This window comes from Paractinoplanes polyasparticus (genome assembly GCF_019710575.1).
Classification (GTDB): domain Bacteria; phylum Actinomycetota; class Actinomycetes; order Mycobacteriales; family Micromonosporaceae; genus Actinoplanes; species Actinoplanes polyasparticus.
The window spans coordinates 335400-390686 of the sequence record NZ_JAHWFK010000001.1 but is presented as its reverse complement, the minus strand read 5'-3'; the positions used below and the strand labels follow the sequence as shown (position 1 = coordinate 390686).

Sequence of the window (55287 nt, the reverse complement as noted above, 5' to 3'; positions counted from 1 at the left end):
CGGTCTTCCGCGAGATCGCTTCTGCCGGCGCCGCGCTCGCCGGGTGTACGCCGTCCGTCGAAAGCGCCGACCGCGCACTGTTGTATGACGAACAGACGATGTGGGCCTGGCAGTCCCCACACTTGCCGACCCGCCAAATCGACTACGAGGCCACCTGCCGCCGCTGGCACCGCGCCCTCGGCCCACCGGTCGACGTGATCCCGATCGACGCTCCGCTGGACCACTACCGGGTCGTCGCCGCGCCGCTGCTGCACCTCGTCCCGAGCGCCACCCACCGCGCCCTGCGCTCGTACGTCGAGGCCGGCGGCACCTTGATCCTGACGTTCGGCAGCGGCCTGACCGACGAGCACTGCAGGGTCACGCCGGGTGCCTTCGACGACCTCCTCGGTATACGCACCATTCGCCACCTTCCCGGCGAGGGCCAGCTTTGGCTCGACGACCTCGAACCCGCCGGCGCCGAGGTCGTCCTGCGAGCCTCCGGCGACCGCCCCGTCGTCACCGAACACCGCTTTGGCCTCGGCCTCGCCCGGTTCGTGGCGACTGACCTGGAAGACCTGACCCCCTGGCTCCAGCCGTCCAGCTCCGGGCCGGCCGAGTAGCCGTGAGCTACCAGCTGCGGGCTGGCCGAGTCGCGCTCAGCTACCGGCCGGGCTGGCCGAGTCGCGCTCAGCTACCGGCCGGGCTGGCCGAGTCGCGCTCAGCTACCCGGCTACGGGCTGGCCCAGTCATGCTGAGCCACCGGCTGCGGGTTGGCCCAATCCCCGATCCGCGACCGGCTACGGGTCAAGACGTCTCGCTGAGGGTGAACGCGTCGGCCAGGGCCGGGGTGCGGCGCATCGTGGTGATGGCCCGGCTGGCGCGGCTCTTCACCGTGCCGGACGAACAGCCGAGTTGGGTGGCGATCTCGTGCTCGGAGAGCCCGGCCCAGTAGCGCAGCACCAGCACGACCCGCTGACCGGCCGGCAATTCCCGCAGGGCGTCCAGCACCAGTGAGGCGGTGTCGCGACTCTCGTACGGGTCGCCGGCTGCGGCCCGTTCGGGCGGCGCGGCAGCCGGAATCTCGCGGCGCCACAACCGTCGCGCCGCGCGCCAGGCCGCGCGGGCCATCACCTGCCGGGTGTATGCCTCCGGGTCGCCGTCGTCCGGGAAGCCCAGTCGGTGCCAGCCGCGGTAGGTCTTGACCAGAGCTTCCTGGGTCAGATCCTCACCGTGCCCGCTGTCGCCGGTCAGCAGCGTGCCGTAACGCACCAGCGCCGGGTAGCGCGCGCTGACGAACTCGGCGAATCCCGCCGGGCCGCTCATCGGTCGATCCCGAACAGCTGCTCGAGCTCGGTCACCGCGGCGTCGTCGAATCGCACCCGGCCGCCCGCTGACGAGACGGCCTCCTGGCAGTGCGGGCCGAGGGCGACGACCACATGGGCCGTGCCGATGTCGAGTCGCAGGCCTTTCTGGGCCGGGCTCGCGCAGGCCTCACGGTCGGCGACGGCTTCGGTCTGCTCGCGCAGCAGCCGTACGACATCGGCGATCGTTGCCTTGTCGGTCGTCCTGCTGTGCCTGGGATAGATCTCGTCGTCGGGGCCGGGCGCGATCAGCTCGGCGACGGCCGGGACGTCGGGCACGGCGAGCACACCGCCCTCGACCGGCTCGGCGCGGAGGGTGCCGACGACCCGCTGGGCGTCGAGGCGGCTCATCCGCAGATAGACGATGGTGCGCGACCACGGGAGGACCAGTTCCAGGTCGTACGCACGGCCTGACCGATTCCGGTCCGGGTCCACCTCGTCGATCCGGTTCGAGACCCAGACCGGCTCGCCACCCGGCAGCGTCATCGAGATCGGCGGTGTCTTGACGATGCGTTTGTCGGTGAGGAAGCCACCGGATGGCGCCTCCATCCCCTGGTCGCTGACCCACACCGTGATCGCGGCGTAGGGGCAGGCAGTCGTGGAGTCCTCCCGGGGCTTGGTGAAGTCGGCGATGAGCACGGTGTGAGCCGGATCGGCGCACGGCTTGTCCTGTCCGCCGGCCATGGCCTGCCAGCCGGCCGGCACCGGCAGCCGCAGCCCGCCGGAAAGCACCACACCGTCCACGAAGCGCGGCACCGGTGGCTGCCGGTCGACGTCAGCGACTCGGGGCGGCGGCCCCGGCCGGAGCTGAGGCGCGGCCAGCCCGCCCCCGCCCACGACGGCCAGGACGGCCAACGCCGTCGCCAGCACCGTCCGCCGCCGTTGCGAGCGCCCTCGCCGTACGACCGCACCGGCTGGGTCGAGCGTTCTCGGCTCCACACCGGAAACCGCGTCGTCCAGCAGTTCTTTGATGCGCTGCGTCATGGCCTGCCCCGTCGGTCTGTCGCCAGTGAACCTTCGTCACCGTCCGAAAGACATCGGCCGTCCGATCGGTTCCCTCCGATCGGAACTCGGTGGGCAGTTCGTCGCCGGGTGGCAGGCTGGCGGGATGGGCACGCGGATCGTGGTGGTGGGCGCGGGCATCGTCGGGGCGGCGGTGGCGTACGAGGCGGCGCGGGCCGGTGGCGACGTCGTGCTCATCGACAAGGCGCTTCCCGGGTCGGGGGTGACCGCGGACTCGTTCGCCTGGATCGGCGAGCCGCGGAGTGGCGACGCGGTCGATGCCAGTACGGCACTGCGGCGCGGTGTCCTGCGGGACTGGCGGCGGTGGGAGGCGGACGTGCCGGGTCTGCAGGTGCGGTGGCGCGGCGTGCTGCTCTGCGGCGAAGGCGAGCCGATCACCGACGCGGCCCGGCTGGAGCCGCATCTGCGGGAGCCACCTGCGCACGCGGTCTTCCTCGAGAGCCACGGCGCGGTGGATCCCGTTGCCGTGACTCAAGCTCTGGTGCGCGCGGCCCGGAGTCACGGCGCGCGGCTGATGGCCAACACCGCGGTCGCCGCCGTCCTCGCACGGGACGGCCGCGTCGCCGGCGTGCGGTGGTCCGGTGGCGGTGTGGACGCCGACACCGTCGTGGTGGCAGCCGGCGCCGACGCGCCCGCGCTGCTGTCGCCGCTGGGCTTCGACCTGCCGGTGAATCCGTCCCCGGCGCTGCTCATGCGTTTCGCCGCGCCGCCCGGTCTCGTCCGCACGCTGGTCGTCACGCCGGAGCTCGAGGTGCGGGAGGCAGCCGACGGCGAGCTGCTGGTCGCCGACGCCTACCACGGTGAGACCGACCACGACGAGCTGCGCCAAGCGGGCGAGGCGATGCGGCGCCGCCTCGTCGCGACGTTCGACACCCATGCTGTCCAATTGCTCGGCGTACGGCTGGGAACGCGTCCCATGCCGGCAGACGGCCTGCCGCTGATCGGCCCCGTCCCGGGCGTCGAGGGCGCCTACGTGGCCGTGATGCACTCGGGCGTGACCCTGGCGCCCAGTGCCGGGCGGCTCATCGCCTCAGAGGTCGTGGGCGGCGTCGACGCGGCCGAGCTGGCCGGTCTGCGACCCGGTCACGGCCGTACCTGAATGATTGCTCTTCCCATCAACCGCGTGGCCGGGGCGACGGCGGCGGCGGTCTCGACCGGTCCGCCCCTCTTGAGCAGGTCGTGACTCAGGTCGAGGAAGGCGTCGGCGCCGAGTTCGAGAACCGTGTCACGGTCGGCGGCGCGGCCGGTTCCGATCACCCGCGCGCCGGGCGTTGTTCCCACTTCCTCATCGTCGAGGCGGCTCGCGACTCATGGTGCTCGGCCGCCCCGACGATGAGGAACGTCAAGTGGCGTAGACCTCCAGGGCCGACAACTGGCCGGCGGGCCAGCCGGTGTTGGCGGTCACGGTCACCCGCACGTACCGCGCCTGAACGGACGAGCCGTTGACGGTCACCGTGTTGCCGGCAGCTGGCTCGAAGGCCCGGGCCGCCGCGGCCGCGAAGTTGGTGAAGGCGGTGCCGTTCGTGCTGGTGGCGACGGCCACCGTCTGCGAACGGGCACCCCAGCCGGACGGCAGCTTCAGAACGACCCGGCTCACCGCGGTCGCCGAGCCCAGGTCGACCTGGATCCACTGCGGGAACGCGTTGTTCGCGCTCTCCCAGTAGGTTCCGGCGTCACCGTCCACGACGTGACCGGGCCCGTACGCCTGGGCCTGGCCGCTCGACGAGGCCGGCTTGCCCCGAGCCAAGTCGCCGGCGAGCGGCGGCGGCGGCGAGCTTTCCGCGTACGCCTGCAATTGCGCCAGCTGGGCGGCGGGCCAGCCGGTGTTGGCCGCGAAGCTCAGCCGTACGTAGCGGACCGTCGCACCCGACAGCGTGACTGTCGTTGTGTTCCCGGTGCCCGGGTCGAAGACGTAGCCGGTCGAGCCGGCGAGCGTCGTGAAGGTCGTGCCGTTGGTGCTGCCCTGCACGGTGATGGTCTGCGTGCGCCGCTCCCAGCCCGCGGGCAGCCGCAGCACCAGCCGGTTGACCGCGTAGCCGGCCCCCAGATCGACCTGGAACCACTGCGGCAGCGAGCCCACGCTCTCCCAATAGGACGACGAACTGGCGTCGACCGCATTGGCCGGCGAGTAGGGGCCGTTGGTGCTGCCGGCGGTGGCTGCCTTGCCGGCGGCGAGGTCCCCGGTGGGCGGCGGCGGTGTCGTCCCGGTGACGGGTGGCGTCGGGCGCACGGCGGTGAGGGTGAGTTGGCCCTTCAGCATCCGGCCGCCGTCCTGGGTGATGCGCAGGTAGTAGTCGGACGAGCAGAACGTGCCGTCCTCGTCGAGCGGCCGGATGCCGCTGCCGGCCGGGACGGAGGCGGCTGTCTCGGCGGTCTTGGCGATCTGGTTGCCCTCGTTGAACTCGTCGAACATCGACACGTACAGGCCCTGGGCGCCCAGCTTGATCATGTTGTGGAGGCTGCGCCAGTAGAAGTCGCCGTGGTGCCGGGCGCCGGTCGACAGGTCGCCGGGCAGCACGCAGGGCTGATAGTCGATGCCGTACGCGTTGCACTCGGCCTGATCGGCGGTGTTCACGTTGGCCAGGAACCAGTCGAGACCGTCGAGCGTGCCGGTGCGGCCCACCATCCACGGCGAGATCATGTTGAACGCGCGGTAGACGTCGGAAAAGCCAGTCCGGCTGTCGTTCTTACCCTCGCGCCAATAGGTCGGCACGCCGCCGATCACGTAGCAGCCCTGGGCCTTGAACCAGTTCACGACGTCGAGGCACGGGCCGGGAGCGAACGGGCGGGCGTCGTCGGAGAAGCCGAAACCCCAGATGCAGACGACCGGTTTGCCGTTCTGCCGGGCGTACGCCGGCGACGCCGTGTGAGCCGACATCTTGGCTGTCCAGTCCGCCTTGATCTCGCTCTGCATCGACGTCCAGCTCGTGACGTCGTACATGATGTAGAACTTGCGGCCCGTGGCCTCGGCCGCCGTCCGCACCTTCAGGGTCATGGCATCGCGGGTCGGCCCTTCGTCGCCCGTCGGATTGAAGCGCTGGAGGGCCGCGGTGTCGATGCCGTAGGTGCGCATCCACTGGAAGTGGGTGTCGACTGTCTGTTGGTCATACGAAGAGAACAGCGTCGCGGTCCGGCCGTCGCCGAGATTCGGGTAGGCGGTGGGATAGGCGTGGGTGAAATCGCGCATGTCGGGCCAGGACACGATCGTCGTGTTGGCAGGCGAGGGCGGCTGGAAGCGGTCGCGGCTCCAGTGCCACCAGCCGCCGATCGGCGCGCCGTCGCCCGGGCAGGCGAACCAGCCCTGGTAGCCGACGCTGATCTTGCCGACGACATCGCCCGGCGGCGAGGCGGCGGAGGCGGGGGACAGATCGGTAAGCAGGGCCGCGGCTGAGCCGAAGGCCGCCGTAGACAGCAGGGTTCGTCGGGTGACGGGCATGGGGGACTCCTGTCGATCCGGGGGATTCGGGGAACGGATCGACGGTCATCGTGACAGTTCTGTTCACACGAACGCAATACTTGGACGGGTTCCTGAAATAATGCGACCGCCTCGCCGGATCGAGCCGCCTCTCAGCCGACGCGGCGAACGACCTCGTGGTGGGTCACCGTGGCCTCGCGGTCGACCAGATACTCGTCGTCCTCGGCATAGAAGACGGCCCGGGAGATGTCGTCGCCGGCGAAGCCGCGGATGTCGTCGAGCGAGTCCCACCAACTGAGCGTCGTCACTTCGGAGCGGCCGTCACCGAGGTCGCGCACCCACATCTCGGCGCCCCGGTTGCCCGGCGTCTCGCGGTAACCGGCCAGGCCGGTCCGTTCGATGTAGGCGACGTAGTCGTCCGCCTTCTCGGTTCGCACCCAGCCCCGCCACATTCGCGCAATCATCTTCGCAGTCTAGGGACGGGCCACGCTCACCGCGGCGGCTCGATCCGCACGTCGGCCACGCCGGGGACCGTCCGGGCCAGGACGGCCGCGATCTCGCGTTCCGTCGAGTCGGCGAACGAGCCCGCGACGGTCGCGACTCCCTTGTGGACCGACGCGGTCCAGCGGCCCAGGGCGTACTCGTCGAGGCGGTGCTGCACCTCCCGCACGAGGGTCTCGTCGGTGCGGACCATCGCGCGCAGGATGTCCCGACGGCTGACCATGCCGGCCAGGGTGTCGCCGTCGAGGACGGGCATGCTGCGGACGTCGTACATCAGCATCGTCTCGGCGACCTCGGCCAGGTCGGCGTCCGGGCGGGTGGTGACCGGCGACCGCGACATGACCTCGGCGACCCGGCCGGGGCGGATGGCCGGCGCCGCGGGGGAGCGGTTGAGCTGCGCCGTGGGGTCTACCGGCACCCGCCGCCACAACAGGTCGCCCTCGCTGACGATGCCTACCAGGCGGCCTGCCCCGTCCACCACCGGCAGCGCCGTGACCGCCCGCGCGGCCATCACCGCCGCCGCGTCCTCCACCGGCGCACCGGGCTCGACGGTGTGCACCGGGCTGCTCATGACGTCCTTGGCTCGCACCCGCTCAGCATGCCCCGGGAAGGGCGCTGCCGGCAGAGTCGAAAGTCCCCGGCTCCCGCTCCGGACCGGCATGACAGGCTGTGCCGGTGAGCGAACCCGTGGACGTGGATCTGGCCCTGATCGGCGGGGGTGGCGCAGCCTCGCTCGTGCTGGCCGCGCTGGGGCGCCAAGGCGCTGGCGCCCGGGTGGCGATCGTCGACCCAGTGCACAAACGCGGCCAGGACCGTACGTGGGCGTTCTGGGGCACCCCCGGCACCTTCCTCGACCCGCTGCTCAGCGCGAGCTGGGACGAGGCCGACGTGGTCACCCCGACCGGCCGCCGCGCGCTGCCGTTGCGCCCGCTGCGATACGCGATGCTGCGCTCGGCGCCCCTCTATGACCTGGCCGCCCAGGCCGAGAAAGAGCTTTCCGCCGTACGGATCACCGAGCGCGCCGAGCAGGTCGTCGACGACGGCGAGCGGGTGCTGATCTCGGCCCCCGACGGCACGCCCCTGGTCCGCGCGGCGTGGGCCCTCGACTCGCGTCCGCGTCCGCCCCGGCGTCCCGGGCGCACCAACTGGCTCCAGCACTTCCGCGGCTGGTGGCTCGAGGCGGACGAGCCGGTCTTCGACCCCGGCCGCGCCGTGCTGATGGACTTCCGGACGCCGCAACCGGCCCGCGGAGTGTCGTTCGGCTACGTGCTGCCGGTCAGCGACCGGTTCGCCCTGGTCGAGTACACCGAGTTCTCGCCGGCCGTGCTGACCGGCGACGAGTACGACGCGGCGCTGCGCGGCTACTCGGCCCTGCTCGGCCTCGATCTGGCCGCGCTCCGGGTCCGCGAGGTCGAGGACGGCGTCATCCCGATGACCGACGGGCCGTTCGACCCGCACCCGTCCCCGCGAGTGGTACGCCTCGGGACCGCGGGCGGCGCGACCCGGCCGTCGACCGGCTTCACGTTCTCGGCGATGGCCCGCCAGGCCGACGACATCGCCCGCGCGGTCGCCGCCGGCCGCCCGCCGGTGCCCGCCCCGCCCTACCCGGCCCGGCACCTGTGGATGGACGCCGTGCAACTGCGCGCCCTCGACCGCGGACAGGTCGACGGCGTCGCGTTCTTCGACCGCCTGTTCGCGCGCAACCCGGCCGAACGCGTGCTGCGCTTCCTCGACGGCACCACGACGCCGGCCGAGGACCTGAGGTTGATGGCGTCGACCCCGTTGCTCCCGATGACCCGCGCGGCTTTCGGCGACGCGCTGGCCCGCATCCGCCCTGACACAGGAGCTCCGAGACAGGGCTCGGCCGGCTCGCGCCGGGCCTGATCGCGGTCTGATACGGTTCGGCGGCAACTGCTACCCGAGGAGGTGAGACCGATCAACGCAGTCGATGGTCGGGCGCTTCCCGGGTCTCTGCCGCTTCTCTGAGCCGGCGCCCCGGAAGGGCCACTGTGGCATTCCGAAGGGCACGTCATGACTTTTTCCGAAGAGCACTTTCTGCTGGACGACACGGTTCCGGGCACGCTGTGGGAGCCGCCCGGCGGCGACGGGCCGCTCATTCTCATCGCGCACGGTGGCGGCCAGCACCGGGGCGCTCCGTCGGTGACCGGGCGGGCCCGGATGCTGGTCGCGTCCGGCTTCCGGGTCGCCGCGCTCGATGCGCCGGGGCACGGCGACCGACCCGATCCGGTCGGCTCTCCCATGCGAGGAGAGGCCGATGGGTTGGCGGAACGCGTCGCCCGGATCAACGCCGACGTTGCCACCCGGGCCGTCCCCGAGTGGCGTGCTGCTCTCGATCGGCTGGCCCCGGGCGGCCCGGCCGGCTTCTGGGGCGTCTCGATGGGCGCCGCTGTCGGCCTCGAGCTGATGGCGGCCGACAACCGGATCACGGCCGGGGTGCTGGGTCTGACCGGCGCTCGTCACGACCTCGCGGCGACCATCACCGTCCCGGTCGAGTTCGCCCTGCAGTGGAACGACGAGTTCGTGCCCCGGGCGTCGGCGCTGGCACTCTTCGAGGCCTTCGCCTCCACCGAGAAGACCCTGCACGCCAACCCCGGCCGCCACGCCGAGCTGCCCCGGTTCGAGGCCGACAGTGCTCTTCGCTTCTTCCAGCGCCACTTCCCGCAGCGGAAATAGCCACCGGCTGAGGCGGGCTCCCTGGCTCGCTGTCGCTGTCACCCGTGGCCGGCAGCTGGCGGGAGAGCTGCATGATCCGTGTTCCTTCTTTCGCAGTGGGCGCCATCCGCAGCGGCCGTGCCGTGGTGGGCCGCGTGCGAAGCTCCGACGGCGCGGACGGCGCGGACGGCGCGGACGGCCTCGACCGAGGCGACGTGTTGCCCGCGGCTGAGGACGCGACTTCGGCGATCGGTGTCTCCGAAGGTGGCTCGCCTTCCGGCGAGCAGCCGCCCGTCCGCGACGATCGCAGAGTCGACGCCAATCTTGAGTGGCCGCGGCTCGATGACACGGAGTGGCGTCACTCTTCAGCCGGTCAGCCCCACCGCGGCGAGGCTCGACTGCCAGAGGCGGGCGGCTCGGGTGGGGCTGGTCGAGCGCGGGGTGGCTCGGAAGGGAGCACGCCAGGCGAAGTAGCCGCCGGGGACGAGGGCGGCGGGGTCCGTGGCCAGCCAGGTCAGGGTGTCGGCGCCCTCGGCGGGACCGGGGAAGAGAAGGCGGGCCACGCTGAAGGCAGGGCTGGTGGTGCCGAATCCGCTGCGAATCAGCCCGGGGAAGTAGCAGGTCGGAACGATGCCGTACGAGGCCCAGCGGCGGGCCGCCTCGACGGTGAACAGGATGTTGGCCTGCTTGCTGGCGCCGTAAGCCAGCCAGCGCAGGTGCTGCCGGCGGCCGGGGCGGTCCGCGTCCAGCGTCCCCCACGCCTCGGCCACCGACGATGTCGTGATGATCCGTGCCGGCGACGTCGGCGTTGCGGCAGCCCGCAGGCGGTCGAGCAGCAGATGGGTGAGCAGGAAGCTCGCCAGGTGGTTGATCTGCACGGTCGGGTCGAGGCCGTCAGTCGTCCGGGGGCGGACGGGCGCCAGCAGACCGGCGTTGTTGGCAAGCACATGGATCTGCTCGTGCTCGGCGGCGAGGCGCGCACCAGTGGCGCGCACTTCATCGAGTACGGCGAAGTCCGCCCGGTAGGTAGGCGGTGTATGCCCGCCCGCCTCGCGCACCTCGACAGCCGCCGAAGCGAGGCGCTTCGGGTCGCGTCCCAGCAGAATCACCCGGTCGCCGCCCCGGGCCAGGGCCACAGCGGCAGCCCGCCCGATGCCGGAGCTGGCGCCGGTCACGACCACGGTGCGGAGCACGGGCCCGATCCTTCCGGTCACGATGGGTGGCCAGGGATGGTGCCGGTCGTGGTGCGGGGCATGAGTCCGACCCTACCGATCATGATCGGGGCCGTGTTGGAGCCGGAGCCGGAGCCGGAGCTGGAGCTGGAGCCGGAGCCGGAGCTGGAGCCGGAGCCGGAGCTGGAGCTGGAGCCGGAGCCGGAGCTGGAGCTGGAGCCGGAGCTGGAGCTGGAGCCGGAGCTGGAGCCGGAGCTGGAGCCGAAGCCGGAGCTGGAGCCGGAGCTGAAAGCCGGAGCTGGAGCTGGCGCCGCTCCCGACGACGGCGGGGGCGTGAGTCGAGCCTATCGATCATGATGGGAGGCGTGACGAGACTTGCGGCGATCGCCGGGGCGCTGGCGGTGACCGCGGGGGCCGTCGTCATGCTGTTCGCGCTGGTGGCACCGCCAGGCGGCTGGTGGGACGGCTATGTCAGTGAGGCCGGCACGGCCGGGCAGCCGTACGCGATTCCGTACCGGACCGGTCTGGTCGTGCTCGCCGCCGGTGTCGCCTTCGTCGGCTGGGCGTTGCGGGACCTGCGCCTCGTCGGCGGAAGTCTGCTGGTGTCGGCCGTGCTGGCGGCCACCTCGGGACTGGTCGCGTGCAGCGACACGTGTCCGCTGCCGCCCTACGAGCCCGCCACCGCGGCCGACATCGTGCACGCGACGGCCAGCGTCATCGGCATGATCGTGCTGGCCGGCGCCATGGCCGCCGTCTGGTTCGCGAACCCGCGCCCGGCCCTGACCCGGCTCGCCGCGGCCGGTGTCGTGCTGATCGTGCCGGTCGGCGCGGCGCTCGGCCTGACCATGCTCCTCATCGGCCGCAGTGACTTCGGCGCCTTCGTCGAACGTCTGGCCCTGGTGATCGCGGTCTGCTGGCTGGTCGGCACCGCCGTAGTCGTCGCTCTCAGCCCCACCCGTCAACGAACGGCCCGCCCAACCAAACGCCGGCGCCGCTGAAACGTCAGTCAGGCTGTCGATCAGCAGACTCGCTCGGGCCGCGACGGTAAAGGCAATCGGTCAGTTGGCCTGTCGATCGGCATTCCGAGACCTGTGTCGTGCCGACGGTGGGTCGACAGCGGGCCTGTCGATCGGCGTTCGGAGGGCTGTGTCGTGCCGACGGTGGGTCGACAGCGGGCCTGTCGATCGGCATTTGGAAGGCTGTGTCGTGCCGACGGTGGGTCGACAGCGGGCCTGTCGATCGGCATTTGGAGGGCTGTCGTGCCGCCGATGACTCGACAGTCAGCCTGTCGATCGGGCGCCGGGCGGCCGAGCCGTGGCGTCGGCCGAGCGTCAGCGGGCCCGTCGATGGGCGCCCGAGGCGTGCCTCCCGGCAGCGGGTGACGGTGATCAGTCAGCCTGCCTGTCGATCGGCGTCCGGATCGCCACGGGGTGCGGGCGGCCAGTCAGTTCCCCGGCCGGTCGATGGATGCCGCAAACGGCAGGCGTCAGCTCGGGCCGTCGACGAAGGCGGCGGCTGAGGACGTGACGGCTACGGTGTAGCGGTTCTTGCCGGCCGCCTTGGCCACGTACATCGCCTCGTCGGCCGCGTGGATCAGGCGTTCGGGGTCGGCCGGCCCGGCCTCCGTGACCGCGACCCCCACGCTGCAACTGATCGTCACCGGCTGCCCGTCGATGTCGAACGGAGCGCGCAGGCTGGTCACGATCCGTTCCGCGAAGGGTGCGGCGGCGGACGTGGCGGCCAGGATCGCGAACTCGTCGCCGCCCAGGCGGGCCACCGTGTCGCCGGCCCGCCCGCACTGCGTCAGGCGCCGCGCCACCTCGACGAGCAGCCGGTCGCCGGCGCTGTGGCCGAGGCCGTCGTTGACCGCCTTGAAGCCGTCCAGGTCGATGAAGAAGACCGCCCGGGGCTGGCCGGGGTCGGCCTCGTCGAGGCGCTCCCGGAAGAGGGCGCGGTTGGGCAGAGCGGTGAGCGCGTCGTGCATCGCCAGGCGGCGTAGTTCGTCCTCGCGGTCGAGCAGCCGGGCCTCGACGGTCTTGCGCCGCTCGATGTCGTGGCGCAGCAGGGAGGTGGCGTCGGCCACCTTCTTGAGGGCGCGCCGGCGCGAGTCGGCCAGCACCCCGGTCAGCAGGGTGACCAGCAGGCCGAAACCCAGGGTGGCGAGCGGCAGCCGGCGGTCGGTGTCGCTGATCAGGCGCTGGGTCGGCTGCACGTCCAGCTGCCACTCGCGCTCGCCGACGATGACCGTCCGGACCCGGCGCAGGCCCGGGTCACGCAACGTGGCGGAGGGCGACCGCGTCGAGGCCACGGCGGTCGGGGACGTCCCGCTCAGGTCGCTCAGGGTCACCTTGACCAGTTCACCGGCGTACGTCTGAAGGGTCTCGTCGACGAAGTCGCCGCCGCGCATCGAGAGGATCATCCAGCCCAGGAACTCGCCCGCGGCGGGAGTGCCGGCGGTGCCGGTGACCGGGGCGGCGAGCAGGAACGACTGCTGGCGCTGGGCGAGCGGCAGGGCGCGGTCCTTCAACAGGGTGTACGGGTGGCTGGAGGTGACCTGGCCGCTGGCCCGGGCGAACCGCAGCGCGTCGGCCGGTTCGATCGCCTGGCTGATGTCGCGGCCGGCCCGGGCGACGAGCTGGTCGAGTGAGCGCGAATAGATCAGGTACTGGTGCTCATCGGCGTCGCCGACCTTGTCGAGCTTCAGGTTCTCGGCGCCGTGCTCGCGCCAGTAGCTCTGCACCGCGGCGGTCTCGTCGTCCCGGGCCGGCACAACGAAGCCGACCGTGCTGGCGCCGGGCAGCCGGGAGCGGGTCAGGCGGGAGGTGATGGCCTCGAAGTCGACGGCGTTGAACTCGGTCTGCGAACCGACGGCGAGGGCCATGTCGGTCAGCGTCTCGGTGTAGCGGGCGGCCTCGTTGGCGACCGCGCGCTGGATGGAGTCGGCGTTGTGGTCCATCAGCAACGACGCGTGTTGTTGCTGCACCCGGCTCACTCCGGCCATGGCCAGCACCGAAGCGACCGTGCCACCCACCAGCACGGCCAGCACCAAGGCGATGCCGATCCAGCGGCGTAGGCCGGTTGCCATCATGCGGGCGGTCCTCGGGGTCGCGGGCGGGGCGTCCCCTTCTTATTCGGCGGGAAGGACCGCCGTATGAGGGTGCCGCCGCAGCGGCACCCCCACAACGGTCAGACCAGGCCGTTCTCGGTGAGCCAGCCCTTGGCCACGGCGGCCGTGTCCTGCTTGTCGACCTGGACCTTGGCCAGCGTCGTGGTCAGGTTCTCGGTCGTCAGCTTGGCCGAGACGGCGTTGAGCGCGCCGGTCACGGTCGGGTTGTTCGCGGTCGTACGGATCAGCGGGATGATGTTCTCGGCCAGGTAGAGGTTCTTCGGGTCCTCCAGCACGACGAACTTGTTGGTGGCGATCGACGAGTCGGTGGAGAAGATGTTGCCGACCTGGATCTGACCCTTCTTCAGCGCGTTGACGGTCAGCGGGCCACCGGCGTCGAGCGGCTTGAACTCCTTGAACTTGACCCCGTAGACCGACTCGAGGCCCTTGAGGCCCTGGAAGCGCTCCTGCCACTCCGGACCCGCGCCGATCGTGAGCTGGCCGGCGACCGGCTTGAGGTCGTCGATCGTCTTGAGGCTGTACTTGGTGGCCGTCTCCTGGGTGACGGTCAGGGTGTCCTTGTCCTCGGCGGGGGACTGCTCGAGCACCTCGGTGCCCGACGGCAGCACCTTCTTGAGCGCGCCCAGCACGTCCTCGGGCTTGCTCACGCCCTCGGGCGCGCCGCCCGGCGTCAGCGCCGAGAGCAGGGCGCCGTTGTACTCGGGGAGCAGGTCGATCGAGCCGTCCTGCAGCGCCTTGAGGTAGAGCTCGCGGGCGCCGATGTTGAACTGCCGCTTGACCTGCACGCCCTTGGCCTCGAGGGCCTGCGAGTAGATCTCGGCGAGCAGCTCGCTCTCGGCGAAGTTCGCCGAGCCGACGGTGATGGTGCCGGGCGCGGCGCTGCCGCCGCCGCTGTCGTTGGCCAGCGGGTCTTCGTCGGCGCCGCAGGCGGTGAGGGCAACGGTGAGAGCCAGGGCGGCGGTCACCGCTGTGAATCGGCCGAAACGCTTCATCAAAGAACCTTTCATCGGGATACCCGGAGACCGGGCGAGACGATCCAGCGCTGCGCGAACGCCAGAACCAGATCGAGCAGAACGGCCAGCACCGCGACGACAATGGCGCCGGCCAGCACACGGGAGTAGTCGTTGACGGCCAGACCGTCGATCAGCAGGCGGCCCAAGCCGCCCAGGCCGACCGCGGCGGCCACGGTCGCCGTGGCGACGACCTGCAGGGTGGCGCTGCGGAAGCCGCTCATCAGCACCGGCAGCGCCATCGGCAGCTCGACGCGGGTGAGCACCTGCCAGGGCCGCATGCCGACCCCGCGGGCGGCGTCGACCACCTGGGGGTCGAGGGAGCGCAGCCCGGCGTACGCCGAGGTCAGGATGGGCGGGATGACCAGGACGGTCAGGGCGATCAGCACCGGCAGCAGGCCCAGCCCGAGCAGGGTCACCATCAGCATCAGCAGGCCGAGCGTCGGCAGCGAGCGGCCGGCGTTGCCCGCGTTGATGGCGATGAACGAGCCGCGACCGGTGTGCCCGATGTAGAGGCCGACCGGCAGCGCGATCACCGTGCCGATCGCGAGCGCCAGAATCACGTACCAGAGGTGGGAGAGGAGCAGCTGCGGGATGCTGCCCGAGGCGCCGAGGTCCCAGTGCGCCGCGTCGAACAGGTAGGAGAGGTTCACGCCCGGCCTCCTTGGAAGCGGGTCCACGGCGTGACCGCTCGCTGGATCAGCACGATGGCCAGGTCGGCGACGCCCGCGAGCAGCACCGAGAGGATGACGCCGACCAGGATCGGCTCGAGGTAGAAGAGCTGGAAGCCGCGGGTGAACAGCTGCCCGAGACCGCCCACGCCGATCAGCGCGCCCACGCTGACCAGGCTGATGTTGGCCACCGTGGCGACCCGCAGGCCGGCCAGGATCACCGGCAGGGCCACCGGGAGCTCGACGTCGATCAGGCGGCGGAACCGGCGGTACCCCATCGCGGTGGCCGACTCGGTGATCAGCCGGTCGACCGAGCGCAGGCCGTCGGCCACCGTACGGGCCAGCAGAGCGACGGTATAGATGGTGAGCGCCACGACGATGTTGATCGGCGACAGGATCTTCGTGCCCAGCACCACCGGCAGGAACACGAACAGGGCCAGCGACGGGATGGAGTAGAGCACCCCGGCCACGTTGACCAGCGGGTGGTAGAACCGGGGGAAGCGGACGCCCAGATAGCCGATGGGCAGCGCGATGGCGAAGCCGAGCAGCACCGGGAGCAGCGCGAGCCAGATGTGCTGGCGGAGCGCGGCCAGCACGGTCTCGGAGTTGTTGGACAGGTAAGTGATCATCAGCCGCGCCGCGCCGCCAGGTAGTCGGCCAGGTCGTGGTGGGGCGTGATGCCGTCGGCCTTCCCGTCGGCGTCGACCCGCACGGCGATGCCGACCGGCGACAGGATGGCCAGGTCGGCCACCAGCCGCAGCGTGTCGGCGCTGGTGAACGTGCCGCCGGTCGGCCGCACGTCGTCGGCGCCCGTCCGCCAGCCCAGCGGCCGGCCGGCCTCGTCGACGACCAGTTCGGCCGGCACGGGCTTCACCGGCAGCTCGGCCGCGGTGTCGAAGGAGAGGCTGCGCAACCCGCGGTCGCGGCCCACGAACTCGGCGACGAACTCGTCGGCCGGGTCGGAGAGCAGCTCCTGCGGGGTGCCGATCTGGGCCACGATGCCGCCCTGGCGGAAGATCACCACCAGGTCGCCGAGCTTGATGGCCTCGTCGATGTCGTGCGTGACCATGGCGATCGTCTTGCCCAGGTCTTTCTGCAGGCGCAGGAACTCGCGGTGCAGGCCCTCGCGGACGACCGGGTCCACCGCGCTGAACGGCTCGTCCATCAGCATGATCGGGGGGTCGGCGGCGAGCGCCCGGGCCACGCCGACGCGCTGCTGCTGCCCGCCGGAGAGCTGGGCCGGGTAGCGCTGGGCGAACTCGGGCGCCAGGCCGACGCGCTCGAGCAGTCCGAGGGCGGCGGCTCGGGCCTCACGCCGGGTCTTGCCGAGCAGGACCGGCACGGTGGCGACGTTGTCGAGGACTGTGCGGTGCGGGAAGAGGCCCGCGTGCTGGATCACATAGCCGATGCCGCGCCGCAGCAGGGCCTCGTCCTGGCCGGCGACATCTTCTCCGTCGATGAGCACGCGACCCGAGGTGGGACTGATCATTCGGTTGATCATGCGGAGGGAGGTGGTCTTTCCGCAGCCTGACGGCCCGACGAACACCGTAGTTTTACCGGTGGGGACTTCGAGCGAGACGTGATCGACTGCGGTGCCGCCGCCGGGATAGACCTTCACGACGTCATCGAATGTGATCATGGCGCTCCAGGCTAGCGATTGAATACCGCTATTCATACTTCAGGGGTAGTGAATAGGATGTCAACGGCCCGGGGGAGCCCGTTACGGGTCCGAAACACGGTGATGGTGGGGCGTTATGCAGGTAGAACGACTCGACGGCCGCAGCCTGACAGTGGCCGCGCTGCTGGCCATCGCCTCCGGCCGGTGCGGGGTCGAGGTCGATCCGGCCGCGCTGCGCCGGGTCGAGGGGCGGCACGCGCGTCTGCAGCAAGCGCGCGCGCAAGGCGCAGTCTATGGGGCCAACACCGGCGTCGGCGCCAATCGGCACGAACGCACGGCCGACGACGAGGAGCGCGGGCTGCGGCTGCTGCGCAGCCACTGCGCGGCCGTCGGACCGTTGGAGGACGACATCACCGCCCGGGCGATGATGGCCGTCCGGCTCAACCAGATCCTGGCCGGCGGCTCCGGCGTGTCCCGGCAGGTCGCGGAGGCGCTGGCCGCGGCGCTGCACGACGGCGCGGTGCCGGTGATCCACTCCTGGGGCGCGATCGGCACCGGTGACCTCGCCGCGCTGGCCGAGCTGAGCCTGACCCTGGCCGGCGAGCGGCCGTGGCGTGATGCCGGGCCGGTCACGACATTCGGGGCGACCGACGCGCTCCCGATGATCAGTTCCAGCGCCCTCACGGTGGCGACGGCGGCGCTGGCCCTGGACCGGGTGCAGAGCCAGTTGCGCGCGTCCGTGGTGGTGGCGGCGCTCAGCTTCCTCGCCCTGCGGGGCAACCCCGAGGCGTACGACGTGACGGTGCACCGCAACCGCGCCCACCCCGGCCAGGTGGAGGTGGCGCGACTGCTCAGCCGCCTGGTGGCCGGCGGCGTGGCCCCGGTGCGCATTCAGGACCCGTTCGGCCTGCGGGTGCTGCCTCAGGTCACCGCGCCCGCCATCCACGCCGCCCGGACGCTGGACGACGCCATCACCGCCGAGATCAACGCGGCCGTGGAGAACCCTCTGGTCACTTCGGACGGCGTGCGCCATCACGGGCAGTTCCACACGGCGACGCTGGCGTCCCAGCTCGACGCGGCGCGCGGGGCCTTCCTGCCGGTGCTGTCGCTCTCGACGGCGCGGCTGGGCCTGCTCATGCGGCCCGACCTGACCGGCCTGCGGGCGTTCCTGGCGGCCGGGCCGGCGGGCAGCTCCGGCCTGATGATCAGCGAGTACGTCGTCCAGGACCTGCTCACCGAGATCCGCGTCGGCATGACCCCGACCGCGGCCGGCACGCTCAGCATCTCGCTCGGCCTGGAGGAGCACGCCAGCTTCGCCACCCAGGGCGCCCGCTCGCTCCGCACGATGACCCAGCTCGCGCCGACCCTGCTGGCCGCGGAGCTGATGGCGGCGGTGCGCGCGCTCCGGATGGCCCCGGGCCGGCTGACCGCGGGGCCGTTGCGGGACGCCTTCGAGCTGGCCTCCGAGGCGATCGACCCGTCGGAGGACGACCGGCCGCTGGGCGCCGACCTGGAACGCGCGGCCGACCTGCTGCCCCGGCTCGGCGCGGTGCTCGACTACTCGTCGATGGGCCTGAGCTCGTCGGCGTAGCTGACCGCCCGGCGGCGCAGCACGCCCGAGCGGCTGATCGAATACTGGCCCATGCGCCACAGCGGCGGCGAGTACGCGTGGATCGACACCGAGCCGTCGACCGCGCCGCCCATGCGGTGGATGTGATCGGGCCCGAAGGCGAACGTGCGCCCGGCCCCGACGACCCGGGTGACCGGCTCGCCGCCCATGCGCGGGGTCGCCTCGGTGACCGCGCCGCGGGTGACGGCGACCGCGCCCGAGGACGTGTCGTGGTCGTGCCAGCCGGTGTCGTCGGCGACGTTCCAGCAGAGCACCCACACGTCGATGTCGCTGTCGCGGTAGACCGAGGCGTAGTGCCGCCCGCCCGTGTCGTGCCGCACCAGGTGTTCCCACATCTCGGGGCGGGCGGCGAAATCGCTCACCCAGCGCTTCAGTTCCTGCGTGTCGAGGACGCGACCGGGCGGAGCCGGCAACACGGTCATGGGAGCCCTCCTGTGAGAAAGCGGTGCGGGTTGGCGTGGAACAGGGCATGGGTGAAGGCCGCGCCCAGACCGGGGTCGACGGCTTCGGCGTACGGGCGGTCGGAGCCCGAGACGAGCGGGTCGACCCCGACGACGCGGGTCATGGCGTCGATCGCCCGGGTGCCGTACGACGAGGTCTCGTAGAAGACATGGGGGTCGAGCGCGCCCAGGGCGCCGCCGCGCGCGGCGAGTCGTTCGTGGTGCAGCGGCGCGAGGCCGGCCAGCGCCACGAAGCCGATGCGCAGGCCCGGATGCTGCCGGCGGCCGGCGACGTGCCAGGCCAGCCAGGACTGGTGCAGTTGCGACACGTACGGGACCAGGGCCGGCCACCAGGCGGGCAGGCCGGGATCACAGGCGGGGGCGGGGCCGGGGTGTACGAGCACGGGTTTGCCGGCGCGTTCGGCCTCGGTGAGCAGCGGCCCGACGTGCGCGATGCCGGCCGGGTCGGCCAGCGCGGTGGCCGGCAGCTGCAACCCGGCCACCCGCTCCTCACGCAGCACCTTGGCCAGGCCGTCCGGGTCGAGCTCGGTGACCGGCGCGGCCGCCCAGACGTGGAACGGCTCGCCCAGCTCGAGCGCGCTCTCGTGCCAGAGGTCGATCAGCTCGGCGCCGTCGTGGGCGGGCAGGTGCTCGATGCCGAGCGGGCTCGACAGCGACACCAGGACCCGCGACCGGCCGTCCCGCAGTTCCTGGTGGCGGCGGCGCTCGACGTCGTGGTGCCCGGGATCGCACTCGTACGGGTCTTCGCCGGGCAGATGCAGCGTCCAGCCGCGCAGGTAGGGGAGGGCTTCGCGACGACGAAGCGCCTCGACCAGGCGCGGCGGCCACAGATGCTGGTGGCAGTCGATCACCGTTGGCCCTCCTCGCGGCATAGGGAAGCGCTTCACTCGTCGGCACAAGTGAAGCGCTTCCCTCCCCGGATGGCAATGTGTTCCCGGGCACCGGGACGAGCCGCCTGTGGACCACTCGGCGGCGTAGTCGGCCGCGAGAACTGACGGGGGCGCTGTCCCCGGGCGGGTGGGCCGGCCAGGGGGCGTAGGAGGGAGCCGGCCGGTGTTACTGTCGGCCGGTGTCGAGGCAGCCCGGTCGGCGGACGCTTCAAGACCTGGCCACCGCGGCAGGCCTGTCGCTGGCGGCCACCTCGTACGCGTTGCGGGGTTTGCGCGGCTCGCCGGCGACGATCCAGCGCGTCCGGGAACTGGCCGACGAACTGGGCTACACGGTCGACCCGATCGCGCGGGCGCTGGCCTCGGGCCGTACGGGATGGGTCGGGGTCTCCGGCTCGCTGCGGGATCTCTGGCAGCAGGACTTCTCGGTGCTGCTCACCCGGGCCCTGCGCCGCGAGGGGCGGTTCGCGACGATCGCCGACGCCGATGCCGACCCGGAACTCGAGCGCCGCATCGTCGAACAGTTCGCGGCCCAGCGGGTCGAGGGCGCGCTCGTCTCGCCGGTCGACCCCACGGCCGACTACTGGCGCCTGCTCGACCCGTCCGTCGCCGTCGTGTCGATCGGTGACGCGCTGCTCGGGCGTCCGGGCTCCAGCAGCGTGCTCTTCGACAACGAGCACGGCGTACGGACAGCCTTCGCCCACCTGGCCGAGCTGGGCCACCGGCGGGTCGGCCTGCTCGCGCCCGCGCTGCCCTCGACCCCCGGCCGGCCGGCGCAGCTGCTTGCGTCCGCCATCGCCGAGACGCTCGGCATCGAGCTGGTCGCCATCGCCGCGCCCGCCGCCACCGCGGACGCCGTCGACGTGGTGTCGTCGCTGCTGACCGCCCGCGACAGGCCGACCGGCGTGTTCTGCCTCAGCGACTCGCTGGCGTTCGCCGTCTACCGGGCCGCCCGCGACGCCGGCCTGCGCATCCCGGACGACCTGTCGGTCGTCGGCTACGACGACCACCAGCTGGCCGTCCTGGTCGAGCCCGGCCTGACCACGATGGCCTGGGACGAGGACGCGATCGTGGCGGCCGCGGTCAAGCAGCTCGACTCACCCGGCGGGGCGCCCCTGTTCCGTCCCGAGCTGGTGGTTCGCGGCTCGACCAGCGTCCCGCACTAAGCAGGTTCGGTGGCCGGGCCCGGACGTGTCCCGGGCATCGAGCCGCCGGCCAGGAGCGAGATGATCCGGTCGAGGTCGCGGCCGAAGGGGCGGTCGGCGGTTCCGTGAGGCAGGGCAGCGTCGATGTCGTCGAGCGCGGAACTCGGCGGGGCGCCGAGGCGCTGCGCCTGGACCACGGCGAGCAGTTCGCAGGCGAGGACGTCGCGCAGGCCGGTGAGCACCTCGTCCAGGCATTCGGCGGCCTCGAAGCCGAAGCTCTGCACGTCCTCCTGACCCAGCGAGGTCTCGATGGCGCCGGTCAGCGCCGGAATCGCGAATCGCCGCAGGCGGTGGGTGACACCGGCGGCCCGCTTGTGAACGGCAGCCATGCCGGCGTGCAGGCCGGGGGAGTGGGAGAGCTGAGGCGCCAGGCCGGTGACCCGGGGGTCGAGCAGGCGGTGCAGGCGGGCCGCGCTCACCTCGGCCAGATGGACCAGGGCCGTGGTGAGCGCGCCGAGGGACGCGGTCAGGTCGGTGCCGGCGAATCCGAACGTGCCGACGAACTCGCCGTCGAGGTGGGCGGGGGAGTCGGTGACCGCGTTCAGGGCGCGGTCGACGGCTGCTTCCACTCCGGCGACGGCCCGCATCGCCACGGCCAGGGCGGGTGCGGTGACGCGGAACGACACGGGCGCCTGGAGCGCACCGGGCTCGGCCTTGCCGCGCAGGTCACGCAGGCTTTCCAGCACGGTGCGCAGCTCGTCGCTGTCGGCCAGGGCGGGCTGCAGGGGGTCGAGGCTGGCCCGGATCACCGTGTGCGAGGCGGCCGCGCCCACGACGACCTGGTCGATCAGCACCCGGGCGGCCGCGCTGCCGAGCACAGCCAGCCCGGTCAGACCGGGGACACCCTCCAGGAAGGCGATGCCCTCCTTGGGTCCGAACGACCTCGGCGTCAGATCCGCCGGGCCGGCGTCGACACTCCCGTCGGAGTCGAGGAACTGGCCGGCGCCGATCAGGGCCGCGCCGGCGTGGGCGAGCGGGATGATCTCGCCGGCGGCGCCGCTGCCCCGGGCCGGGATCGCCGGAACCACATCGGCGTTCAGCAGGTCGGCCAGCCGGCGGCACAGCTCGGGGGAGACGCCCGCGGCCGGGTCCAGGAACGTCCGGAGGCGTGCGGCGAGCACGGCGCGAGCCTGGTCGCGGCGTAGCCAGGGTGCGGAGCCGACAGCTCGGCCGATCATGAGGTTGTCCTGGTGGCGGCGCTGGGCTTCGGCGTCCAGGCGGAGGCCGGACATGGCGCCCATGCCGGTGTTCACGCCGTACACGACGCGGCCCTCGAGATCGGCCAGCGTGGACCGGCGGCTCCGGGTGAGGGCGCCCACGAGGTCGGGGGCGAGTTCGAGGTGGCAGGCGCCGCGGGCGACCGCGGCGATGACCGTACGGTCGAGGTCCTCCGGCCGCCCGATGATGACCTCGTTCATCGGTAGCGCAGCATCGTGCCCACGTCGGCGGCCTCGGCGCGGGTCAGGATGAGGTGGGCCAGGGCTACATCGAGGATCGACAGGCCGCGATGCCAGAACAGGATGCGCTCGTCGTCGCGCTCGCGGCCCGGCTTCTGCCCGCTGACGATCTCGCCGATCTGGGCGTACAGGCTCTGCTCGCTCAGCCGCCCGGTGTCGACGTGCGCCCGCAGGCTGCCGAACCGCCCCGACCGGGATTCGCGCCAGTCGTCGACGACGACCTTGTCCATGACGTCGAGCAGGTCGAGTTCCACCGCGCTGATCGTGCCGTAGGGCACCACGAACGCGCCGGGCTTCACGGCCGCCGTACGCAGAAGGGGTTCCGGCTTTTCCAGCCGCGACGCCTCGACCAGGATGTCGGCCCCGTCGAACGCCTCGTCGGCCGTCGCCACCGCGCGCACCGGCGTCGTCGTCACCTCGCGCAGCCGCGCCGCGAACGCCTCGCGCGACTCGGGCCGGCGGCTGGTGACCCGGATCTCCTCCAGCGGGAACAGGCTGTCGAGCATGGTGACGTTGGCGAACGCCGTGCCCCGGGCCCCGATGTGCCCGAGGATCTTCGAGTCCGGGCGGGCGAGGTGTTTCGCGCCGACGGCGGTCATGGCCCCCGTGCGCACCTCGGTGATCAGGGTGGCGTCCATGATCGCCAGCGGCACGCCGTTGGTCGGGTCGAACACCGTCATCAGTGCCAGTTCGCTGGGCAGGCCCTGCTGGTAGTTCGGCACGAAGTCGCCGACCACCTTGACCCCGCTCAGGCCGCGCTCGCCCAGGGTGTCGACGTGACCGCGCAACACGTTGAAGTGGCCGGCGCCGTCGTTGCGCGGCATCAGGTGGGTACGAGGTTCGAACACGGTCTCGCCCCGGCCGTGCGCGCCGACCACGTCCTCGACCGCGCCGATCACGTCGGCGGCGCCGAGGTTCAGGCCGTCGATGTCGGCGCCGTTGAGAAACCGGAGCCAGATCTGCTGAATCATGTCATGCACCATATAGCCTAGGTGTTTCAGTGTATTCAGCTTTCTTCCTGGGCGGTGTGGTGACCTTTCGCGCGGAGGACTGGTTGCTCGACCTCGCGCAGCGCCACCGCCTGTCGCCCAGCCAGCGCCAGATCGTGCAGCGGATGCTGGGCATGTTCCCCGACGTGGCGTTCCTGTCGACCATCGAGATCGCCGAGCAGGCCGGGGTCAGCCAGCCGACGGTGACGCGGCTCGCGACCGCCCTCGGCTTCGCGGGCTACCCCGAGTTCCGTGCCGCGTTGCGCGAGGTCGTGCTGTCGGCGCCGGTCGCCCCGCGGCACGGCGCCGTCGACTCGGTCGGGCAGGAGATCGACAACGTCACCGGCCTGCGGCGGGAGCTCGGCGGAGAGGCGATGGCCTCGGCCGTACGCCTGCTCGCCGCGACCTCCCCGCTCGGGGTGATCGGCCTGCGGGCCTCGGCGGCGCTCGCCGAGTATTTCGGCTACTTCGCGCGCCGGGCCCTGCCCGCGGTGTCCGTGCACACCGACGCCGGCAGCCTCGACGACGCCGTACTGCAACTGCACCAGCAGGGCGCCAGCGCGGTCCTCGTCTTCGCCATGCCGCGGTACCCCGCCGCCACCGTCGCTGCCGTCCGTCTGGCCCGGCAACTCGGACTGGCCACGGTGGTCGTCGCCGACAGCCCGCTCGTGCCGTTCGCCGACGAGACCGACGTGCTGCTGGTGGCCCCGGTCGGCACCGGCCTCATCTTCGACTCGCACGCCGCCGTCGTGGTGCTCGCGGTCAGCCTGCTCGACGCGATCGCCGGCACCGACCCGCAACGCACCCAGCAGCGCCTCGAGGCCCACGAGACGCTGATCGACCGCTGGGTCCTGTGACGCCTACCCGCACTTCTCGCCGGGGCCCGAGTCCCGCCAGACGAGCTCGAACCCGTCCCCCCGATGCTCGTAGCGGTAGAAGAGCTTCAGGTCCGGGCAGGCATGGGTGCCCTTCGGGCTCGTGCCGTACGCCTTCACCCCGATCATCCCGGCGTTGATGCTCAGCCCGGTGACCACGGGCTCGTCCTCCTTGTGCCGCTCGGCGAGCAGCGGCTCGCCGATCCTTTCCGGTCGCAGCGGGTCGGACGCCCCGTCGAACACCTCGATGGTGGACGGCCAGTACGAGGTCGACGCCTCGCACGTCCGCGCGACGATGGTCTCGGCGCGGCCGTCGCCCGTGACGTCTCCCTCGAGGATCTGCTGGATCTCGGCCCTCTGCCCCCGGTTGGGGCAGGCCTGCACGAGGCGGGCCCAGTTGGGTCGCTCGTCCGGGGTCCGGGGCGCCGATGTCGTCGTACGCACGGGAGTGCTCGTCGTGCGCACCGGCGTGGGCCGGGAAGTGGCGCCGGCGCCGGCCCCACCGGTGGCCGGGTTCTTGCCGAAGCCGCTGTCCGCACCGGCCGTTGTCGCCGGCGCCGCGTCGCGGGCCGTGGTGTCTCGTGCGCAGCCGGCCGTGGCGAGAACGACGACCGCCGCCAGCAGTGCCGATCCCCGTTGGATATCCATGCCGGTCACGCTACGGAGAGTCGCGGAAACTCTGATCCCCCATTGATGCCAGCTCGCAGCCATCGGCTGGGTGGTGGATGTCCGAGTCGCGGAAGCGTCCTATGGTGATCGCGTGAGTGAACAGCCGGTGACGACTGGCGGTTCCGCGCCCTCCGGCGTGGTCGAGGCGCGCACCGCCGACGACGGCAGCGTGACAGTCCTGCTGCGGGGCGGCCTCGGCCCCGAGTGCGCGGACGAGCTCCGCCGGCTGGTCGTCCGGACGGTCCGGCGGGTCCGGCCGTCGCGCCTGATCGTCGACCTGACCGAGGTCGTCACCCTCGACCCGATCAACGTGGGCACGCTGATCGCGGCCTGCCTCCTCGGCGAGGACCATGCCGTCACCGTCCTGCTGGTCAATCCGGGGCCCGAGCTCGCGTACCGTCTCGCGCTGGCCGGGGTGCCCGAGGCGTCGGTCATCCGACGCTGACCAGGGACTGAGCCCCGCGCGAGCCTACGCTCGGCGGATGGATGTCGCTGTCGCCGGCGCCGGGCCGGCCGGACTGTTCTGCGCGGTGGCGCTCGCCCGCCGCGGGCACCGGGTCACTGTGGTCGACGGGCGGGAGCTGGCGAGGGGCGCTTCGGGGAGGCGCGCGGGACCCCACGCGCCTCCCGGGACGACTGCTACCAGACCGGCGTCCACGCGGCGCTGAGGCCGCCCTGCTTGACCTTGGCCGGGCCATCGACCATCACGACACCGACGCGGCTGCCGCTGACCGACAGGTGCCGCACGTTCCACTCCTCGTTGACGAAGTTGTTGGTCAGCGCGCCCTCCTTGACCTGCGCCACCTTGGCTGTGGTGAGCACGCCGACCCGGTCGTCGTTGAGCACGAGCGACGCGACGCCCGTGGTCGCCTGGGGCGTCCAGAGGGCACTCAGACCGCCGTCCTTCACCCGTGCGCCGCCGGCCGTCGTGACCACGCCGATCCGGGTGCCGGACAGCGCGAGCTGCCTGACGCCGGTCAGCTGGTCGATCCAGTCGGCGGACAGGCCGCCCTCCTTGACTTTCGCGACGCCCGCCGTGGTGAGCACGCCGACCCGGTTGTCGGTCACGGCGACCTGCTGGACGTTGCTGTGCTCGTTGATCCAGCCGGCGGACAGGCCGCCCTCCTTGACCTTGGCGACGCCGTCGTTGGTCACCACGCCGATGCGGTTGCCGCTGAGCGCGAGCTGCTTGATGTTGACCTCCGCGCGGACGAAGTTGGCGGTGGTGGCGCCCTCCTTGACCCAGGCGACGCCGTCGTGGGTGAGCACGCCGACGCGGTCGGCCGCGACCACGATCTCCTTGGCGTTGGGCTCCAGCACGGTCCAGCTCGTGCTGAGGCCACCCTCCTTGACCCGGGTGCTGTAGTCGCCCGCGAGCACGCCGATGCGGGTGTCCGTGACGGACACCTGCAGGGCGTTCGGAATCGGGGCGTTGGCCGCGAACCACGAGGCGAGGTCGTCGACCCGGGTCTCCACCGCGTCGCGGCGGGTCTCCGTCTCCTTCAGGCAGCCGCCCTGGTACGACGCGTGGTGCAGGCCGACCAGCTCGTAGCCGGCCGAGGTGCGTCGCAGGACCGGGCCCCCGGCGTCGCCCTTGCAGAGGGTCGACTCACCCACCGCGGCGATGTCGAGCGTGGCCGCGCCGACCGCGGTGACGGTGAAGTCGCCGGTGTGCAGCGCGTCGGGAACCCACGTGCCGGCGGTGCGGCCGTACCCGGCAGCGACCAGTGTGTCGCCGGTCGCGGGCGGCGTCGTGCCGATCTTCACGGTGGTGGCGCCGAGCGCCGCGTCGGCCAGCCGGGCCAGCACGAGGTCGCGCTCCGGGTGGGGCACGATCTTGTCGACCGTACGGACGTGGCCGCCGCTCTTCGTCAGATCGAGGCGCCCGATCGTGGCCGTGGTGGCCAGCGGGGGAGCGCCCGCGGTGACCGTGCCGAAGCACGACTTCGCGGTCGCGACCCACCAGCGGTTGACCAGCACGCCGGAGCAGCCCTTGGCCGTGTCGCCGAGCGACAGCTGGACCGAGAAGGCGAGCGCCGGATCGGTGGCCGCCGGGCCGTTGACGGCGTACGCGGCGCCGGCCCCCGAAATCGAGGCGGCGCCCAGCAGCGCCGCCCCGAGAAGCGCAGCCCGTCGCCGGGCATGCGGAAGTTTCATGGATCTCCCCGTTCGTGATGCACGGCTCTGATCCAGAACCGTGAATGTGTAGGTATCACGACCGGGGGTGATCGCGCTGTCCCGGACCGCGTCCGGGGCCTGGTGTGATCTATGGCATAGGCAGTTCTCGATCAGTGGCCGCGGAAGGCCTCCTCCAGCCACCAGGACGGACGGCCCGCGGCGACCTTCGCGTCAACCAGCATCGGCACCGCGCGCGGGCCGGCCAGCCACTCGGCGACCGGGGCCAGGTCGCCCGGGTGCCGCACGGTCACGGCCGCGCAGCCGTACCCGCGGGCGATCGCCGCCAGGTCCGTCTCGGGGAACACGACGGTCGTGAGGGGGTGGCCGTGGGGGCCGAAATGGTGCACCTCGGCCCCGTACGCCTCGTCGTTGTAGACCACGATCAGCAGCCCCAGGCCGAGCCGCCGCACGGTTTCCAGCTCGGCGATGCTCATCAGGAACCCGCCGTCGCCGCAGGCCGCCACCGGCACCCTGTCCGGTGCGGCCAGGGCGGCGCCGAGCGCGGAGGCCAAGCCCAGGCCGATCGACTGGAACGCCTGGGTGAAGCAGAACCCGCGGTGATCCGGAACGGACAGGTACGTCGACGGATAGCCCATGAAGTTGCCGGAGTCGACGGCCACGACGCGCTCGCGCGGGATCAGGTCGTCGAGGGCGATGCTGAGCGTCCGTGGGTCGATGTGGGTGGCGTCGCCGTCGTCGTCGTACGACACGTCCCGCCACCGGCCCGCGGCGACGATCCGCTCCAGCACGTCCGCTGTGCGGTAACCGGCCTTCTCGCCCGGCACGACGGGGAAGCGCGAATCCCCCGTTGCCGGCGGCACGTCCAGCACAGCCCGGGCGGTGGCGGCCGCGTCCCCGGTGACGCCGAGATCGATGCGGTGGTGACCGCCCAGCGCAGCCGGATCGAGGTCGACCTGCACGATCGTCGCGGCGTCAGCCAGCAGGGCGCCGTGGCGGGTGGTCCACATGTTCAGCGACGCGCCCCACGCCACCACGACGTCGGCCCCGGCGATCAGCTCGGCGGCCAGGGGCGTCGCGAACCCGCCCGAAACGTCGAGGCTCCACGGGTCACCGGCGAACAGCCCGCGCGCCACGGCCGAGGTGGCGAGCAGCGCCCCGCTCCGGGCGGCCAGCTCCTGCAGCGTCTCCTTGGCGTCGAGCGCGCCGCGGCCCGCGATGAACACCGGCCGTTGCGCGTCCGCGAGCAGGGCGGCCAGCTCGGTGACGGCCTCGTCCGACGCGCGCGGCGGCGTGATGCGGGTGGCGGCCGGGGGCTCGACGGGCTCGGCCGGCGCGGCCTGCACGTCCAGGGGCAGGTTGAGGACGACGGTGCGGCGCTGGGTTAGGGCCAGGCGCCACGCGCGTACGGTGTCGACGACGGCGGTGGCGGCGCTGTGCACCCGCTCGCTCGACGCACCCACGGCCACGGCCAGCGCGTCCTGATCGACCCGGAAGTTCGAACGCAACGCCGAGGCGGCCGGCTCTGCGGCCAGCACCACCAGCGGCGTACGGCTCTTGGCCGCCTCGGCCAGACCGGTCATCGCGTTCGTCAGGCCACACCCCTGGTGCACGCTGACCACGCCGACCTGCCGCGACACCCGGGCGAAGGCGTCGGCCGCGGTGGCCGCCCCACCCTCGTGCCGGGTGGCCACGAAGCGGACGCCGTGCGCGACCAGCGCGTTGGTCACGTGGAAGTTGCCGCTGCCGACCACCCCGAACACGTGCGTCGCGCCCAGCCCGGCCAGGGTGGCCCCGACCACCTCGGCGACTGTGGTCACCGCTCGACCAGGGCCAGCACGCGGGTGGGGCTGCCCGAGCCGCCGACGATGGGCAGGGGCGCGGCGACCACGACCGCGCCGGTGGGCGGCAGCACGGCCAGGTTCTGCAGCTGGGTGAGGCCGTACTTGCCCGCCCCCAGCACGTACGAATGGCAGGGGAACGCCGGGTCGAAGCCGAACGCCTGCCCCGCGTCGGTGCCGACGGTCTCGACGCCCACCCCGATCACCGGGGCCTCGTCGGCCAGCCACTTCGCACACTCGACCGAGATGCCCGGCGTGTGCGGGCCGGTGTCGTCCGCGTTGAGATAGTCGGACTGGCTGGCGGAGCGAGCATCCCACCCCGTACGCACCAGAAGCCACCCACCGGCCGGAAGCGCCCCGTGCGTGCCCTCCCACTCGCGTACGTCGGCGATCTCGAGCAGAAAGTCGTGATCGTCGGCGACCCGCGCCGACACGTCGATGACGGCCGCCGGCGCCACCAGCTCCATCGGCGGAACCTGCGACACGTCCTTGCCGTCCCGGGCGGTGACCCAGTGCACGGGAGCATCGAAATGCGTGCCCGTGTGCTCCCCGGTGTGGATGTTGTTCCAGTACCAGGCGGGCCCCCGATCGTCGTACCGGCTGATCTCCTCCAGCCCGAACGTGACCGTGTTGGCGAACGGCGGCGGCAGCTGCAGAATCGGCGTCTCGCTCGACAACGGAGCCGTGAGATCCACAACCTCCACCGCCCCGGTCCGGACCGCGTCCACGAGCTGGTTCAGGATGCCCATAGCTACTCCGCCCTGTGATCATCGCCGCAACGCCAGCAGACTACGACGCCCCCGGTCAGCCGTCCACGGCATGATCAATCCCGGTCGATACCATGCCGCTCACCGAGAGTCGCCGTCGACTGGCTGCCCGCGCTCACCGGCGATGTCAGCCTGCGGGACGACGCTCAAATCATCGAGCTGACGGCCTGATTGACCCGACCAGGACCCACCCGGCGGGCGGTCCGCCGCGGGGACGATCGGGCGGTCGATGTGGTGCGCACGTCGTCAGCGCACGGGCTGCAGGGAGTGGTTCACCGTCCAGTCGCCAATCTGGACGCCGTGGGCTATGCCCGCGTTGACGGCTTTCCGGAAATGGAAGCCGACCAGGATGCGTGACAGTCCATTCTCCGCCGATGCTCGGCTGAATGAGGTGTACCGCCGCAGGACAGGTGACGCATCGGTGCAGGTCTGCCCGGCAAGCAGCGTGTAGCTGCACGCCTCGAAGCCGATTCGGTCGCTGCCGAAGAATCGCTGGAGCACCTGTGCCGCCGCGCCGCCTTCGACACTGTGGCCGGAGTCGTAGTCAGGAATCGGTGGCGTTATCATCAATGGCGTCCAGGTAGGGTCGGGCACGGTTCTCGGATTGCCGTCGTTGGCCGCGTTCCGGATCGCCGTCACCGGACGCCAGAAGTTGTACGCCTGGTATTTGGTGTTGAATGTGGCCACGTAGCCGTCCGCGAGCGCCATGTTCAGAAGGCCGAAGAGGCGAGCACTTTCCCATAGATCCAGCTTGCCGGCGGCGACGGATCGGGCGATCCGGTTCCAGCGCAGTGGTGAGCTCTCCACCCAGAAGCGGGCTATCTCGGTCTGGTCGGCGGTGCGCGCGCTCGGGGTGGTGACGCCGTCGCCTCCCAGGCGCTTAACCTCGAAGAAGTCCCTGGCGTACCGCTGCGACGTCAGCGCGTACGGCGGACCCGGCCGGAATTGGACAGCTGTCCTCAGGACGAATGGGGTGACGTCGCCCCAGCCGGGTGCGAACGCGAAGTCGTTTCCGGGTGTGAACCGGTACTCGCCCGGCCGCGAGCCCTGCGGGTACGCCGTGTCGAACAGCTGCGTGTCCGACCCGTCGCCGGTCCTTGCCGTGAGGATGGCCGCGGCAGCTGCGCGCCCCGCGGCGATCCCGCGAGTCTTGGCCGAACCACCGGGAATGCTGTTGATGGCGGCCGCATAGCGCGCCTCCACTCCGTCGACGACCTTCGCGCTGCTGACGCAGTCCGCGAACGGCGCCGGTAGCTCCCGCAGAAGCGGCACGAGCACGTTGCGCGCGGCGGCAGCCACCGCGGCTTCCGGCGACGCCCCGCGCGCCTGTCCGCGGAAGGCGTAGGGACGTGAGCGGCGGTCAATCGCATTCAAGGCGTCGTTGACGGCGATATGAGTCATCGCATACATGCGGGATTCGTGGAGTGGGTTGTTCGTCGGAGCCAGGCAGGCGCCGAGCGCAGCCGTCGCGGCAATGTCGTTCCACGCGATGACCGCCGATCCGTCTGAGGATTTCGCTGCCGGGCCGGCGTGAGCCACGCCGCCTACCGCGATTAGTAGAAGCGGCGTGGATAAGGTAACCGTCCATCTCCGAAAAGTGGAATACATGACGACCCCTCCTGGCGCCGCCTCGCCGAGAGATCGTATACACGGTGAGCACGGTCGCCGCAAAGTCTCTTGATACGCCGAGGCGCCGGTGAGGTCAAGGCGCGCGCTATGATCTGTCTTTCGCTCATCCGATCGGACGACCCGACGCATCAAAAGATATGGCCGAAAAAATGCGCGCAAAGGCGCTGAAGTCGGCTGCGTAGTCGAAGCGACTCTGCGCGGCAGACGCCGCCGATCTCCCGGCCGGCCCAGGCGCCAATAGTCCGCCGAAAATTGCCGCATCCGGGCCCGGACCTTCGCCGCGCCACCGCGATGCGCCGCAACTGGGCGCCGCCAGAACCACCGGACCGGTGCTCAACCTGTCCGTCCCTTGTAGCGCAGAAGCAGCTACAGGGTACCGGTACCCGTCCGAAGGTCTTCGCCACCGGCACCGGTCACGGCGGCGGCTCCATCCAGTTCGTGGAGGTCCGGCACCGCGTCCACGCCCGCGTCGAGGACCGGATCCGCACGGGTAAAGCCACCGGGTGCGGCCGGTTCCCGTCCCGGCAGTTCGCGATCAACGCTGCGTGGCTGGAACTCGCCCTGACCGGTATCGATCTGCTCGCCTGGACCCAGCACCCTGCTCCTGGACGGGCTGTGGCGGTCGCGGAGCCGAAGAAGCTGCGTTACGGGCTGCTGCACGTCGCTGCGAAACTCACTGGCACCGCCCGCACCACCACCCCCCGCGCATCGCCGAACGCTGGCCCTGGACCGACCAGCTGATCACCGCGTTCGACCGACTCGCAGAACTACCCGAACCCGTTACCTGACAACGGATCTCGGCCCATACACCACCACCAAGGACCACGGAGCAACCCGGCCTACGGCCGGGCTAGCCCCGCCGCCCGGGTCGATGAGATCCCCGCCTCAGCCGGCGGCGTAGGGCTTGTCGGCGAGGATGCGGGCGAGATGAGCCGTGTTGGCGGCGAGATCCTTGACGGAGGCGCCGGTGGTGTCGGGCTTGGGGCCGGCGTCCTTGTAGTCGACCTTGCCCAGGGCCTCGCCCACCCAATAGGCGGAGCCGGCGGCGGGGATCGTGAAGCCGACGTCGTTCAGGGCCTGGATCACCTCGGCGATGACGTGGTGGGCGCCGTCCTCGTTGCCGACCACGCCGACCACGGCGACCTTGTCGTACATGGAGGGGCGGCCCCGGGCGTCGGTCTCGGAGAGCTCGGCGTCCAGGCGTTCCAGCACCATTTTCGCGACGCTGGAGGGCTGGCCCAGCCAGATGGGGGTGGCGATCACCAGGATCTGGGCGGCGAGGATCTTCTCGCGTACTGCGGGCCAGCCGTCGCCGTCGCCCTCGTCGGTGGAGACGCCGAACTTGACGTTCCGGTCGGCCACCCGGAGCAGCTCGCCGTCGACGTCGTGGTCGGCGAGGGCGTCCAGGATCTGGCGGCCCAGCAGGTCGCTGCTGGACTCCTCGGCGCCTGATTTCAGTGAGCAGCCCAGCACCAGGGCACGCAACGTCGTCATGCCTCGATGCCTGCCCGATCTTGGTGGGGTCAAACCGTCCGGAGGGCTCCCTGTGGCGGGAGCGCACGGCCGGAAAGGGGCCGTGACCAGCACCTCAGTGTGCGACACGAACTCGGAAATAACGGGGGTGCCGGCGTGGTTGAGACCAACGCACTCCCCAGGAGGACAGAGACATGAAGAACGGCATCCACCCCGCCTACAACACCGTCGTCTACCGTGACCGGAACGCCGACTACGCGTTCCTCACCCGGTCCACCGAGACCAGCGAGAAGACGGTCGAGTGGAGCGACGGGAACACCTACCCGGTGATCGATGTGCAGATCTCGGCGGCGAGCCACCCGTTCTGGACGGGCCGCACCCGGGTCCTCGACACCGCGGGCCGCATCGAGAAGTTCCGCAACAAGTACGCGAAGTTCGCGAAGTAACGCTTCTCACCAACGCCCGGCGTCCTTGCGACGTCGGGCGTTTTTTATCCGCCTGGTAGGGCAAAATGCCCCTCATGAGGGCAATCGCGCTGGACGAGTTCGGTGACGTCGACGTCATGACCCTGCGGGAGCTTCCCGACCCGCCGGTCGGGCCCGACACGGTCCGGATCCGGGTGCGGGCGGTCGGCGTCAACCCGGTCGACCACGGGATCCGGGCCGGCTACCTCGAAGGCGCCTACCCTCACCACTTCCCGCTCATCCCCGGCTGGGACGTGGCCGGCATCGTCGACCGGGTCGGCCCGGCGGTCACCCGATTCGCGCCCGGCGACGAGGTGATGGCGTACGCCCGCAAAGAAAGTGTGCAGGCCGGCACGTACGCCGAACTGGTCTCGGTGAACGAGCGGGCGGTCGCCCACGTGCCCGCCTCGATGACGCTGGTGCAGGCGGGCGGCCTGCCGCTGGCCGGTCTGACCGCGCTCCAGGCCCTGTCGGCCATCGGAGTCAGCCACGGCGACGTGGTGCTGGTGCACGCCGCGGCCGGCGGAGTCGGCCACCTGGCGGTGCAGATCGCCCGCGCGGTCGGCGCGGCCCGCGTGATCGGTACGGCGTCCCCCGCCAACCACGACTTCATCCGCAGCCTGGGCGCCGAGCCCATCGAGTACGGCGACGATCTGCCCAAGCGCCTGGCCGACCTGGTCGGCGGCGACGGCCGGGTCGACGCGGCCGCCGACTTCCACGGCGGCGAGGCGCTCACCCAGAGCCCGTCCCTGGTGCGTCACCCGGTGCGCCACTGCTCAGTGGTCGATACCGCAGTGAAGGAACAGGGCGGCCGGTACGTCTTCGTCCGCCCCGACGGGGCCGAGCTCAGCACGCTGGGCGCCCTGGCCGCCAACGGCCGCCTGCGGGTCCACGTCTCCCGCGAGTTCCCGTTCACCGAGGCCGCCGCGGCCCACCGCCTGATCGCCGACGGTCACGTGAAGGGCAAGCTCGTCCTCACCGTCGACTGACGCCGGGATCCTCCTGCTTGCCCCGAGCTGGCCTCGCCTCCGGCTGCGCGTTCGCTCGGGGTGCGCGTTCGCTCGGGGTGCGCGTTCGCTCGGGGTGCGCGTTCGCTCGGGGTGCGGCTTCTCTCGGCGTGGCGATTTCGCTTCGGGCGGCGGCTTCGCGTCATTTGTGGGCGTCGCATTGGGCGGCGGCTTCGCGTCAGTTGTCGGCTTCGCGTTCGATGTTGGCCTTGCGCTGGGTGTGGGCGTCGGTCGGTGACATCGTCGCGGCCCGTCGGGTGTAGGCGAAGCGGCGCCGGTACTCGGCCGGGCTGACACCGAGGTGACGCTGGAAGAGGGCTCGCATGTTCGCTCCGGTGCCGAGGCCGGAGCGCCGCGCGACGGATTCGAGGCCGGGGACGCCCTGCTCGATCAGGCGGCAGGCCAGCGTGACGCGCTCGACGGTCAGCCAGGCCAACGGCGTGGTCCCGAGCTCGGACCGGAAGCGCCGGTGCAGGTTGCCGGTGCTCATACCGGCTTGGCGGGCGAGGCCGGCGACCGTGATCGGCTCGTCCAGGCGTTGCTGGGCCCAGGCCACCACCGGGGCGAGGGTCTCAGCGGCGGCGGCCGGTGGCACCGGACGCTCCACGAACTGGCGCTGGCCGCCGTCGCGGTAGGCGGCGAAGACGAGCCGGCGGCTGACGTGGTTGGCGATCTCGGCGCCGTAGTCACGCCGGACGATGTGCAGTCCGAGATCGAGCGCGGCGGCGCTGCCGGCCGAGGTCAGCACGTCGCCGTCGTCGACGAACAGCACGTCGGGTTCCAGGCCGACGGCGGGAAAGCGCAGCCGGAACTCCTCGGCCAGATTCCAGTGGACCGTCGCGCGGCGCCCGTCGAGCAAACCGGCCTCGGCGAGCGTGAACGCGCCCGTGCAGAGGCCCACCAGGCGGGCACCCCGCTCGTGGGCGCGGCGCAGGGCGGCGAGCAGGGCCGGGCGGGACGGGGTCTCGACGTACGGGCGGTTGGGCACGATCACCGTGTCGGCGTGCTCGATCTCGTCGAGGCGCCCCACCGTGCCGATGCTGAACAGGGCGTCGCGCATGGGTGTCGACCGGCGCGGAGCGGCCACCCGCAGGTCGTACAGGGGAAAACCGATCTCGGGCCGGAGCGGGCCGCCGAAGATCTCGCAGGCGCAGCCCACCTCGAAGGGATTGGACTGCTCATCGACGACGAGGACGACACGATGTGAGGATCCTTGCGGCACTGGTCATTTCTACCAGTGCCGCCCCGCCCGATCACGGACCAGGATCGTCGCATGCTCACGAAATTCGCGGTGGCCGAAGAAGCAGCCGCCCTCACCTCGTTCTGGTCCCAGCGCGTGCTCGCCGCGGCCAACGGCAACCTGCTCAAGGTGGCGAAGGGCACACGATCCACGAACTGGCACGCCCACGACGACCAGGACGAGACCTTCCTGGTGCTGTCGGGCGAGCTGACGATCCAGCTCCGCGACGGCGACGTCCGCCTCACGCCCGGCGACCTGCTGGTCATCCCCCGGGGCGTCGAGCACTGTCCCCGCGTCGAGGGCGACGAGGCCCACTTCCTGCTGATCGGCCCCGACGTGACCTCGACCGCTGCCGGCGGCAAGCCGGACTGGAGCCACGGGTGACGCCCGGTTCCAGCTAGGCGATCGTCTCGCGGAGTTCGGCCAGGGTCTTCTCGATGACGTCGAACAGGTCGCGGTCGCTGTCGAGCCACTCGTCGAACGACACGTAGAGCAGGGTCATCGCGGTTTCGGCCAGCAGGGCCGCCCGTAGTGGCCAGATGCCCCGGGCGACGAACGCCGAGCGGATGACCTCGCTGAGGGCCGCGCGCTTACGCAGATCGCGTTCGACCAGGCCCGGGTCGGAGCGGACGATGTCGCGGCGGATCCGGATCTCGTCCTTGCGGGGGTCGAAGCGGGTGGCGGCGACCGTCCGCAGGCCCTCGAGGATCTGCCTCATCGGGTCGGTGCCTTCGGGGGCCTCGGCCATCATGCGCGCGGCCATCTCGGGGATCTCGTCACCGGCGAACAGCACCTCGCGCTTGTCGGCGTAGTGCCGGAAGAACGTGCGGGTGGTCAGCCCCGCGCGTGCCGTGATCTGCGGAACGGTCGTCTCGGCGAAGCCCTGCTCGACGAAAAGCTCGATGGCGGCCTGTTCCAGTCGTTCCCGCGCATCCGGCTGCCATCTGCTCACTCCACCATCCTAGTGATGACATCGCGTGTCATCACGGCTATGGTGATGACACGCGATGCCATCAGAGGGAGCGGGTCATGACAGACGAGGTCTGGATTCTGGGCGGAACCGGCCGCAGCGGCCGCGCGATCGCGACCGAGCTGGAACGGCGGGGTATCACTCCGGTGCTTGTCGGCCGGGACGCGGGTCGCCTCGCGCGGGCCGCCGACCACGGCCTTACGTCGGCTGAAAGCGACCACTCTGTGGATGTCGGCAACCGCATAGCGAACGGCGTTGCCGGCGATCGGATCGCGAACAGCGTTGCCGGCAATCGCACCGCGAACGCCGATGCGGGCGGCCGGCTTGCGGACGGCGTTGCAGGCGGCCGGCTCGCGGGCGACCGGATCTCGAACGCCGCTGCAGGGGACCGCATCGCGAACGCCGATGCTGGCGCCCGGGTTGCAGACGGCCTTGCGGGCGATCGGATGGCGAACGCCGCCGCCGGTCGGCCCCGGCGCACGGTCCTTGCGGCGTCAATGGAAGATGCTGCCGAGCAGATTCGGCGGCAACGACCGGCCGTGGTCATCAATACGGTGGGTCCGTTCACGGCGACCGCCGCGCCGATCATTCGAGCCTGTCTGCCCGGCAGTCACTACGTCGATCTCGCCAACGACGTCGCCGCGGTGTCCCAGGTGCTGACGGTCGACGATGCTGCAGCGACCGCCGGGCGGACAGTCGTGACCGGCGCCGGTTTCGGAGTGACCGCGTCCGAAAGTGTCGTCGCCAAGCTGTGCGAGGGCCGGCCCACGCCCGTCGAGGTGCGGGTCGACATGGTGCCCTCGCTGGCCATGGAGGCCGGCCGGGTCGGCGCAGCGCTCGCGGGCACCATGCTCGGGGGGCTACCCGGCGTCGAGGGCGGCCGGCGGTACGGCGGCCGGCGCTATCGGGACGGCCGGCTTGCCCCGGCCCGCCTCGCCGGCGACGCGAAGGAACTGACCCTGCCCGACGGCTCCACGGTCACCACCGTGGGCATGCCGCTCGGTGAGCTGTTGGCCGCGCAGCGGGTCAGCGGGGCGCCGTCCGTGCTGTCGGCGTCGAGCGAGATGCCGTCGTCGTCGATGGTCCAGGTGCTGCTGCCCATCGCGAGCGCCCTGCTGGCCATCGGCCCGCTCCGGGATTTCGCGATCCGTCGCCTCGCCGCGGTCGAGTTTCCGGCCCGCCCGCAGCCTCGCGAGCACTCCTGGGGGCACGCCCACGTGCGGTGGGCCGACGGCGAGGTTCGCGAGGGCTGGCTGCGGGTCGGCGAGGCCCAGTCGTTCACCGGTGCCGTCCCGGCCGAGGTGGCTCGGCGCCTGCTCGCCGGCGAGGGCAAGCCGGGCGCCCACTTCCCGGCGGCCTTGTTCGGGCCGTCACTGGCCGAAGCATGCGGCGGCGAGTATCTGGTGTGAACTCGAACGCTCAGCGCCGCACTCGGTCTGTGCAGTCGAGTAGAGGTTGTGGTGAGGGGTGGCTGGTGGGTCAGGGTGCGACGGGTTCTCTTTCCGGGGCCGGGCGGCGGTTGAGGGCGGGGGCGCAGGCGGCGGCCAAGGCGAGCAGGGCGAGGACGACGATCATCGCGTTGCGCAGGCCGTAATGCTCGCCGAGGAAGCCCAGGGCGGGCGGCCCGACCAGGAACGCCACGTAGCCGGCGGTGGCTACCAGGGAGACCCTCGCGGTCGGGTCGGGGCCGGAATCGCCGGCTGCTGAGAGGGCTACCGGGAAGCCGAGCGCGGCGCCGACGCCCCACAGCAGGACTGCGGCGCCGGCCACGATCTGGTTGTCGACGACGATGATGAGCAGCAGGCCGATGCCGCCGAGCAGGGCGCTGGCGCCGAGGACCGTGGCGCGGCCGAAGCGGGTGAGGAACCATCCGCCGCCGAAGCGGCCGATGGCCATGGCGGCGGCGAACGCGGTGTAGACGGCGGAGCCCCAAGCGGCGTCGAGGCCGTGGCCGTCGACCATGATGAGTGGCAGCCAGTCGTTCGCCGCGCCCTCGGCCAGCGCCATGGCCAGCACGATCACGCCGATGAGCCACAGACGCCGGTCGCGCCAGACCGGCTCGCGGCCGGCCGCCTGAAGGCCGCCCTTGGGAGAGAGGCCCACGCCGTACGGGATGTGGCGCACTGCAGTCAGTGCGATCGGCACGCTGATCAGGCCGATCAGCCCGAGGTGCCAGATCACCGGGAACGCCACCGCGGTGAGCACCATGCCGATGGCGGCGCCCACGACCGTACCCAGGCTGAAGAAGCCGTGCATCGTGGGCAGGACCGGCTTGTCGGTGATCCGCTCGACGTCGGCGCCCTCGATGTTCATGGCGACCTCGCCGCTGCCCATGCCGAAGCCGAACAGGAACAGGCCGGCGGTGACCAGCGCGCTCTGCGACAGGCCGGCCCCGGCGCCGATCACCGGGATGCTGACCACGGTGGTGAGGATGCCGGCGGCGACGACCGGGCGGGTGCCGAAGCGGGACACGACGCGGCCGGAGCCGAGGATGCCCAGCATCGACCCCGCCGAGAGGCCGAACAGCAGCAGACCCATCTGCGCGGTCGAGGCTCCGAGCAGGTCGCGGATGTCCGGTGTGCGGGTCACCCAGGAGGAGATGCCCAGGCCGGGTAGGAAGAAGAGAACGAACAGGGCGAGGCGGCGTCGTGCGGTGTTCATTGCGTACGAACGTACGCAACGAAGCCCGGGAGTGTCACCGGCGCCGGAGTGGGGAAAGCTCACACCCATGCGCCTTGATCTTGCGGGAAAGACGGCTCTTGTCACCGGATCCACCCAGGGCATCGGCCGGGCCATCGCGGCCGGGCTGGCATCGGCCGGGGCGCGGGTCGGCATCAACGGCCGTTCGCAGGAGTCGGTCGACCGGGCCCGGGCCGAACTGGGGGAGGGCGACTACGTGCCGGTCCCGGCCGACGTCACGACGGCCGAGGGGGCCGCGGCCGCGCTCGAGGCGATCGGGCCGGTCGACATCCTGGTCAACAACCTGGGGATCTTCGGCGCGCAGCCCGCCCTGGAGATCACCGACGACGATTGGCGGCGGTACTTCGAGGTCAACGTGCTGGCCGCGGTCCGGCTCACCCGCGCGGTGCTGCCGGGCCAGCAGGAGCGGGGCTGGGGACGGGTGCTCTACATCGCCAGCGACTCGGCCGTGGTCACTCCGGCCGAAATGATCCACTACGGGATGTCGAAGACGGCGCTGCTCGCCGTGTCGCGCGGCTTCGCCAAGGAGGCGGCCGGCTCCGGCGTGACCGTGAACAGCGTCATCGCCGGCCCGACCCACACCGGTGGCGTCGAGGACTTCGTCTATTCGCTGGTCGGCGAGGACCTGCCGTGGGACGAGGCGCAGCGCGAGTTCATGCGCCGGCACCGCCCGCAGTCGCTGCTCCAGCGGCTGATCGAGCCCGAGGAGATCGCCAACATGGTCGTCTACCTGTCGTCGCCGCTGGCCTCGGCCACCACGGGCGGCGCTCTGCGCGTCGACGGCGGCTACGTCGACGCCATCCTCCCTTAGTTCTTCACCACCCGGCCCCGGGGGAAGGCGACCAGGGTGTTCGACGGGCGCGACCCCCGCCCCGGAGCGACGACGCTGACAGGCGACTCGAACGTCCCGATCCGCGAGGCAGGGGTACGACATGAGTGACGACATCCGACCGTTCACCGTTCAGATTCCCAAGGACGCGCTCGACGATCTGCAGCGCCGCCTGGCGGCGACCCGCTGGTCCAGCCGCGAGATCGTCGACGACCGTTCGCAGGGTGTGCAGCTGGCCCCGATGCAGGCGCTGCACCGGTACTGGGCGACCGAGTACGAGAGCGGGCGCGTCGCCGCCCGCCTGAACGCGCTGCCCCAGTTCACCACGGAGATCGACGGAGTGGATATCCACTTCGTCCACGTCCGGTCCGAGCACCCGGACGCGCTGCCGCTGATCATGACCCACGGCTGGCCCGGTTCGGTCATCGAGATGCTCGACTCCGTCGGCCCGCTCACCGACCCCACCGCGCACGGCGGCACCGCCACGGACGCGTTCCACCTCGTACTGCCGTCATTGCCCGGGTACGGCTTCTCGGGCGAGCCGGCCGAGACCGGGTGGGACCTCGCCCGTACCGCCCGGGCCTGGTCCGAGCTCATGCGCAGGCTCGGCTACGACCGCTACGTGGCCCAGGGTGGTGACGTGGGCGCCGGAGTCACCGACGCGATGGGCCGCATCGGCCCCGACGGGCTGGCCGGCATCCACACCAACCTGCTCGTGACGGCCCTCAACGATCCGGCATCGCTGCCGAACAGCACCGACGACGAGAAGGCCGCGCTGGCCGCCCTCAGGCTCTTCCAGACCAGCGGCAACGGCTACTTCGTGGAGATGGCGACGCGGCCCCAGACCATCGGGTACGCGCTGCTCGACTCCCCGGCCGCGCTGGCCGCCTGGATGATCGACCACGACACCGATGCCTACTACAAGATCGCTCGTGCCTTCGTCGACGGACAGCCTTCGGGCAACCTCACCCGGGAGCACATCCTCGACAACATCACGGCCTACTGGCTGACCGGCACCGGCACCTCCGCCGCGAGGTCGTACTGGGAGGCGTACGGACCGGACGGGCCCACCGCGGGCAGCGCGCCGCTCCCGGACCCGCGCGTCCCGGTCGGCTTCAGCGCCTTCCCCGGCGAGATCTGGAAGACCCCGCGCAGCTGGGCGGAGCAGTCGTACCCCACGCTCAACTACTACGGCGAAGCCGAGCGCGGCGGCCACTTCGCCGCCTGGGAGGAGCCGGAGCTGTTCGCCGCGGAAATCCGCGCGGCGTTCCGCCCGCTGCGCTGACCCGCTGAGCGGCGCAACGAGGGTTAACGCCGGGGGCCGTGGATCTCGCGGTGCAGGCGCTCCATCCGCTTGTCGAGGCGGGCGGCGTCCTCCGCGGCCGCGGCCAGTTCGTCCCGCAGGGACTCGGGCACGCGGGGGTCGTACTTGTAATGGATCTTGTGTTCGAGGCTGGCCCAGAAGTCCATGGCCGCGGTGCGCAGCTGGATCTCGACCGGCACCTGCACCACGCGCTCGGACAGGAAGACCGGGATCTCGACGATCAGGTGCAGGCTGCGGTAGCCGTTCGCCTTGGGCTGGGTGATGTAGTCCTTGGTCTGGAGCAGGGTGATGTCCGGCTGCCGGGTCAGCATCTCGGCGACCGTGTAGACGTCGGAGACGAAGCTGCACACGATGCGGATGCCGGCGATGTCGCGGATCCGGGCCCGCAGGTCCTCGACGGTCAGCGCACAGCCGATGCGCCGGGCCTTGGCGCTGATGCTGGCCGGGGTCTTCAGCCGGGGCAGCACGTGCTCGATCGGGTTGCCCCGGCCGCGGTGGGCCAGCTCCTCGGACAGGATGTTGATTTTGGTGCCGATCTCGGCCAGCCCGAACTTGTAGACCAGCATGAAATGGCTCAGATCGTCGGTCATTCCCCGAAAGGGGTCGAGTTCACCCGCAACCGCCGGTAGCGGATGACCGGCGCCGCTCCAGCGCGCGACCTGCCGATCGCTGTCCTCGGTCGTCAAGGTTCCAGTCTCCGCTGTCGAGATCCACACGCGCCGTTCCCCACCGTAAAGGTCGGGCGCCACCATCATCCCGGAGACCACGGAAGTGGGCGGACCAGGGTCGGTCCGCCCACTTCAGGTGAAATTACTTCGCGTACGGGGTGGTGCTATTTCGCGTACGCCTGGAACTCCGCCACACGGACGTTGAGCGCCTGCGGACTCGACGTGGCGCAGTCCGTGTTCGCCCGCGGGTCGGCGTCCTGCTCCCCGGCGTAGTCGGGAGCGCCGGTGCACTGGTTGGTCACGACCTCGAGGCGCAGGTGCGTGGCCGTGGTGTCCCGGATGTCGAACGACTTCACGACCAGGTCCTTCACGCGCGGCCGCGGGGCGGTCGACGGGAAGGCGTCCGGCTTGCTCGTGAAGACCGTCTTGAACTCGGCCGCGTCGGAACAGGTGGCCGTGGCCGTCGCGGTGCAGGCGAGCACCTTGAACTGCCGCAGCGCTGTGTACCTGTTCTGGGTGCCGGCGTCGGGATCCCCGGTCACCGGCGGCCGCAGCTGGGCGCTGACCTGCACCCGGCGTACGGTCTGAGCCCCACCGGCCAGATCGACGGTGACCTGCTTGCCGGCCACCGCGCTGCCGAGCGACGCCCAGTTGGTGGCCTCGTCGTCGTCGGTGATCCGGGCCAGGTTGATGCCGTCGCCCGTGGCCACCGCGCCCGCCGCCGTGGAGGCCAGGTTGGCCGGCATCCGGACGAACAGCGGGAGGGTCAGCCCGGGCAGCACCAGGGTCTTGCCGACCCGGGTGTGACCGTGGCCGGGCGCCTGGGCGATGAACCCGTACGCTCCCGGCACCAGCTTGACCTCGTCGGTCAGCGGTGTGGCGGGGTCGGTGTCGGCCACCGGCACCGCGCGGGCCTGGTAGTCGCCGACGAACAGCTTGGCCCCGGCGACCGGCTTGCCCTTCTCGTCGACCGGGCGGAACCTGTACGTCCCCTCGGTCGCGTTCGGCGAGGCGAAGCTCGGCGTCGGGTTGGCGTCGCCGGCCCCGACGCTGACCGCGCCCTCACCGAGACCGCGCTTGGCGAACGCGTTCCACATCAGGCCCTGGTTGGCCCCGTTGAAACGCACCAGGTCGGCTCCGAGCATCGCGTCGCGCGCGTCGACCATGCTGTTCTGGCTGTTGGCCATCAGCAGGAACGAGTCGAACACCAGCTGGACCCAGCGCCGGTTGCCCGGGCACTTGGTGACCGGCGTCTTGCCGTTGGCGCACGACTTGTTCAACGCCGGCGTGCCCGCGCCGTACTTGCGGATGAACGCCTGCCGGATGTCGTAGTTGGTGGCGCTCCACACCTCACCGGACGCGTGCACCTGCAGACCGACGAAGTCGTAGTCGACGCTCGAGTAGTTCAGCGGGCTGTTGCTCATGTTGTAGTTGCGGATGCCGGCGACCTCGTCGGTCGTGACGTACTCGCCGATGGTGAACCCGCGCTCGCCCTTCGGCGCGTAGCCGTGCTCGGCCAGGTATTCCACCGCCAGCTGGTCGGACCAGCTCTCGCTCATGCCCTGCGGCGTGCTCACACCCGCGTCCGGCCCGGCGATCATGCGGCCGGTGATGGCGTGGGTGTACTCGTGCCCGATCACCGACATGTCGTAGTCGCCGTCGACGCACGCGCCGTAGAAGGCGGCCGCGATCGGCTGCCACAGATACATGTTCGTGATCGGCGCCTCGCCGTCGGGCGGGGTGATCTGGTTGGCGTTGTTGCGGGCCGCGAACGCGGGCGGGCCGCCGCTGATGCCGCCGGCCTGCGCGTTGCCCTGCTCGTAGTCGTCGCCCAGACCGCCCGGCCGCAGGTTGTCGTCCTGCATGTTCCAGGTCGCCTCGGTGAAGCCCAGGTGGTACGACCAGTCGTGCATGCGGTTGTGCATGCCGAACAGGTTGGCCCGGGCCGCGTCGAGGTCGTTGCGCTGCGGCGTGGTGAAGACGTCCGGCGAGCAGCGCTCGCGGTACCACTGGTTGGTCCAGGGGTAGTTGTAGTCGCGGTCCGGCTTCGGGGTCGCGGTCTCGGTGCCGACCGTGAACGGGTCGTTCGAGTTCAGGTTCTCGACCGCGATCGCGTTGTTGCCGCGGGTCGTGAACGTCGGCTCGTTCGTGGCCGGGTCGACGTCCCACGCGAGCGGGGACGCGCTGCTGGCCACGATCTCGTCACAGCCCCGCTGCGGCGCCCAGCACCAGGTCTTGCGGGTGTCGCGCGACGAGTAGTTGGTGGGCGGCGAGTTCGGGAAGACGTCCCACGACGGGTTGTCGCTGTCGTGGTCGACGATGTCCTCGCGGACCAGGATGCCGCCGTCGCGGGCGTCGACGTACGAGGTGTACGCGACCGGCTCGGCCCCGCTCAGCTCGGCGCCGAACGTGACCTGCCAGGCCGCGCGAGCGCCCTCGCTCGGCGTGGGCACGGCGACCAGCTTGTTGGCGATGACCGTCGGGTTGGCCACGCCGGCCTCGCGGGCGGCGCTGGCCACAGCCTGTTCCGCCGTGAGGGTGGCCGGTTCGGGCGCCACGGCGTCGCGCGCCAGCGACGAGCTCACGAACCACACCTTGCCGTCGCGCACGCCGACCGAGAGCAGGCCGTCGCGCCCGGCGACGAGGTCACCGAACTTCTGCCGGAAGATGACCGCCGCGCCCTCCCCGATCGGCGAGGTGGTCAGGTGTTCCAGGGCCTGCGCGCCCCGGGCGGTGAGCCCCAGAACGTCCAGGTTCTTGTCCACGTACGCCCGGGCCGCCGCGACCGGCTCGGCCGGCAACCCGGTCTCGAGCGCCGCGCCGGTGGCGGTGAGCGTGGCGGGCGTGCCGAGGGCGTTCCAGCGGGCCGAGGTGCCCACCGCGGCCGCCCGCTGGCCGGTTGTCGGGGCGACGCGCCCCTGCCTGTTGTCGACGACGTGGTCGTGGTGGTCGTCGCCCTGCACCTTCTGGGTCGGCGCCTGGGCCGGGGCCGCGGGCGCCGCGTTACCGCCGGATGAAGCGGTCAACACGATCGCGGCGGCTAAGAAGCCGGCAGCGGTTCCCGCCAACGCACGGGGTGGGGTGCGCACGGTACCTCCTCTGTGGATATGGCCGTTTACCACCGCCATCCGATCGCACCCCCGACCCGCACAACATGGGCCAAACATCTAAATACATCTATAATGACGTGATGCTTACTGCGCCGTCCGGACCGGTCCCTGACCGTCGAGGGCGCGTACGTCAGCGAACGAGCGGGGTGAGGCCGAGCGCCCGAGCCGTGTGCTCGTACACCTCGTCCGCCAGGGCGAAATTCACATCCACGCTCTTGCCGGGGCTGACGAGGCTGCCGCTGGGGCCGGGCCGCGTCGCGGCCGTGGCGAGCCGGACGGGTGTGCGGGCGGCCTTCTCCGGTGCCGCGGCGAACAGGTTGGCGACCGCCGAGACGAGCCGGAGGAGGCCGCCCGCCTTCGCGTTGAAGCCGGTTCTGATGACGCCGGGGTTCGCGCTGTAGGTGGTCATCCCTTCCGGTAGCCGGTCGGCCAGGGCGGAGGTGGCGAGCACGGCGGCGAGTTTCGCCGTGCCGTACACGGTCAGCTGGGAGAAGTTCGTACGCCAAGAGGTGCCGGTGACGTCGGGGTGGCCGGCGTCGAGGCGCCCGCGGGAGATCAGGTCGCTGGCGATCGTGATGATGCGCGCACCGGGCGCGAGGGAACCGTTGGCCAGCAACCGGTGGGTGAGCTGGAAGGGCGCCAGATGGTTGAGCGCGTGGGTGCGCTCGGCGCCGTCGGGCGTCTCCGCATAGTGCGGGAAGGCTGCCCCGGCGTTGTTGATGAGGACGTCGACGTGGGGAACGGTGTCCCGCACCCGGGCCGACAGGGCGTCGATCTCGTCGCGGACGAGCAGGTCGGCGTGCAGCGCGTGGACCCCGTAGGCCGTGGTTTCGCGGCGGGTCACGGCCACGACCTCGAAGCCGGCGTCGACCAGCTGGGTCACCAGGGCGCGCCCGAGTCCGCCGGCGGCGCCGGTGACAACGGCGGTCTTCACGGGCGGACCTGCAGGGTGATGCCGGCCCGGTGGCCGTCCGGGGTGGAGCTGACGGTGAGCCAGCTGCCGGGAGACCCCTGGGCCAGGCGGATCTCGATGTCGTTGGTGTTGACGAACGGGCTGCGACCACGGCCCGCGTACGGCGGCCGGCCCTGAATCAGCTCGGCGAAGTCGTCCGGGAAGTAGAGCTCGGTGGTGAGCAGGACCCGGCCGCCGAGGCTGACCCGGACGTGGATGTGCAGCGTGCGCGGGGTGTACCAGCCCGGCACGATCGTGCGGAACTCGACGTGCCCGTCGTCGTCGGTCACCTGGGCGCCCCGCAGGAACATGGCGTCGTCGCTCGGCCGGAACCGGCGCAGGGTCAGCGACACCAGAGCGGGGAACTTGTCGGCGCCGTAGCGCTGATACCCGGAGTAGACGCCGTCCGCGTCGCAGTGCCAGATCTCGATCAGCGCGCCGGCCAGGGGCGTGAGCGTGCCCGCCGCCACCGTGCGGATTACCAGTTCCAGCGGCTCGCCTTCGCGGTCCTCGCGCACGTCCCGGCGATGCGGTGACCCGGGTACGTAGTAGGGGCCCGGACCCTGATTCGCCGTCGTCTCGTGCGGCTCGATCGTCGCCGCACGGCGCAGGGCCGCCCGGTTGTCGATGAGCCGGAGCGCCGTCGTCAGCACCCGGCGGCGCGCCCGGTCGCGCACGGTCATGCGATTCTCCGTCCGATCGATGCTTGGAGTGTCCAAGCATCGACATCGTGCCCAACGAAGCTTGGATTCGTCAAGTATTGGAGAGTCCAAGTATAGTGAGCGGGTGGACGACGAGTCGCTGACCTACCGGCTGCTACGCCTGGTGCATGCCATGGACGGCGCCACCGACGACGGCATCCGCGAGGTGATGGCCGAGCTGGGCCTCACCCATGCCTTGGCCGACGCGTTGTGGCAGCTCGATCCGGCCGCGTCCCCGCCGACCATGCGCGAGATGGCAGCCCGGCTGCGGTGCGACCCGTCAACCGTGACGTTCCTGGCCGACCGGCTCGAGCAGCTGTCGTTCGTGACCCGCGCCCCGGCGCCGCACGACCGGCGCACCAAGGTGCTCACGCTCTCCGACCCGGGCCGTGATGCCCGGCGTCGGCTGGTCGAGGCCGCCACCAACCGCACTCCGCTGGCCGGGCTCACCCGCGCCGAGCAGTTGTCCCTGCATCGCCTGCTGACCAAGGCGATGGAAGCGACCGGGCGCTGAGGGCTACTCCTCGTCGTCGTCCTCGTCCTCGTCGTCCTCGTCGCCGCCGCGGTGCTTGGGCTTGTCGGCCTCGGCTTTCGGCTTGGCCGGGGCCGGCGCGGCGGCCGGTGGGGGGAGCGGCCTGCATCGACATCTGGGCCTGGCAGGTGGTGCTGTTCAGTCGGAACGCGACGGGCAGAGCCGCCACCTCGCCGTAAGTGGTGGAGAAGCTGGTCGCGGCCGTGCCCCCTGCGGGCAGCTTGCCGCCGGCGGCCTCGACCGCGCGGCCGTCCTGCCGCCAGGTGGCCGGCTTTCCCTTGATCACGCGTTGTCCCGATGGCAACGCGAAAGAGAGGCGCCACCTCGGCACGGTGACCTTGCTCGTGTTGTGGATGGTGGCCGTGGCCGTGGCCGTGGCCGAGGCGCGGCCGGCCGCGGTGCCGCGCAGTGCATATCGGACGGCGCAGGTCTGCGGCCGGGAGGCCGGCTTGGCTGTTGCGGAAGCTGACGCGGCCGGGGTCGCCGCCACGGCCGCGGCCGTCGTGGCCGGGCCGTCGTCGGCCACGCCCCGCACGGCCAGTCCGCCACCCACGAGGCCCGCGACAGCTGCGGCGCCGGCCATCAGGCGCAGACGCCGGCTGATCGGGCCTACGGCAGTTCGCCCACAGCGAGCAGGCCCGGCCGTCGCGGCGCCGCTCCACGCTGCGCGAGCGGGCGCAACGCCCGGTCGTCAGTCTCGATGTCGATCGGTTTCCGGCCGTCGAGCCGCCCTTGCGGCACGCCACGGGCGACGACGAGCCCCTCAGACTTCCAGGGCCTCGGTGACGATGGCGCACGCCTCGGCGGTGTGCAGGGGGCCGTTGCCGGCGGCCTTGTTGAGTAAACGGCGGAAGACGTACCGCTCGTGCTCGTCGAGCGTGCTCAGCGCGGCCTCTTCGGCCTCGGTGACCTGGCCGCACAGGGTGGCGATCGCTTCGAGCCCGCGGGCGGTCGCGACGATCTGCCGCTGGCGGCGGTCGTGGGGGTTGGGCTGCCGTTCGACCAGGCCGGCCCCGACCAGGTCGTCGATCAGGTAGGTCATCATCGTGCGGTCGATGCCGAGCTTGGCGGCCAGGGCGGCCTGGCTCGGCGGGCGGCCCTCGACGACCTCGGCCAGCGTCTGGTAGCCGCGGGCGCCGTGCGGGAAGCCGTCGAGCTTCGGGCCGACCATCTCGGTGTAGGACCGCAGCAGCGTGCCCAGGGCCGCTCCGAGGTCCGCTGTCGCCCCGAGGTCTGCTGTCGTCTCGCTCACCCATCCATCCTATCTTTTGGTCAGATCGTCTTTTCGGAATACTATCTCTTCAGACGACGATGGAAAGTGCGGAGGATTGCATGACCGAGGGGATCGCGCTGGACCTCGCGGCGGCTCAGGCCGACCCCGACGGGTTCGCGGCGCTGGCCGAGCGGGCCGGCGGCACAGTGTTTCTGCACGAGAGCGACGACGGCGGCCTGGACCCGTGGACGACCGCGGTGTGGCTGGCCGGGCGCACGGAGGGCGTCCGCATCGGGCTGCCCGGGCCAGTGCTCACCGCCTCACCCGAGATGCGCGAGAAGGCGTACGAAAGCCTCGAGATCTTGGCTGGTCCGCGGCTCGCCGCGCAGATCCAGCGGCGCGAGGGCATCGACTACGACAGCATTCCGGCCTCGCTGGCCGACGTGGCGATCGCACCGGGTGATCCGCGCTATCGCGGGCGCAAGTCGACATACATGCGCGGCGGCTCACCCGGATTGGTGTTCCGGCCGCGCACCCCGGCGGAGGTGGCCGACGCCCTGGCCTTCGCGAGCCGGCACCGGCACTTGCCGTTCGGCGTGCGCAGCGGCGGCCATGGGATCAGCGGCCGCTCCACCAATGACGGCGGGCTGGTCATCGACGTCGGCGCGATGAACGACGTCCAGGTGATCGACGAGCCGAGGCGGCTGGTCCGGGTCGGGCCGGGCGCGACGTGGAAGCAGGTCAACGCCGTCCTCGACAAGTACGACTGGGCGATCAGCTCGGGCGACTACGGCGGCGTGGGCGTCGGCGGCCTGGCCACCGCGGGCGGCATCGGGCTGCTCTCGCGCGAGCACGGCCTCACCATCGACAACGTGCGGGCGGTCGAGCTCGTGCTGGCCGACGGCACCGAGGTGCGGGCGAGCAGCGACGAGAATCAAGACCTCTTCTGGGCCGTACGCGGGGCCGGCGCCAACTTCGGCGTGGCGACCGCCTTCGAGTTGGAGGCGTCGCCCGTAGGTGAGGTCGGCTGGGCCCAGCTCACGCTGGTCAGCCCCGACCTCGAGCAGTCGCTCAAGCAGTACGGCGAGGTGGCCCGCACCGCGCCCCGCGACACCACGGTCTTCTTCCTGACCGGTCCGCCGCGGCAGGGCCAGTCGGTGGTGCAGATGTACGGCCTGGTGGACTCGGGCGACGCCGACACGATCGTCGAGCGGCTCACGCCGTTCGCCCAGACCGGCCTGCTCGCCCAGCAGCAGGTGGTCGTCACCCGCTACGCCGACGTGATGGCCCAGGCGGCCGACGTCGGTCCCGGCGGTCACCACGGCCGGGGCGAGCCGATCGCCCGGTCGGGCTTCCTGCCGGTGCTGACCGACGCCTTCGCCCGCGACGCGGTGGAACTGCTCCGTTCCGGCGAGGTCTTCTTCTTCCAGCTGCGCCACATGGGCGGGGCGATCGCCGACACCGCGTCCGACGCGACGGCGTTCGCCCACCGCACCCCGGAGTTCTCGGTGACCGCGCTCGGCAACTCCCACGAGGGGCTCGACCGGGCGTGGGACCGCCTGTCCCACCACTTCGACGGCCTCTACCTCAGCTTCGAGACCGACCTGCGCCCCGAACGCCTGAACGACGCCTTCCCACCGGCGACACTGAGCCGGCTGCGCGCCCTCAAGCGCGGGTACGACCCGACCAACCTGTTCCGCGACAACTTCAACATCGACCCCGAGGTGCAGAAATGACCGACTACGGGCACGACCTGCTGTTCGGTACGTTCGTGACCCCCACCGGCCCCGAAGCGGTCGCCCTGGCGGTGACCGCCGACCGGGCCGGCCTCGACCTGGTCACGTTCCAGGACCACCCGTACCAGCCGTCCTTCGTGGACACCTGGACTCTGATGGCCTACGTGGCCGCGAAAACCGACCGCATCCGCATCACCGGCAACGTCCTGAACCTGCCGCTGCGCCCACCGGCCGTCCTGGCTCGCGCAGCGGCGTCCCTCGACATCCTGAGTGGCGGCCGCATCGAACTGGGCCTGGGCTCCGGCGGTTTCCCGGACGCCATAGCCGCGATGGGTGGCCGCCGCCTGACCCCGGGCCAGGGCATAGAGGCGCTGGCCGAGGCCATCCCGATCATCCGCGACCTGTGGGACACCACCACCCGCGACCGGGTCAACCACCAGGGCACGTACTACAACGTGGCCGGCGCCAAGAGAGGCCCGAGCCCTGCCCACGACATCGGCATCTGGATCGGCGCCTACAAGCCGAAGATGCTCGCCCTGACCGGCCGCCTCGGCAACGGCTGGCTGCCGTCCATGGACTACCTGCCGAAGGGCGCCGACTCGCTGCCCGAGATGAATGCCCGCATCGACGATGCCGCGCTCGCAGCCGGCCGTGCCCCCACCGACATCCGCCGCCTGCTCAACTTCATGCGCCTCGACGGCGGCCCCGCCCAGTGGGCCGAACAGTTCGCCGACCTGACCCTCACCCACGGCATCAGCGGCTTCATCCTGGGCGGCGACGACCACAAACTTGCCGAGACCCTGGCCGCCGAGGTAGCCCCCGCCACCCGGGAGATGGTGGCGAAAGAGCGCGGTCACTGACGACGCAGGACCTGTTCGGGGCCAGTGGTGATCTTGCCGTACACGTCCTTGGCGGCGATCCGGCCGTTGTGGATCCGGTAGAGGTCCAACCCGTGCAGCACCGACCCGTCCTCGGCCGGTTCCCACTGCCACTCGCAGACCACCCGGTCGCCGGCCGCCCACACCGGGCCGAGGACCGGACCGGGACCCAGATGGTCCGCGAAGGCCTCGGTGACCGCAGCCCGGCCGTGGATGGCGCGCGCCGGGCCGTCCCATGCGTTCGGGCTGTACGTCACGTCGTCGGCAAGGCACTCGGCCACCGCGGCCAGGTCGCCGGCTGCCCAGGCGGCGTTGAATCGCTCGATCAGGTCCCGCGCGTCCGTCATGCCCGGCACGATAGTCAGTCCGCCGCGGCGCGGTCGCCCTTTATGCGGCGGCGCAGCTCGGTCTGTGTCAGGGCTGGGGGCACGTACGAGACGTCGAGCGGGCTCAGGTCCACGCCGGGTGCGACAACTTTGTCGATCGAGTCCAGGGTGTCGTCGTCGAGGACGGTGCCGGCCCCGGCGAGCAGGTCGTCGAGGTGGGCCATGGTGCGCGGGCCGATGATGGCCGAGGTGACCGCGGGATGGCTGATGACGAAGGCCAGAGCCAGGTGTGTCAATGACAAGCCGGCCTGTTCGGCGATCGGCACGAGCTCCTCGACGGCGGCGAGCTTGTTCTCGTCGGTCATGTGCCGCGGCACGTAGTGCATGCGAGCGGCGGACGGCTGTTCCTGGCTGCCCTTGCGGTAGCGGCCGGTGAGCAGGCCCATGGCCAGCGGACTCCACACGACGGTGCCCAGGCCGTACCGTTCGCAGACCGGCAGGACGTCGCGTTCGATGCCACGGTTGAGGATCGAGTACGGCGGTTGCTCGGTGCGGAAGCGTGCCAGGCCACGGCGTTCGGCGACCCATTGGGCTTCGTCACGACGTACCGGCGGGAGCTTCCGCGCTGGTTGGGGTCGGGGCCCATGGGCCCGTTGAACTTGGTGGCCAGCACGACGTTGTTGCGGCGGCCCTTCAACGCCCGCCCGACGATGCGTTCGGTTTCGCCGTCACCGCCGTAGACGTCGGCCGTGTCGATGAAGTTGATGCCACCGTCCAGCGCCTTGTGGATGATTCTGACGCAGTCGTCGGGGTCGGGATTGCCGTACGGGCCGAACATCATGGTGCCCAGGCAGTAGGGGCTGACCTGGATGCCGCTGCGGCCAAGGGGTCGGGTACGCCTGCTTCTCCTTCGTGAAGTGCCGGGGCGGCCGAGGTGGCCGCCCCGGGCTGCGGTCAGCCGGCGTTGACCTGAAGAATCCAGGTGACCCCGAAGCGGTCGGTGAGCATGCCGAAGCCGGGGGAGAACGGCGAAGGCCCGAACTTCTCGACGACCTCAGCGCCGTCGGAGAGCTTGTCCCACAGCGCGCTGATTTCGTCGGCGGTGTCGCCCCCGACGGCGACGAAGAATCGCTCGCCGGTCAGCGTCAGCCCGTTCTCCCGGGTCGTAGCGGTCAACGGGGCGCTGGCGACGGCGTGGCTGGGAATGTCGTAGGCCAGGATGGTGAAGCCGTTGTCCGCGGTGACCTGCCCGAAGACGACCTTGTCGGCGTCAGGAAGCTCCTTGGGCATCCCGAAGTCGCTGTAGGCGACGGCGGTGAGGTGACCGCCGAACACGGAATGGTAGAACTCCAGCGCCGCGCGGGCGTCGCCACGGAAGTTGAGGTGGGTGTTGGTGGTGATCGCCATGGTGCTGACTCCTCGGTGTCGGTGCGCTTGAGCGCTGAACCAAGATTCACAGCAGTAGGTGACAGGAAGTGGCACCTACTTCCAGCAGAATCAGATTCATGCCGAAGACCTCCGCCCGCCTGCTGGCGCTGCTCTCGCTGCTACAGGCGCGCCGCGACTGGCCCGGCACCCTACTGGCCGACCGCCTCGATATCAGCTTGCGAACAGTGCGCCGTGACGTCGACCGCCTCCGCGAACTCGGCTATCCGATCGCCGCCATCAAGGGCCCCGACGGCGGCTACCGCCTCAGCGCCGGCACGGAACTGCCGCCCCTGCTGTTCGACGACGAACAGGCCGTAGCCCTGACCATCGCGCTGCAGGTAGCCGCCACCAACTCAGGCGACGGCCTGTCCGAGGCAGCCGCCCGCGCCCTCACCACCATCCGCCAGGTAATGCCGTCCCGCCTCCGCAACCGCGTCGCGGCCCTCCAGGTAACCGCCGTCGAACGCCCCGCCACCCGCCCCACAACCCCGGTCGACGGCGAGATCCTCCTGGCGATCAGCGCCGCCGTACACGCCTGTGAGGTGCTGCGCTTCGACTACGGCTCTTCGCAGGGCGACCAGCCGCCGCGCCGGGTCGAGCCCCACCACGTCATCACCTGGGACGGACGCTGGTACCTGATCGCCTGGGACCTCGACCGCGAGGACTGGCGCACCTTCCGCGCGGACCGCATCACCGTACGAACCCCGAACGGCCCCCGCTTCACCCCACGCGAACTCCCGGGCGGCGACGTGGCAGCGTACGCAATCAGCAAGTTCCGCGGCTCTGCCGACACCTCCGGCAACTGGCCCTGCCGGGGCACAGTGATCCTGGACCTGCCTGCTACGACCGTGGCCCTCTACACCCGCGACGGCCTCATCGAGGCGGTTGGCCCGGACCGCTGCCGAGTGACTCTCGGATCATGGTCGTGGCCCAGCCTCGCGGCCGCCATAGCCCGCTACGACGCCGATATCGAGGTCATCGGCCCGCCCGAACTGACCGAAGCGTTCGCCCACCTGGCCGACCGCTTCACCAGAACCGCGCGCGCCAATAATCAGGCGCCTGATCGATGATGCTGCCGCTGGTCGCGAGGTTCGAATATTCCTGCACGCCTTGTACGACGTCCGGAGACGCCTGTCTGATCTTCGCCGGGGCCAACATCACCGGGGCAGGCTCACTGTCATGCCTAGAACAGTGCGCCCCGCCCGACAATTGAACGCAACAGCTAACACCATTCGTCTGGTCTGTCAGAGTTGCAGCACCAACGACAGCGGCAGCGCTAGCGTTGAATGGCGAGCTCGAGCTCACGGCCGGCCACGGACGACATGGTGGCGCCGGTCCGCTCGAACCCGACCTTTTCGTACATGGCCTCGGCCCGCGCGTTGTCCTCGTGCACGTAGAGCCGCACACGCTCGATCTGCAGCTCCGGTAGGGCCCATGACCACTCCAGCGCCGCCCGGAAGAGCGCCTCGGCCGCACCCGCCGCACGCCCCTGCCAGAACTCGTCTGGCATCGCGGCGGCCTGGTCGTACGTCTCAAGAAAGGCGATGAGTGCGGCCGGATCCCGCAGCGCGGCGAGCCGGATTTCCTTGGCCAAGGTCCAGTCCTCAGCCCGGACCGCTCTAATGGTGTGCGTCATCGCGACATCCTGGCACCCGGCCGGACGCCGCTGGAACTGGATTTCCGCGAGGCCGGCGAAGAACGCTGTCTGAAGCCGCGAACCCCTTTGCAGGCAATTTCACTTCACTGCGGCCAAGACGTTCGCGCTCGGGTGCTGGTAGCCCGGCGAGGAGATCGGTGAGGTGTTCGGCCGCAGGAATATACGTTATTGCGTCCGAATACTCGCGACAGCTCGAGCACCAGGTCAAGCTGATGCAGCGGAACCGCACCTACCTTCGACCACGACCATCTGGCACCTCGGCTACTCATAGCCTGATTTTCCGCCATGCTCGCCGGCATCTCTATCCGGATCTGCCGCCGGTAGTGCGTGCATGGCAGCGGCACCTCGTTACCTTGCGTGGCTTCGGGTCTGCGGATGTCTTGATCCGGAAACCTGAGTTGTCGCCCTCGTGACGCTGCTGGGTTCGTGCAGCTGATTTCCATGTTCCTGCCCGGGTAGGGCGGCGGGACGGCAAGCTCGATCTGTGGCTTCTGCGGTGGGAGACTTTCGGTGGTTCTCCCAGGATTTGGCGCTGGGCTTGGACTTCTGCCTGACCTTCGTCCGGGCTTCCAGCCCTGGCGAGGTACTAGCTCGGCTCGGCAGCGTCGCTCCGATCGACATTCAGGGAAGCGGGAACCTGCCACACGCGGGTGCTCTCGATCCCAATAACGGACTGGCGTTCCTGGCGGTGGCCGATGCCGGTGGATGGATCATGATCGTGGAGCCGAACGGTTCCTTCTGCATCGATGAGCACGTGGTGCAGGCGTTATCCGCCAACGGTGAACAGGTCACGTTCTACCGGAGCGAGCACGCCAAGCCCCAGTTCCTGTGGGCCGCCGGCGGTGACGTGCGGGTGGCTTTCTGCCCGGCAGGCGACGACAGTCGGTCAGGCAGCGATCCGCATCGGCTTGACGACGTGCTCGCCGAGTTCGGCTTCGGCGCACAGGACGATGAGGAATGCCAGGCGCGGACACTCGCGCTGA

56 protein-coding genes and 2 pseudogenes (2 of these 58 running past the window's edge) are annotated in these 55287 nt (G+C 71.2%); 23 read left to right on the top strand and 35 right to left on the bottom strand.

Annotated features, from left to right (window positions below; genetic code table 11):
- Nucleotides 1-599, top strand: the 3' end of a protein-coding gene (locus KXC43_RS50420; protein WP_255643305.1) for a beta-galactosidase. The gene continues 1174 nt to the left of window position 1, outside the view; the window shows 599 of its 1773 coding nt (coding positions 1175-1773); its start codon lies beyond the left edge, outside the window; it ends in the stop codon at nt 597-599.
- 184 nt (nt 600-783) lie between these two features.
- Here the strand turns inward: KXC43_RS50420 and KXC43_RS01835 are convergent, their stop codons facing one another.
- Complete coding sequence (locus KXC43_RS01835; RefSeq protein WP_221374084.1) at nt 784-1302, bottom strand: SigE family RNA polymerase sigma factor; 519 nt, start codon at nt 1300-1302, stop codon at nt 784-786.
- Nucleotides 1299-2324, bottom strand: coding sequence for a hypothetical protein (locus tag KXC43_RS01830; RefSeq protein WP_221374083.1), 1026 nt, complete (start codon nt 2322-2324; stop codon nt 1299-1301). The genes KXC43_RS01835 and KXC43_RS01830 overlap by 4 nt, the downstream gene beginning before the upstream one ends.
- A 124-nt stretch (nt 2325-2448) precedes the next feature.
- On the opposite strand from KXC43_RS01830, the gene KXC43_RS01825 reads away from it, so the two are divergent.
- The gene (locus tag KXC43_RS01825; RefSeq protein WP_221374082.1) at nt 2449-3462 is read left to right on the top strand and encodes an NAD(P)/FAD-dependent oxidoreductase; all 1014 of its coding nucleotides are present in this window, start codon (nt 2449-2451) and stop codon (nt 3460-3462) included.
- On the opposite strand, the gene KXC43_RS01820 is transcribed toward KXC43_RS01825, so the two are convergent.
- From KXC43_RS01820 to KXC43_RS01805, 4 genes are all read right to left on the bottom strand, one after another.
- Nucleotides 3447-3644, bottom strand: coding sequence for a hypothetical protein (locus KXC43_RS01820; RefSeq protein WP_221374081.1), 198 nt, complete (start codon nt 3642-3644; stop codon nt 3447-3449). The two genes, KXC43_RS01825 and KXC43_RS01820, sit on opposite strands and share 16 nt — an antisense overlap.
- 61 nt (nt 3645-3705) lie before the next feature.
- The gene (locus KXC43_RS01815) at nt 3706-5799 is read right to left on the bottom strand and encodes a glycoside hydrolase family 99 protein (protein ID WP_221374080.1); all 2094 of its coding nucleotides are present in this window, start codon (nt 5797-5799) and stop codon (nt 3706-3708) included.
- A gap of 131 nt (nt 5800-5930) precedes the next feature.
- Nucleotides 5931-6242, bottom strand: coding sequence for an antibiotic biosynthesis monooxygenase family protein (locus KXC43_RS01810; RefSeq protein WP_221374079.1), 312 nt, complete (start codon nt 6240-6242; stop codon nt 5931-5933).
- 26 nt (nt 6243-6268) lie between these two features.
- Nucleotides 6269-6868: a CBS domain-containing protein gene (locus KXC43_RS01805; RefSeq protein ID WP_221374078.1), complete on the bottom strand. Its 600-nt coding sequence runs from the start codon at nt 6866-6868 to the stop codon at nt 6269-6271.
- A gap of 80 nt (nt 6869-6948) precedes the next feature.
- Here KXC43_RS01805 and KXC43_RS01800 point away from each other — a divergent pair, with 80 nt between their 5' ends.
- Nucleotides 6949-8163 (top strand): lycopene cyclase family protein, encoded by a 1215-nt coding sequence (locus KXC43_RS01800; RefSeq protein WP_221374077.1) that lies wholly within the window; start codon nt 6949-6951, stop codon nt 8161-8163.
- 147 nt (nt 8164-8310) lie between these two features.
- Entirely contained in the window at nt 8311-8973 is a 663-nt protein-coding gene (locus tag KXC43_RS01795) for an alpha/beta hydrolase (RefSeq protein ID WP_221374076.1), read from the top strand.
- Nucleotides 8974-9317: 344 nt separating this feature from the next.
- On the opposite strand, the gene KXC43_RS01790 is transcribed toward KXC43_RS01795, so the two are convergent.
- Nucleotides 9318-10133: an SDR family NAD(P)-dependent oxidoreductase gene (locus tag KXC43_RS01790; protein WP_221374716.1), complete on the bottom strand. Its 816-nt coding sequence runs from the start codon at nt 10131-10133 to the stop codon at nt 9318-9320.
- Between the two features lie 93 nt (nt 10134-10226).
- Between KXC43_RS01790 and KXC43_RS01785 the strand changes: the two genes are divergently transcribed.
- Both KXC43_RS01785 and KXC43_RS01780 read left to right on the top strand, forming a co-directional pair.
- Nucleotides 10227-10481, top strand: a complete 255-nt coding sequence (locus tag KXC43_RS01785; protein WP_221374075.1) for a hypothetical protein — start codon at nt 10227-10229, stop codon at nt 10479-10481.
- Nucleotides 10482-10489: 8 nt separating this feature from the next.
- The gene (locus KXC43_RS01780) at nt 10490-11122 is read left to right on the top strand and encodes a DUF998 domain-containing protein (protein ID WP_221374074.1); all 633 of its coding nucleotides are present in this window, start codon (nt 10490-10492) and stop codon (nt 11120-11122) included.
- Nucleotides 11123-11610: 488 nt separating this feature from the next.
- On the opposite strand, the gene KXC43_RS01775 is transcribed toward KXC43_RS01780, so the two are convergent.
- From KXC43_RS01775 to KXC43_RS01755, 5 genes are all read right to left on the bottom strand, one after another.
- Nucleotides 11611-13212 (bottom strand): sensor domain-containing diguanylate cyclase, encoded by a 1602-nt coding sequence (locus tag KXC43_RS01775; protein ID WP_221374073.1) that lies wholly within the window; start codon nt 13210-13212, stop codon nt 11611-11613.
- A gap of 98 nt (nt 13213-13310) precedes the next feature.
- Nucleotides 13311-14243: an ABC transporter substrate-binding protein gene (locus tag KXC43_RS01770; RefSeq protein WP_221374072.1), complete on the bottom strand. Its 933-nt coding sequence runs from the start codon at nt 14241-14243 to the stop codon at nt 13311-13313.
- Between the two features lie 11 nt (nt 14244-14254).
- Nucleotides 14255-14914: an ABC transporter permease gene (locus tag KXC43_RS01765; protein WP_221374071.1), complete on the bottom strand. Its 660-nt coding sequence runs from the start codon at nt 14912-14914 to the stop codon at nt 14255-14257.
- The gene (locus tag KXC43_RS01760) at nt 14911-15561 is read right to left on the bottom strand and encodes an ABC transporter permease (protein ID WP_221374070.1); all 651 of its coding nucleotides are present in this window, start codon (nt 15559-15561) and stop codon (nt 14911-14913) included. Before KXC43_RS01760 ends, KXC43_RS01765 begins: the two co-directional genes overlap by 4 nt.
- Complete coding sequence (locus KXC43_RS01755; protein ID WP_221374069.1) at nt 15561-16571, bottom strand: ABC transporter ATP-binding protein; 1011 nt, start codon at nt 16569-16571, stop codon at nt 15561-15563. The genes KXC43_RS01760 and KXC43_RS01755 overlap by 1 nt, the downstream gene beginning before the upstream one ends.
- 115 nt (nt 16572-16686) lie before the next feature.
- Between KXC43_RS01755 and KXC43_RS01750 the strand changes: the two genes are divergently transcribed.
- Nucleotides 16687-18141, top strand: coding sequence for an aromatic amino acid lyase (locus tag KXC43_RS01750; protein ID WP_221374068.1), 1455 nt, complete (start codon nt 16687-16689; stop codon nt 18139-18141).
- Here the strand turns inward: KXC43_RS01750 and KXC43_RS01745 are convergent.
- Both KXC43_RS01745 and KXC43_RS01740 read right to left on the bottom strand, forming a co-directional pair.
- Nucleotides 18108-18602, bottom strand: a complete 495-nt coding sequence (locus KXC43_RS01745; RefSeq protein ID WP_221374067.1) for a cysteine dioxygenase — start codon at nt 18600-18602, stop codon at nt 18108-18110. The two genes, KXC43_RS01750 and KXC43_RS01745, sit on opposite strands and share 34 nt — an antisense overlap.
- Nucleotides 18599-19492, bottom strand: a complete 894-nt coding sequence (locus KXC43_RS01740; RefSeq protein ID WP_308128923.1) for an amidohydrolase family protein — start codon at nt 19490-19492, stop codon at nt 18599-18601. The genes KXC43_RS01745 and KXC43_RS01740 overlap by 4 nt, the downstream gene beginning before the upstream one ends.
- Before the next feature lie 218 nt (nt 19493-19710).
- Here KXC43_RS01740 and KXC43_RS01735 point away from each other — a divergent pair, with 218 nt between their 5' ends.
- On the top strand, nt 19711-20694 hold the full coding sequence (locus tag KXC43_RS01735; RefSeq protein ID WP_221374065.1) for a LacI family DNA-binding transcriptional regulator: 984 nt from the start codon (nt 19711-19713) through the stop codon (nt 20692-20694).
- On the opposite strand, the gene KXC43_RS01730 is transcribed toward KXC43_RS01735, so the two are convergent.
- A complete protein-coding gene (locus KXC43_RS01730; protein ID WP_221374064.1) occupies nt 20691-22151 on the bottom strand; it encodes an aromatic amino acid lyase in 1461 nt (486 codons plus the stop codon). The genes KXC43_RS01735 and KXC43_RS01730 overlap by 4 nt on opposite strands.
- The gene (locus KXC43_RS01725; protein WP_221374063.1) at nt 22148-23161 is read right to left on the bottom strand and encodes an ornithine cyclodeaminase family protein; all 1014 of its coding nucleotides are present in this window, start codon (nt 23159-23161) and stop codon (nt 22148-22150) included. Before KXC43_RS01725 ends, KXC43_RS01730 begins: the two co-directional genes overlap by 4 nt.
- 29 nt (nt 23162-23190) lie before the next feature.
- Here KXC43_RS01725 and KXC43_RS01720 point away from each other — a divergent pair, with 29 nt between their 5' ends.
- Entirely contained in the window at nt 23191-24036 is an 846-nt protein-coding gene (locus tag KXC43_RS01720) for a MurR/RpiR family transcriptional regulator (RefSeq protein ID WP_308128922.1), read from the top strand.
- A 3-nt stretch (nt 24037-24039) separates the two neighbouring features.
- Here the strand turns inward: KXC43_RS01720 and KXC43_RS01715 are convergent, their stop codons facing one another.
- Nucleotides 24040-24702, bottom strand: a complete 663-nt coding sequence (locus KXC43_RS01715) for a hypothetical protein (RefSeq protein WP_221374062.1) — start codon at nt 24700-24702, stop codon at nt 24040-24042.
- Between the two features lie 112 nt (nt 24703-24814).
- Here KXC43_RS01715 and KXC43_RS01710 point away from each other — a divergent pair, with 112 nt between their 5' ends.
- Both KXC43_RS01710 and KXC43_RS52550 read left to right on the top strand, forming a co-directional pair.
- Nucleotides 24815-25168, top strand: coding sequence for an STAS domain-containing protein (locus KXC43_RS01710; RefSeq protein WP_308128921.1), 354 nt, complete (start codon nt 24815-24817; stop codon nt 25166-25168).
- Nucleotides 25074-25391, top strand: coding sequence for an FAD-dependent oxidoreductase (locus KXC43_RS52550; RefSeq protein WP_308128920.1), 318 nt, complete (start codon nt 25074-25076; stop codon nt 25389-25391). Before KXC43_RS01710 ends, KXC43_RS52550 begins: the two co-directional genes overlap by 95 nt.
- Here the strand turns inward: KXC43_RS52550 and KXC43_RS01700 are convergent.
- The 4 genes from KXC43_RS01700 to KXC43_RS52540 all read right to left on the bottom strand — a co-directional run bounded on the left by KXC43_RS01700 (nt 25363) and on the right by KXC43_RS52540 (nt 31006).
- Complete coding sequence (locus tag KXC43_RS01700) at nt 25363-26880, bottom strand: S1 family peptidase (protein WP_221374060.1); 1518 nt, start codon at nt 26878-26880, stop codon at nt 25363-25365. The two genes, KXC43_RS52550 and KXC43_RS01700, sit on opposite strands and share 29 nt — an antisense overlap.
- A 131-nt stretch (nt 26881-27011) precedes the next feature.
- Entirely contained in the window at nt 27012-28679 is a 1668-nt protein-coding gene (locus KXC43_RS52545) for a thiamine pyrophosphate-binding protein (RefSeq protein ID WP_221374059.1), read from the bottom strand.
- Nucleotides 28676-29449, bottom strand: a complete 774-nt coding sequence (locus KXC43_RS01690; protein WP_221374058.1) for a cyclase family protein — start codon at nt 29447-29449, stop codon at nt 28676-28678. Before KXC43_RS01690 ends, KXC43_RS52545 begins: the two co-directional genes overlap by 4 nt.
- 264 nt (nt 29450-29713) lie before the next feature.
- The gene (locus KXC43_RS52540) at nt 29714-31006 is read right to left on the bottom strand and encodes a vanadium-dependent haloperoxidase (protein ID WP_221374057.1); all 1293 of its coding nucleotides are present in this window, start codon (nt 31004-31006) and stop codon (nt 29714-29716) included.
- Between the two features lie 489 nt (nt 31007-31495).
- Between KXC43_RS52540 and KXC43_RS01680 the strand changes: the two are divergent.
- Nucleotides 31496-31884 (top strand): annotated as a pseudogene (locus tag KXC43_RS01680) (transposase); the annotation flags it as partial.
- 97 nt (nt 31885-31981) lie between these two features.
- Here the strand turns inward: KXC43_RS01680 and KXC43_RS01675 are convergent.
- Nucleotides 31982-32590, bottom strand: a complete 609-nt coding sequence (locus KXC43_RS01675; protein WP_221374055.1) for a flavodoxin family protein — start codon at nt 32588-32590, stop codon at nt 31982-31984.
- A gap of 173 nt (nt 32591-32763) precedes the next feature.
- Here KXC43_RS01675 and KXC43_RS01670 point away from each other — a divergent pair, with 173 nt between their 5' ends.
- Together KXC43_RS01670 and KXC43_RS01665 are read left to right on the top strand one after the other, a co-directional pair.
- Nucleotides 32764-33015, top strand: a complete 252-nt coding sequence (locus KXC43_RS01670) for a type B 50S ribosomal protein L31 (protein ID WP_221374054.1) — start codon at nt 32764-32766, stop codon at nt 33013-33015.
- Between the two features lie 74 nt (nt 33016-33089).
- Nucleotides 33090-34022 carry an NADP-dependent oxidoreductase gene (locus KXC43_RS01665; protein ID WP_221374053.1) on the top strand — a complete coding sequence of 311 codons (933 nt, stop codon included), beginning with the start codon at nt 33090-33092 and terminating at the stop codon, nt 34020-34022.
- Nucleotides 34023-34218: 196 nt separating this feature from the next.
- Here the strand turns inward: KXC43_RS01665 and KXC43_RS01660 are convergent, their stop codons facing one another.
- Nucleotides 34219-35262, bottom strand: coding sequence for a GlxA family transcriptional regulator (locus tag KXC43_RS01660; protein ID WP_221374052.1), 1044 nt, complete (start codon nt 35260-35262; stop codon nt 34219-34221).
- Between the two features lie 51 nt (nt 35263-35313).
- On the opposite strand from KXC43_RS01660, the gene KXC43_RS01655 reads away from it, so the two are divergent.
- On the top strand, nt 35314-35664 hold the full coding sequence (locus tag KXC43_RS01655; protein WP_221374051.1) for a cupin domain-containing protein: 351 nt from the start codon (nt 35314-35316) through the stop codon (nt 35662-35664).
- A 13-nt stretch (nt 35665-35677) separates the two neighbouring features.
- On the opposite strand, the gene KXC43_RS01650 is transcribed toward KXC43_RS01655, so the two are convergent.
- Nucleotides 35678-36232 (bottom strand): TetR/AcrR family transcriptional regulator, encoded by a 555-nt coding sequence (locus KXC43_RS01650; RefSeq protein WP_221374050.1) that lies wholly within the window; start codon nt 36230-36232, stop codon nt 35678-35680.
- A gap of 557 nt (nt 36233-36789) precedes the next feature.
- Here KXC43_RS01650 and KXC43_RS01645 point away from each other — a divergent pair.
- Nucleotides 36790-37659: a saccharopine dehydrogenase family protein gene (locus tag KXC43_RS01645; protein WP_221374049.1), complete on the top strand. Its 870-nt coding sequence runs from the start codon at nt 36790-36792 to the stop codon at nt 37657-37659.
- Nucleotides 37660-37729: 70 nt separating this feature from the next.
- Here KXC43_RS01645 and KXC43_RS01640 read toward each other — a convergent pair whose 3' ends face one another.
- Complete coding sequence (locus tag KXC43_RS01640; RefSeq protein ID WP_221374048.1) at nt 37730-38911, bottom strand: MFS transporter; 1182 nt, start codon at nt 38909-38911, stop codon at nt 37730-37732.
- Nucleotides 38912-38978: 67 nt separating this feature from the next.
- Here KXC43_RS01640 and KXC43_RS01635 point away from each other — a divergent pair, with 67 nt between their 5' ends.
- Both KXC43_RS01635 and KXC43_RS01630 read left to right on the top strand, forming a co-directional pair.
- Nucleotides 38979-39761: an SDR family NAD(P)-dependent oxidoreductase gene (locus KXC43_RS01635; protein WP_221374047.1), complete on the top strand. Its 783-nt coding sequence runs from the start codon at nt 38979-38981 to the stop codon at nt 39759-39761.
- Between the two features lie 121 nt (nt 39762-39882).
- The gene (locus KXC43_RS01630) at nt 39883-41064 is read left to right on the top strand and encodes an epoxide hydrolase family protein (protein ID WP_221374046.1); all 1182 of its coding nucleotides are present in this window, start codon (nt 39883-39885) and stop codon (nt 41062-41064) included.
- A gap of 23 nt (nt 41065-41087) precedes the next feature.
- On the opposite strand, the gene KXC43_RS01625 is transcribed toward KXC43_RS01630, so the two are convergent.
- The 4 genes from KXC43_RS01625 to KXC43_RS01610 form a co-directional block, all read right to left on the bottom strand.
- Nucleotides 41088-41693, bottom strand: coding sequence for a GTP pyrophosphokinase (locus KXC43_RS01625; protein ID WP_221374045.1), 606 nt, complete (start codon nt 41691-41693; stop codon nt 41088-41090).
- Between the two features lie 242 nt (nt 41694-41935).
- Nucleotides 41936-44860, bottom strand: a complete 2925-nt coding sequence (locus KXC43_RS01620) for a M36 family metallopeptidase (protein ID WP_221374044.1) — start codon at nt 44858-44860, stop codon at nt 41936-41938.
- Nucleotides 44861-45011: 151 nt separating this feature from the next.
- Entirely contained in the window at nt 45012-45815 is an 804-nt protein-coding gene (locus tag KXC43_RS01615) for an SDR family NAD(P)-dependent oxidoreductase (RefSeq protein ID WP_221374043.1), read from the bottom strand.
- Nucleotides 45812-46516: a dioxygenase family protein gene (locus KXC43_RS01610; protein ID WP_221374042.1), complete on the bottom strand. Its 705-nt coding sequence runs from the start codon at nt 46514-46516 to the stop codon at nt 45812-45814. The genes KXC43_RS01615 and KXC43_RS01610 overlap by 4 nt, the downstream gene beginning before the upstream one ends.
- Nucleotides 46517-46619: 103 nt before the next feature.
- Between KXC43_RS01610 and KXC43_RS01605 the strand changes: the two genes are divergently transcribed.
- A complete protein-coding gene (locus KXC43_RS01605; RefSeq protein ID WP_221374041.1) occupies nt 46620-47048 on the top strand; it encodes a MarR family winged helix-turn-helix transcriptional regulator in 429 nt (142 codons plus the stop codon).
- Here KXC43_RS01605 and KXC43_RS53195 read toward each other — a convergent pair.
- Nucleotides 46981-47649: a cellulose binding domain-containing protein gene (locus KXC43_RS53195; RefSeq protein ID WP_369076942.1), complete on the bottom strand. Its 669-nt coding sequence runs from the start codon at nt 47647-47649 to the stop codon at nt 46981-46983. The two genes, KXC43_RS01605 and KXC43_RS53195, sit on opposite strands and share 68 nt — an antisense overlap.
- A 180-nt stretch (nt 47650-47829) precedes the next feature.
- Nucleotides 47830-48318 (bottom strand): MarR family winged helix-turn-helix transcriptional regulator, encoded by a 489-nt coding sequence (locus KXC43_RS01595; protein WP_221374039.1) that lies wholly within the window; start codon nt 48316-48318, stop codon nt 47830-47832.
- A gap of 80 nt (nt 48319-48398) precedes the next feature.
- On the opposite strand from KXC43_RS01595, the gene KXC43_RS01590 reads away from it, so the two are divergent.
- The gene (locus KXC43_RS01590; protein ID WP_255643303.1) at nt 48399-50015 is read left to right on the top strand and encodes an FAD-binding oxidoreductase; all 1617 of its coding nucleotides are present in this window, start codon (nt 48399-48401) and stop codon (nt 50013-50015) included.
- Nucleotides 50012-50875 (top strand): LLM class flavin-dependent oxidoreductase, encoded by an 864-nt coding sequence (locus tag KXC43_RS01585; protein ID WP_221374037.1) that lies wholly within the window; start codon nt 50012-50014, stop codon nt 50873-50875. The genes KXC43_RS01590 and KXC43_RS01585 overlap by 4 nt, the downstream gene beginning before the upstream one ends.
- Here KXC43_RS01585 and KXC43_RS01580 read toward each other — a convergent pair.
- From KXC43_RS01580 to KXC43_RS01570, 3 genes and pseudogenes are all read right to left on the bottom strand, one after another.
- Nucleotides 50869-51240 carry a nuclear transport factor 2 family protein gene (locus tag KXC43_RS01580; RefSeq protein ID WP_255643302.1) on the bottom strand — a complete coding sequence of 124 codons (372 nt, stop codon included), beginning with the start codon at nt 51238-51240 and terminating at the stop codon, nt 50869-50871. The genes KXC43_RS01585 and KXC43_RS01580 overlap by 7 nt on opposite strands.
- Before the next feature lie 14 nt (nt 51241-51254).
- Nucleotides 51255-52060, bottom strand: a pseudogene (locus KXC43_RS01575) (aldo/keto reductase).
- Between the two features lie 113 nt (nt 52061-52173).
- Nucleotides 52174-52626, bottom strand: coding sequence for a VOC family protein (locus KXC43_RS01570; protein WP_221374035.1), 453 nt, complete (start codon nt 52624-52626; stop codon nt 52174-52176).
- A gap of 98 nt (nt 52627-52724) precedes the next feature.
- Between KXC43_RS01570 and KXC43_RS01565 the strand changes: the two genes are divergently transcribed.
- Entirely contained in the window at nt 52725-53717 is a 993-nt protein-coding gene (locus KXC43_RS01565; protein ID WP_221374034.1) for a helix-turn-helix transcriptional regulator, read from the top strand.
- A gap of 206 nt (nt 53718-53923) precedes the next feature.
- Here KXC43_RS01565 and KXC43_RS01560 read toward each other — a convergent pair whose 3' ends face one another.
- Nucleotides 53924-54283: a GNAT family N-acetyltransferase gene (locus KXC43_RS01560; RefSeq protein ID WP_221374033.1), complete on the bottom strand. Its 360-nt coding sequence runs from the start codon at nt 54281-54283 to the stop codon at nt 53924-53926.
- A gap of 505 nt (nt 54284-54788) precedes the next feature.
- On the opposite strand from KXC43_RS01560, the gene KXC43_RS01555 reads away from it, so the two are divergent.
- On the top strand, nt 54789-55287 hold the 5' portion of the coding sequence (locus tag KXC43_RS01555; RefSeq protein ID WP_221374032.1) for a DUF6461 domain-containing protein. Its footprint extends 665 nt past the window's final position; only the first 499 of its 1164 coding nucleotides appear in the window; the start codon lies at nt 54789-54791; the stop codon falls past the right edge of the window.

Excerpts from the sequence above, each read along its gene's own strand:
- KXC43_RS01835 (WP_221374084.1), bottom strand. The coding sequence starts at position 1,302 with ATGAGCGGCCCGGCGGGATTCGCCGAGTTCGTCAGCGCGCGCTACCCG.
- KXC43_RS01830 (WP_221374083.1), bottom strand. The coding sequence starts at position 2,324 with ATGACGCAGCGCATCAAAGAACTGCTGGACGACGCGGTTTCCGGTGTG.
- KXC43_RS01825 (WP_221374082.1), top strand. The coding sequence starts at position 2,449 with ATGGGCACGCGGATCGTGGTGGTGGGCGCGGGCATCGTCGGGGCGGCG.
- KXC43_RS01815 (WP_221374080.1), bottom strand. The coding sequence starts at position 5,799 with ATGCCCGTCACCCGACGAACCCTGCTGTCTACGGCGGCCTTCGGCTCA.
- KXC43_RS01810 (WP_221374079.1), bottom strand. The coding sequence starts at position 6,242 with ATGATTGCGCGAATGTGGCGGGGCTGGGTGCGAACCGAGAAGGCGGAC.
- KXC43_RS01795 (WP_221374076.1), top strand. The coding sequence starts at position 8,311 with ATGACTTTTTCCGAAGAGCACTTTCTGCTGGACGACACGGTTCCGGGC.
- KXC43_RS01785 (WP_221374075.1), top strand. The coding sequence starts at position 10,227 with ATGATCGGGGCCGTGTTGGAGCCGGAGCCGGAGCCGGAGCTGGAGCTG.
- KXC43_RS01775 (WP_221374073.1), bottom strand. The coding sequence starts at position 13,212 with ATGATGGCAACCGGCCTACGCCGCTGGATCGGCATCGCCTTGGTGCTG.
- KXC43_RS01770 (WP_221374072.1), bottom strand. The coding sequence starts at position 14,243 with ATGAAGCGTTTCGGCCGATTCACAGCGGTGACCGCCGCCCTGGCTCTC.
- KXC43_RS01760 (WP_221374070.1), bottom strand. The coding sequence starts at position 15,561 with ATGATCACTTACCTGTCCAACAACTCCGAGACCGTGCTGGCCGCGCTC.
- KXC43_RS01755 (WP_221374069.1), bottom strand. The coding sequence starts at position 16,571 with ATGATCACATTCGATGACGTCGTGAAGGTCTATCCCGGCGGCGGCACC.
- KXC43_RS01750 (WP_221374068.1), top strand. The coding sequence starts at position 16,687 with ATGCAGGTAGAACGACTCGACGGCCGCAGCCTGACAGTGGCCGCGCTG.
- KXC43_RS01745 (WP_221374067.1), bottom strand. The coding sequence starts at position 18,602 with ATGACCGTGTTGCCGGCTCCGCCCGGTCGCGTCCTCGACACGCAGGAA.
- KXC43_RS01730 (WP_221374064.1), bottom strand. The coding sequence starts at position 22,151 with ATGAACGAGGTCATCATCGGGCGGCCGGAGGACCTCGACCGTACGGTC.
- KXC43_RS01725 (WP_221374063.1), bottom strand. The coding sequence starts at position 23,161 with ATGATTCAGCAGATCTGGCTCCGGTTTCTCAACGGCGCCGACATCGAC.
- KXC43_RS01715 (WP_221374062.1), bottom strand. The coding sequence starts at position 24,702 with ATGGATATCCAACGGGGATCGGCACTGCTGGCGGCGGTCGTCGTTCTC.
- KXC43_RS52550 (WP_308128920.1), top strand. The coding sequence starts at position 25,074 with ATGCCGTCACCGTCCTGCTGGTCAATCCGGGGCCCGAGCTCGCGTACC.
- KXC43_RS01700 (WP_221374060.1), bottom strand. The coding sequence starts at position 26,880 with ATGAAACTTCCGCATGCCCGGCGACGGGCTGCGCTTCTCGGGGCGGCG.
- KXC43_RS01690 (WP_221374058.1), bottom strand. The coding sequence starts at position 29,449 with ATGGGCATCCTGAACCAGCTCGTGGACGCGGTCCGGACCGGGGCGGTG.
- KXC43_RS01675 (WP_221374055.1), bottom strand. The coding sequence starts at position 32,590 with ATGACGACGTTGCGTGCCCTGGTGCTGGGCTGCTCACTGAAATCAGGC.
- KXC43_RS01670 (WP_221374054.1), top strand. The coding sequence starts at position 32,764 with ATGAAGAACGGCATCCACCCCGCCTACAACACCGTCGTCTACCGTGAC.
- KXC43_RS01665 (WP_221374053.1), top strand. The coding sequence starts at position 33,090 with ATGAGGGCAATCGCGCTGGACGAGTTCGGTGACGTCGACGTCATGACC.
- KXC43_RS01655 (WP_221374051.1), top strand. The coding sequence starts at position 35,314 with ATGCTCACGAAATTCGCGGTGGCCGAAGAAGCAGCCGCCCTCACCTCG.
- KXC43_RS01640 (WP_221374048.1), bottom strand. The coding sequence starts at position 38,911 with ATGAACACCGCACGACGCCGCCTCGCCCTGTTCGTTCTCTTCTTCCTA.
- KXC43_RS01635 (WP_221374047.1), top strand. The coding sequence starts at position 38,979 with ATGCGCCTTGATCTTGCGGGAAAGACGGCTCTTGTCACCGGATCCACC.
- KXC43_RS01630 (WP_221374046.1), top strand. The coding sequence starts at position 39,883 with ATGAGTGACGACATCCGACCGTTCACCGTTCAGATTCCCAAGGACGCG.
- KXC43_RS01625 (WP_221374045.1), bottom strand. The coding sequence starts at position 41,693 with ATGACCGACGATCTGAGCCATTTCATGCTGGTCTACAAGTTCGGGCTG.
- KXC43_RS01610 (WP_221374042.1), bottom strand. The coding sequence starts at position 46,516 with ATGACCGTGCGCGACCGGGCGCGCCGCCGGGTGCTGACGACGGCGCTC.
- KXC43_RS53195 (WP_369076942.1), bottom strand. The coding sequence starts at position 47,649 with ATGGCCGGCGCCGCAGCTGTCGCGGGCCTCGTGGGTGGCGGACTGGCC.
- KXC43_RS01590 (WP_255643303.1), top strand. The coding sequence starts at position 48,399 with ATGACCGAGGGGATCGCGCTGGACCTCGCGGCGGCTCAGGCCGACCCC.
- KXC43_RS01585 (WP_221374037.1), top strand. The coding sequence starts at position 50,012 with ATGACCGACTACGGGCACGACCTGCTGTTCGGTACGTTCGTGACCCCC.
- KXC43_RS01580 (WP_255643302.1), bottom strand. The coding sequence starts at position 51,240 with ATGACGGACGCGCGGGACCTGATCGAGCGATTCAACGCCGCCTGGGCA.
- KXC43_RS01570 (WP_221374035.1), bottom strand. The coding sequence starts at position 52,626 with ATGGCGATCACCACCAACACCCACCTCAACTTCCGTGGCGACGCCCGC.
- KXC43_RS01565 (WP_221374034.1), top strand. The coding sequence starts at position 52,725 with ATGCCGAAGACCTCCGCCCGCCTGCTGGCGCTGCTCTCGCTGCTACAG.
- KXC43_RS01560 (WP_221374033.1), bottom strand. The coding sequence starts at position 54,283 with ATGACGCACACCATTAGAGCGGTCCGGGCTGAGGACTGGACCTTGGCC.